Source organism: Nodosilinea nodulosa PCC 7104 (assembly GCF_000309385.1).
In the GTDB taxonomy this organism is placed as follows: Bacteria; Cyanobacteriota; Cyanobacteriia; order Phormidesmidales; family Phormidesmidaceae; genus Nodosilinea; species Nodosilinea nodulosa.
In genome coordinates, this window is the sequence record NZ_JH976538.1 from 308,215 (window position 1) to 365,885 (window position 57,671).

A 57,671-nucleotide genomic window follows, 5' to 3' on the forward strand; every position below is an offset into this window, starting at 1 on the left:
CGATCGGCCCCACCCTGGGCGGCTACCTCACCGATACCCTGGGCTGGCGCTGGATTTTCTTTATCAACGTGCCGGTGGGCGTGGTTGCGGTGCTGATGGCGCTGATTTTCTTGCCCGCCGACGAGCTGCACCCCGATCGCCCCATTCCCAAGGTCGACTGGTGGGGAATTGGGCTGCTGGCAATTACCCTGGGCAGCCTGCAAACCTTTCTGGAAGAGGGCGAGCGCGACGGCTGGTTTGAGTCGAGTTTGATCACCACCCTCGCCATCACCGCTAGCGTGGGGCTGCTGCTGTTCATCTGGCGAGAGCTGAAGGTGGCCGAGCCAGCGGTGGATCTGCGGGTGCTGCGCCATCGCTCCCTGGCGGCGGGCAGCGTTTACTCGATAGTGCTGGGCATGGGACTGTACGGCACGCTGTTCGTGATTCCCATCTACGCTCAGTCGGTGCTGCACTTTACCGCTATGCAGACCGGCCTGCTAATTATGCCGGGGGCGCTGGCCTCGGCGGTGACCATGGTGGTGATGGGCAAGGTATCCGGCAAGATCGACGCGCGGGTGCTGATTGCCGGAGGCAGTGTCTTCATTGCGATCGTGATGTTTAGCCTGGCCGACATCAACCCCAACACCGGGGAAGAGGCCCTATTCTGGCCCATGCTGGGGCGTGGCATCAGCGTGGTGATGATGTTTTTGCCCCTCAGTCTGGCCACCCTGGGGCCGCTGCCCAAGGGCGATATCGCCGCCGGGTCGGGCTTCTATAACCTGACCCGGCAGCTGGGGGGCAGCATCGGCATTGGGGTGCTGGCCACGATATTGGACCGCCGCCAGACCTTTCACCGGGCGGTGCTGTCGGAACATATTACGGCCTACGACCCGCAGACCCAGGAGCGGCTCAATACTCTGATGGGGGCGATGCAAAACCGCGGCGGCGTCGATGCCACCACCGCCCACCAGCAGGCCCTGGCCCTGCTGAGTCAAACCCTCGACACCCAGGCTATGCTGCTGGCCTTTGAGGATTTGTTCTGGGTGGTGGGCATTGTCTTTTTGGTGACCATACCGCTGCTGCTGCTGCTCGGCAAGGGCAATCGCAAGGTGCCCACGGCGGGGCACTAGGTCAACCTGGGGAGGTGTTAGCACAGGGGCTGCGGCTCCTCTTGACTCGAAGCGGGACGGACGGCATGGCTTAACCGGGCAGCATACCTACGGGTTCACCGCTTGAATCTGCCAGGGAGCGTCGGCCTGGCGGGTGTAGAGGGTGCGGTTTTGGGGGCTGCCGCGCAGCTCCAGGTGATCAACCTGGTGGGGGGTGAGCAGCACCAGGCAAAATGCAGCCGGGGGTATGTCGCCAATGGCCTGGGGTGAAAAGTCGGCCTCAGGGGCACGGGGCCGGGCGGGGTGGGGCCAGTAAAACTGCTGGCGGGAGCTGTCGGAGAGAGATTCCCAGGCCTGCTGGCGGGCTTCGCCCAGCGCCGCATCGGCGCCCACCACCTGAATGGGACCACCCAGGCGAAACTGCTCGCGGGTGTGGGTGAAGTACCAGCAGGCTTCGGCCCAGGGGTGAGTGGCGATATCGGTGACCTTGGCGCTGCGCTGGTCGGTGACAACCGTGAGCGTGTTGGTGTCGGGCAGCCAGCCACGAAACACCACGGTGCGGTTGGTGGGTCGCCCCTCGGCGGTGACGGTGGCGAGCTGAAAATAGCGGCTGTAGGGGCGGCTGCGGTTGCGGTGCAGGGCCCGGGCCAGAGGGCTGCGCCAGGGTGCCAGAGTCGAGGTTGTTAACAGGGATGGATCAGAATCAGACATACTAAAGAGATTGACCTTGTGCTGGGTAAGTCCTGTCTTAACCCAGTTCATCAGAGTGTTTACCGAGAGAGCTTGCAAGTATGCCCGTTGCCATCCTATCGCTAGTTGCCGGTGGAGCACTGTTGCTGGTGGGCGCTGAAGCATTGGTGCGGGGCGCATCAAGGCTAGCCGCACTGCTGGGCATTTCGCCCCTCATTATTGGCCTCACCATTGTGGCCTACGGCACCAGCGCCCCGGAGATGGCGGTGAGTGTGCAGTCTAGCTTGGCAGGCCAGGGGGATATTGCCCTGGGCAACGTAATCGGCAGCAATATTTTCAATGTGCTGGTGATTTTAGGTCTGTCGTCTTTGGTGGCGCCGTTGCCTGTGGCGCAGCAGCTTGTGCGCCTGGACGTACCAATCATGGTGGGCATTTCGGGGCTGCTGCTGCTGTTTTCCCTCGATCGCCTGTTGCAGCCCAGCGACGGCATTATTTTGCTGATTGGTGGGGTGGTTTACACGCTGTTTTTGATCTACCAGAGCCGCCGCGAAACCAATGTCAATGTGCAGTCGGAGTATGACCGTGAGTACGGCTCTGTCCCCATCGGCCGCTGGACCTGGATCATCAACCTGGCCTATATCGCCCTCGGCCTGGTGACGCTGGTAGGGGGGTCACGGCTGTTTGTGCTGGGGGCCGTGAGCATTGCTGAGGCGTTGGGGGTCAGCCAGCTGGTGATCGGCTTGACCATTGTGGCTGCGGGCACCTCTCTACCCGAGCTGGCGACCTCGGCAGTAGCCACGCTGCGCGGAGAAGGGGACATTGCCGTGGGGAATGTGATCGGCAGCAACATTTTTAATATTTTGACGGTGCTAGGCGTAACGGCTTTGACCTCTGGGCCTGGGATTGTCATTCCTGAATCGGTACTGCACTTTGACCTGCCGGTAATGCTGGCGGTGGCCCTGGCCTGCCTGCCTATTTTTCTAACCGGCAACGTGATTTCTCGCTGGGAGGGGCTGCTGTTTGGCGGCTACTACATGGCCTATATCACCTACCTGATTTTGCGAGCGGCAGACCACGATCGGCTGGGTCTGTTTAGTCAGGTCATGCTCATGTTTGTGATTCCGCTGACGGTGATTACGCTGGTGGTTGTCATGTTTCGGCCAGGGACAAAAAACCAGCAGGCAACAGCCGAGCACGAAAAACCGCTGCCGAGTGACACGCACTCCCGGTAGGATGGGTAGCACCATTGTTGATTTGTACCCATGGCCATAGCGGTTGATTTTGGCACCAGCAATACCGTCATTGCCCGCTGGAATCCTGTATCTGATAGCCCTGAAACAATTGCTTTGCCTGGGCTGAGCCTGGCCCTGGGCACGCTGCCCCCCCTGGTGCCCAGCCTGGTATACGTAGAGCGTCCCCAGGCCGATGGGGTAGTGGTGGGCCAGGCGGTGCGCGATCGCGGCCTCGACCTGCCCACCGATCCGCGCTTTTTCGCCAACATCAAGCGGGGCATCGGCACGCCGCTGCAGGGGTTTTTGCCGGATCTCGACGGCCAGGGGCTCTCCTTTGAGCAGCTGGGGGAATGGTTTCTGCGATCGCTCCTGACCCAGGCGCGCACCGCCGCCGGTGAAGACGACAGCCTGGTGCTGACGGTGCCGGTGGACAGCTTTGAAACCTACCGCCTGTGGCTGGGGGATGTGGCCGCCTCGCTGGATTTCAAAGAGGTGCGGCTGCTCGATGAGCCCACCGCCGCCGCCCTGGGCTACGGGCTGACCGGGGAGCAAACCCTGCTGGTGCTAGATTTTGGCGGCGGCACGCTGGACTGGTCTTTGGTGCGGCTGGTGGCCCCGGCGCAAAAGCAGCCGGTGGGCTTTTTGCTCAAGTGGCGCGGCCAGGGGGACACCCAGACCAGCGCCCAAAAGCCCGAGGTGGCGAGGGTGCTGGCCAAGGCCGGCGAAAACCTGGGCGGAGCCGACATCGACCAGTGGCTGGTGGAGCACTTTGCGGCCCAGGGCATCTCCGGCGGGGCGGTGGTGCAGCGGCTGGCGGAGCGGCTGAAGATTGCCCTCTCGGATCAAACCGAGGCGGCGGAAGCCTATTTTGACGACGAAACCTTTGACACCTACGACCTGGCCCTGAGCCGCGAGCAGTTTGAGCAGATTTTGGCCCAGAACCAGTTCTTTGAGCGCCTGGAGAAGGGGCTGGCCCAGGTGCTCCAGCAGGGGCAGCGCCAGGGGCTAGACCAGGGGGCGATCGACGCGGTGCTGCTGGTGGGGGGTACGGCGCAGATTCCGGCGGTGCAGCGGTGGGTGACCGAGCGGTTTGGGGCTGACAAGGTGAGGTGCGATCGCCCCTTTGAGGCCGTTGCCCAGGGCGCGCTGCAGATAGCCCAGGGCCTGGCGGTCGAAGACTTTCTCTACCACAGCTACGGCATTCGCTACTGGGACCGCCGCCACAACCGCCACGGCTGGCACCCGATTTTGCCCCAGGGGCAGCCCTACCCCATGGCTGCGCCAGTGGAGCTAACCCTCGGTGCCTCGGTGGAAAAGCAGCCCAGCATCGAGCTGGTGATCGGCGAGCTGGGGGCGGCCAGCACCCAAACCGAGGTCTACTTCGAAAATGGCCGCCTGGTCACCCGCCAGCTGGGCGGTGACACCGCCTCGGTGCAGCCATTGAACGATCGCGAGGGGGCGCGCACCATTGCCCAGCTGAATCCGCCGGGGTTTCCGGGCAGCGATCGCGTGCGGGTGCTGTTTCGGGTCGATCGCGATCGGCTGCTGCGCATTACGGTGGAAGACATTCTCACCGGAGAGACGCTGCTGGATAATGCAGCCGTGGTGCGGCTGAGCTGAGGCGGCCTTCTGCCAACGATTTTCCCTGGGCCAGCGGGGCGGCTGGCGCTAGCGGCTCGCTGGGGGGCAGACTAGGGGAACCGCTCTGCGATCGCACCCCAGCCCAAAGCCTGACTGCCTCCCCGCCTCTGGCCCGGCAGGCCCTTTGCCCGGGCGGATGCCCGGTTTGCATGCCGGTTTTTTGGAATTTGGCTTTGATATTACTATTCAGTGGTGACTGGGTGCGGTAAAGTGGTCTATTATTGAGAATAGGTCTCAACACAGCATGTCCCAATTGAGTCACCCTATGCTTACCCATCCTTGTCTTGTCGATCTCAAACCTGGCCAGTCTGCCACCATTGCGGCGCTGCCCTTCGACCTTGGTTTGCAGCACCGCTTTGGGGCGCTGGGGCTGCGCTGTGGGCAGGAGGTTCACGTGCTGCGCCACGGGCTGCTGAAAGGCCCGCTCCACGTGCGGGTGGGCATGACTGAGGTGATGATGCGCCACTGCGATGCCCGCCAGATCGCCATCAGCACCACCGGTCAGGCGGCGTGAGACGAATTGCCGTACTGGGAATGCCCAACACGGGCAAATCGACGTTTTATAACCGCCTAACCGGCTCTAAGGCCCACATTGGCAACTGGCCAGGAATTACCGTCGATCTGATGATGGCGACGGTTAAGCTGGCGGACGAAGAGGTTGAGGTCGTCGATCTGCCGGGCATTTATGACCTGCGCGGATTCTCCGAGGACGAGGCGGTGGTGCGCCGCTTTCTGGAGTAGGCTCCGCTGGACTTAGTTTTAATCATTCTCAATACCACCCAGATCGATCGACAGCTGATTTTGCCCCTCCAGGTCAAGCATTTGGGGCTGCCTGCGGTGCTGCTGCTCAACATGGCCGATGAGGCCCAGCGGTTTGGGGTCAAGGTGGAGCCCGATTTGCTCTCCCAGCGCCTGGGTCTGCCGGTGCAGCCGATCAGCGCCAAGTACGGCAGTGGGTATGCAGGGGCGATCGCCACCATCACCGCCGCGCTCCAGCAGAATCGCCCGCTGGTACCGGTGACGGGGCTAGACGACCACCTGCTCAGCGATACCGAGCTGGCCACCGAGCTGGCGAGCGCCCTTGACGGCACCGTCCAGATGCCCCTGAGGCTGTCAGATCGCTGGACCACGCGGCTCGATCGCATTCTGCTGCATCCGGTGCTGGGCATGCCGATTTTCTTTGCCGCCATGTACCTGGTGTTTCAGGCCATCTATGCCCTGGGCACCCCGCTCCAGGGGTGGTTGGGCGATGCCCTGGCCTGGTTTAGAAGCATTGCCCTAGAACCCATTACCGCGCCCCTGCCCCCGTTTCTTCAGGGCTTTTTGCTCGACGGTCTGTACCAGGGCATCGGCACCGTGGCGGCGTTTTTGCCCGTCATTTTCCTGTTCTTTCTGTTTATGGCGATCGTGGAGGACAGCGGCTACCTGTCGCGATCGGCCTTTTTGATGGACGGCCTGATGGAGCTCCTGGGGCTGGACGGACGCTCCTTTGTGATGGCGCTGATGGGGTTTGGCTGCAACGTCCCGGCGATTTTGGGCACGCGGGTGATGCGATCGCCCGGCCTGCGCATGCTGTCGATGCTGATCATCCCCTTTTCGCTGTGCTCGGCCCGGCTCAACGTGTTTATGTTTATGTCCACGGCGCTGTTTACCGCGAGCCAGGCGCCCAGGGTAATCTTTAGCCTGTACCTGCTCAGCTTTGGGGCGGCGCTGCTGACGGCTGCCCTGTTTAAGGGCAAGTTTCCCAGTCACGAGCCGCTGGTGCTAGAGCTGCCCCCCTACCGATTTCCGACCCTGGGCCAAATGTTCAACCGCGCCTGGTGCGAGGTCAAGCATTTTTGGTTTTGGTCGCGGCGCTTCATTATTTTTGGCGTGATTGCCATCTGGCTGCTGAACAACCTGCCCACCAACGTGCCTCCGGCCAGCGCCCAAACCCTTTCGGGGATGCTGGGGCAGGCGATGCAGCCCCTGTTTGCCCCCCTGGGCATCAACCCACAGCTGACCGTAGCGCTGTTTTTTGGCTTTATCGCCAAGGAAGTGGTGCTGGGGGGGCTGGCCGTTATCTACGGCACCGCCCAGGAAGGCGATTTGGCTACCGCCCTCGCCCAGCAGCTCGACTGGGTGCAGGCCTACAGCTTTATGCTGTTTACGCTGCTGTACGTGCCCTGCCTGTCGACGGTGGCGGTGCTCAAGAGCGAGTCTAAAAACCTGAAGTTTGTGCTGCTGGCGGTGGGCTGGTCCCTCGGCCTGGCCTGGCTGGCCAGCTTGGTTTTCTACCAGGGGGCGCGGCTGCTGGGCTTTTAACGCCTGCGGCTGTGGTTGACGGCACCCCGCGCCGACCAATCCAGATCAATTCAAATCAATCCAGATTAATACTGCACCGCTGACGGCAGCGGATTTTGCGGCGGGTCAACGGCCTGCTCCAGCGATCGCCGCTCCCAGTTGCCCTCGCCATCGAACAGCAGCAGCCAGTCGTGGAACTGGCTCAGGCTGGTGCGGTGACCGACGCTGATCAGGGTCGTGCCCTGGTCGCGCAGGCGCTGGTAGAGGCGGGCTTCGTTGTCGGCATCCAGAGCGCTGGTGGCTTCATCTAAAATGGCGTAGCGCGGCTGGGTGAGCAGCAGGCGGGCAAAGGCGAGGCGCTGCTGTTCGCCCAGCGACAGCACATCGACCCAGTCCAGATCGGCCTCCCAGCCGCCCACCCGCTCGGGCAGGTCGGCCAGGTTGACCTGCTCCAGGGCCTCCAGCAGATCGCGGTCGGCCACCTCGCCGCAGCGGTAGGGGTAGAAGACCTGGTGACGCAGGTTGCCCAAGGGCATGTAGGGCCGCTGGGGCAGAAACATGATCTGATCGGTAGTGGGGGCGACAATGGTGCCCTCGCCCTCGTGCCACAGCCCGGCGATCGCCCGCAGCAGCGAGCTTTTGCCGCAGCCGCTCGGCCCCATCACCAGCAGCCCCTGCCCCTGGGCCACCTCCACCGAAAGGTCTCGAATCAGCGTTTTGGGCCTGCCAGGAACCGTCAGGGTCAGGTCTTTGAGGGCGATCGCCGTGCCCAGCTGGCGTTCGATGGGGCCATGGCCTTCCTGGCGCTCAGGGGGAGTTGCCATCGCGGTCTTGAAGCTATCTAGGCGATCGACCCCGGCCGCAAAGGCGCTCAGCGATTCAAACTGATCGACAACAATCGACAGCGCCGTCAGCACCTGGGAAAAGGCAAAGCTGGCCTGGGAAATGCCGCCAAAATCCAGCTCGCCCGCAAAATAGCGGGGGGCCACCACCAGGGCGGGCACAATCACCACAAAGTAGCCGTAGCCGGTGGTAAAAAAGCCCAGATTTCGCTGCCAGCCAATCAGCAGGTTGAAGTTGCCCAGCGCGTGCCCCAGCCGGGTTTGCACGGTGGTCGATTCCTCCGCTTCGCCTTGGTAAAAGGCGATCGACTCGGCGTTGTCGCGCACGTGCACCAGGCCGTAGCGAAAGTTGGCCTCCTGACGCAGCTGGTTAAAGTTGAGGCGAATTAATCGGCGGCCCAGCAGCACCGTGCCCACCGTGCCCAGGGTGGCGTAGGCCAGCAGCACCCCCACCAGCAGGTGGGAAATCGACCAGAGAATGCCGGTAAACGCGATCAGCGAAATCACCGAATCCAGCACCATCAGCAGAAACGATAGCGAGGTGCGGGTAAAGGAGCGCACGTCTTCGCTGATCCGCTGGTCGGGGTTGTCGATCGCAGGGTTGCGATCGATCGCGTAGTAGGCCCGGTTGCTGAAGTAGCGATCGAGGAACTGGTGGGTAAGCCAGCGCCGCCAGTGCAGGCCCAGCTTGTCCTGGGCGTAGCTGTAGAACACCACAATTGGCGTACCTACCACAAACACCCCGGCGTAGATAAACAAAAACCGCCAAAAGGTAGGCGCGTCTTTGTCCGCCAGGGCGGTCTGAAAGAAGCGGCCCACGTAGCTGATAATCACGTTCAGGCCGTTGACCGAGAGCGACAGCAGCAGCAGCACCGTCAGCAAAGCCCAGGGAATGAGCCGCCCCCGCAGGCGGTTGCTCAGGGCCACAAACACCCCCGCTGGGATCACCAGCCCCAGTCCCAGAACCCCGGCAAAGGGCAATCCCATGCGCTGTATGATTGTCCATAGCCCCGGAGCCATGGCATCCAGCCGAGTCGGCAGCCAGTGGTGAGCCGCCATGCTGGCCAGCACCACCCCCAGCCCCAGCAGCGCCGTGAGAAAAATCATCAGCAGGAGCAGTAGCCCCAAAAAGATGCCGGTGCTGCCGCGACTGTGGGGAAACCAGTAGGGCTGGGCCAGACTGACAAATTTTTGCCAGAGGCGACGATCCAGGCGCTGGGCTACAGGCTGGGCCAAGGGAAATGCATCCATAGCTTTTAATAAAGGGTCAACTGATGGATATAGCGCACCGATCCGGCAGATCCATGGCAGTGGGATGACTTTTTTGTGATCACTTTTTTATGATGGCGTCTGGGGGCGATTTGCGGACACCATGTTTCTATTCAAGCGTTTGAACGCTTATGGAGACATGTCTGAACCCTGGTCGACTGACAAGACCCTTGAAATCCTTATGCTGCCGTAGGTTGGGTGAAGCGCCAGCGTAGCCCAACAAAACCGTTACTGTTTGTTGTTGGGGTTTCCCCGCTGGAGACGCTACGCGAACGCTTCGCTCAACACCAACCTATATCCGAACTACATCAGAACTTTTGTCAGTCAATCAGAAAAGTACCAATCGGACGAAGTGAGCCAGCACTTCTACATCTCAGCACAAACTTAGCCCAGCAAAGCCTCCTGCCATGCAGTCGAGCCAGAGCAGGCCAATGCTCGATGACTGAAACATACCTGCCATTCTGCTTCCCAAGATCTCTAGTGCTCGAAGGCTGAGAGGGCGTTTAAAGAGTGATCTGCTATAGCTTTAGCCCCCTGCTGATCCCCCCTACCCCCCCTTAAAAAGGAGGGTAAAAGTCCCTCTCTTTAAAGGGGATCGAGGGGGATCTCCACTCTTGCCACAAAAAATAGAACTTTACCTCACTTCAGGCAAAATTCCACAGGTTTGACATTAAATTGACATAGCTGTTTCCTATGCTTCTAGCCACAACGAGTTCACTCTAGGAGAAGCTGCATGAACCCTAAGTTTCTGGCTGCGATCGCAACCGGTTCAATGCTTTTAATGATCGGATGTAGTGCTCCTGCCAACCTTCAAGGAAAAGCTGCGTCAGCCCACAACAAAATGGCGAGTCAACCCGGCTCAGCGACCCATGACACCGCAAAATCCATGGCCAAACCTCTCGCCGCTGAAAAGCCTGAAACCGTCAATACCATTGACGTTCAACTTTCAAATAGCAAACTCATGCTAGACCACGACAGGGTCGATGCTGGCCTGATCAGCCTGGATATTCGCAACAGCAGTGGCGGGCCGCTAGACGTGGTTCTACTAAAAACCGATCTGCCGACCAACCAAATTCCGATCAAAGAGGGAAAGGTAGATACAGCTAATGCAGCGGTCAAACAGGTGGGCCAGCTAATAAACAGTCCTATGCCAGCAAACGGCAACGAAGCGATCATTCACACGTTAGAGCCAGGCAATTACGTTTTAATGGCCTATCAACCTGGAAAAGCCGATAGGGCTATGACTCACACAATTATCGTTCAGGCCGCTGGCATTTAATTCCCTCCAGCCTGGTCGACTGACACAACTTTGAAAAGTTTGAAAAGCAGTTATATCCCGCAGGTTGAGTGGCGCAGCAGCAGAATCCAGACGCCCCCAAGATAGTCGGCGTTTGTTGACAACGCCGAGAGCACCAGCTTCGAGATATTGTCAATATCCTGCGATCGCTCTCCCACGGGCAGGTGAGATGGGCTATCTAGTTACAATCGTCAGGCAGTGAAAGGCTTCCAACGAAGTCACTACTGCCTCCAAATGGCATCATTTGCCATCAGAACCGGAGCGCTCTGATCAACAACTCATCTATCTGGGTACAGATCGCAACTCAGTGCTGTCGCCAAGACTACAATCTTAGCGGCAGCATTTTCTGTGTTTGGCTGTTTGGGGTAGAGTGAGTGCAGACTGAGGCGTTAATCATTCAGCAGCCTGTTAGTCTGTGGGCTAATTAGCCATGCTCTTTGGTAACAGTTTGAGATTTTAGGAATACCCATGAACACCATACTGCTCTACATAGCACTCGGTCTTTTGGCAGGATTTATCAGTGGTTTAATTGGCATTGGTGGTGGAGTCATTATTGTGCCCACGCTGGTCTTTTTGTTTGGATTGTCTCAGCATGAAGCCCAGGGAACTACGCTGGCCCTCCTGGTTCCCCCCATTGGGCTATTGGGCACTTGGGCCTATTATAAAGAAGGCTATGTAGACGTAAAGATTGCGGCCTTTATTTGCCTGGGGTTTTTATTTGGTAGTCTGGGCGGTGCAAAACTTGCGGCCCATATGTCAAGCATAGTTTTGGAAAGAATATTTGGTGGGGCCATGCTGATGATTGCGCTAAAGATGATGTGGGGGCGGTAGGGGGTAAAATTCAGCGCTGTTGACTGGGGGTATTTGGCCAAGCTTGATTTCATGGCTTCACTCCTTCAGACCCTCAATTTTTTTGACTCTAGGCCATCAGCAACTCTATTGCGGTGGCCGCAAGAACAAGTTTGGATGTGGCTGCCTTAAATAAAATTTGTCGATGTCAGCCAGGCTCTAGAAAACTTGCAGCGCAATCTGCGGTTCTCATCGGCGTTCACGGAGATCCTATTCGCAATCTGCCGCATCTCTCGGATGCCGCCAAGTCATGTTCTTAAATATTTTGGGCTTCAGTCACGCGAATGGGTTCCCCTTTGACCTGTCCTTGAATTCTCCACTGAGTCTGGCTGAATGAGTTCCCTGGTGTCAGATATAGGTCATGGTGTTGTCGCCTTCAGGTCTTTATCGTTGCCATGAAACCTTCTAGTTCTCCACTCCAGGCCCGGGTGGCCCTGGCAGGCTCCGGGGTGGCTCTGCTCGCCCTGGGCACAATGGCTAATCTGTCGGCTCAGGCCCAGTCCATCGTCGCCCAATCCCTAAGTCAGGTGCAGCAAACCGCCGCTGCAAAAGTCGTTGCCTTTGGCCTGACCCCCAATCCCCGGCCCATTGTCCCCGAGGGGCTAAGCCAGTCGCGCAATCCTGCTGAGGGCAGTCGGGGCACCATTGGCCTCAGCGACGATCGGGTAGCCATGACGAGTACCAGCTATCCCTGGTCTGCCATTGGCCGCTTGCAAAGCCCCGAGGGCGACAGCACCATCTCCATCTGCACCGGTAGCCTGGTGGCGCCAGACGTGGTGTTGACCAATGCCCACTGTGTAATCGATGCCGAAACTCATCGGGTCAAAGCCGATATAACTTTCGAACCCAACCTGATCAACGGTCGCGTCAGCGATGATGCCGACGTAGCTGCGGTGGTCGACGTGCTCTACGGCACCGATTTCAGCAATAGCGATGCCGCTCTTCAGCCCAACGACTGGGCCTTCGTCAGGCTCGATCGCCCCTTGGGCAACAAGTACGGCACCCTGGCCTGGACTCAATTGCCGGTGGCAGAGCTGCTGGACAATTATCAGGGGCAGATCATTTTGGCGGGCTACTCCGGCGACTTTCCTGAAAATGCTCCGGCCGAAACGGCGGGGGTCCACGACGGTTGCAGTATTCTCGGCGAAGCCCAGGGCAACTTGATTCACGACTGCGACACCTATGGCGGCTCCTCGGGTGGGCCAATGCTGGCGGTTATTAACGGGGAGTTTCGCATTGTCGCCCTCAATGTAGCCGAGCGGTTTGAAGAGGGCACTGTGGTCAGCACCGGGGCTACCGTGCGCGCTGGTATCGTCAACTATGGGGTCAAAATTGACCCGATTGTTAGCTTTATTCGACAGTCCTCAAACTGAGATTTGATGGAGTAGGAGCCGCTCACTGTACCCACTATGAAACGTCGCCATTTCTTGCAGCTTTCTGCCTCGGCCCTGTCTGCCATAGGTCTCAGTCAGACTAACTTTTTGCGGCAGGCAAACCGCTACGGCAAGGCCCTGGCCCAGGGTACGCCTCGCAAGCTAGCGCTGCTGGTCGGCATCAACCAGTATCCTGACGACTATGTCGCTGACCTGTCTGGGTGCCTCAACGACATCGAGATGCAGTACCAGCTACTGGTCAATCGCTTTGGGTTTGACCCCAAAGATGTGCTCAGGGTGACGGATGACTCAGACCTGATACCGACTCGCGCCAACATTTTGCAGGCCTTTGAGGAGCACTTGATTCGGCAGGCCAAACCCGGCGATGTCGTGGTGTTTCACTATTCGGGGCACGGGTCTTTGGTCACAGACCCCAACCCCATTCGGGTGGCGCAGTGCGGTCAAGACTATGAGGCTGGGCTCAACGGTACCCTTGTGCCCCGAGATATTGAACTTGGTACTGACAAGGCTTCTAATATTATCGTCCCAGACATTATGGGGCGCAGCCTGTATTTGCTGACGGAGCGCATCAACACCGACAATATTACGCTTGTGCTCGACAGCTGTTTCTCGGGGGCGGGCACTCGCGGGAATGCCCGAGTGCGCTCGGCCACCAGCTCGCGGCAGTCAGGTAGAGGCGGCATTAGCCTGGTGCCCAGCGCTGAGGAACTGGAAAATCAGCGGCGCTGGATGCAGGAGCTGAAGCTAGATGAGGCAGAGTTTCAGCGGCGGCGATCGCAGGGTATTGCCAAAGGGGTGGCCCTGGGCTCTGCCAGCTGCGATCAAAAGGCCTACGAGCTGCCCTATGACGACAATCAAGTGGCCGGAACCTTTACCTACCTCTTGACTAGCTATCTGTGGCAGCTTCCGGCAGCAGCAGCAGCCAGCAGCGTCAAGATCGATCTAATTCGCAGTACGCGGGCGGCGGTGGCGCGAAACCGCCGCGAAGAACAGGTGCCCATTTTTGAAGAGGCTGCCAACACCCATAACCTGGCCCAGCCGTTTTACTTCCTAGACGCAATGACGCCCTTTGCCGACGCCGTAGTGAACCGCGTAACGGGCGACCAGGTAGAGCTTTGGCTGGGGGGAGTTGCTTACCAAAACCTAGAAACCGTCCGACCGGGCACGGTTTATACCCTGGTGGCCCCCCATACGGGGCCAGGCGAAATTGTGGTCGAACGGCGCAGCGGGCTGTTGGCCTATGGCAAAGTTTCTAGCCCGTCAGCCACGGCGATCGCACCGGGAATGCTGCTGAGGGAAAAACTGCTCGCCATTCCCACCCCGACTCTGCGCATTGGGGTAGACCCGACCCTGGCGGCGGAGCAGGCCACGGCGGAAACCGCCCTGGAAACCGTGCTGCAACCTGCGGGGGGCGGCCAGACGCAGCGCCTGATCACCATACTGCCGGTGGATCAGCAGTCAAACCTGGAGTTTGTGCTGGCCCGCACCACCGAGGAGATTCTTAGCCAGCTGCGATCGCCTGCGCCGATGGTGGCGCTGCCGCCCCTCGGGGCGATCGCCCTCTTTTCAGACGATCTGACCAGTTTTTTGCCCAACACGGCTGGGCCAGTCAATGAGTCGGGGGCAGCGGCGGTCAACCGTTTGGAGCAGCAGCTGAGACGCCTGCTCGTGATTCGCACCCTGCAAAGCCTGACCGGGATAGCGTCTGACCTGCGGGTCAGCGGCGAAATTTTTACCACTAGCGGGCGGGGGCCAGTGGCGGCTCTAGTCAGCCGGGGCAGCCAAATGGAGCGATCGCAGCCCCAGGCGGCCACTAGCTACGCCTACCAGGCAGATGAGGTGTTTCAGATCACCATTCAAAATGCCGAGCCCAATGGAGTCTACCTCAGTGCGCTGGCCATTGACAGCGCCGGAAAAATCATTGTGCTGCACCCGGCCCGGTTTGACTCCCCCGATGAGGCGGCGCTAGTAGCAGGCAAAGGCAGCCTCACCGTGCCCCGCCCAGAGGACCACATTCGGCTGCGGTTTGCCGATGTCGGTCTGCTTGAGATCATTACCATCGTGAGCCAGAGCCCCCTGCGGAGGTTGCTGCAAGCCCTAAAGGCGATCGCCGAAGACCCTAGCCGAGGTGTGCGGGGGCCAGTGGGGTTTGATGAGGGCAATCCGCTGGAGCTGATTAGTCACCTGCTGGGCGATATCGATAGCCTGTCGCGGAGCCGTGGTGCGACAGGCGAGGCGGTTGGGGTTAGCCAGAGCGATGCAGCGGTGGATGCGGGCGCGATCGCGGCCTTCTCAACCATTGTTGAAATTGTCCCCAACCCCAGCGCTGGTGCGGGCTAGCGCCCTAGAGGCTGTCCATCAATTAATCGCCAATGGCCTAAGAATCAGCAGTTACAGCTCCTAGCCTGTTTTTTGGGGTTGGGCGTGGCAATACCTATGGGATAAGGATTTTAGTCAAAATTGATGACACGCCCAAGGCTAGGGTTTCATTGCAGCATCACGGGCGATCGCAGTTCAAATTCCCTAGAAGGCACAAGCCGCCTTGAGGTTATCGTAGCTGTCTCGACCAGTCGCCTTTCCAACAGGCATTGTCTCAGCTCCAGCCTGCTGCATCTGGTAACTGACTACATCGGCATTTATATCTGGAGGCAACAGGCTTTTCACTCGGCGTTCAGGTGGCCGATGAGGCGCGATCGCTACTCAGCCGCACCTATCAGCGTAAACGCAGCCCAGTTCCGAGGGTCGGGATACTGCCGCATCGTGGTTAACATCCCCTGTCGCAGAGCTTGGGCGTTGTCCTGCCCCTGGTCGAGTTGACGGTAAAATTCGGTCATCAAGGCCTGGGTCGAGGCGTCGTTGACAGACCATAAGGACACCACCACACTCGGCACCCCCGCTGTAATCAGCGATCGCGATAGCCCCACCACGCCATCGCTCGTGATCCGCCCTCGCCCGGTATCACAGGCACTCAGTACCGCCAGTTTGGCCTGCAATGGTAGCGACAGAATTTCAGCCGAAGTCAGCAGCCCATCTTCTCCCCCGCTAGGAGCTAGAGCGATCGCTCCTGGCAGGTCGAGGCTGCCGTAGGCTTGGGGATCACCGTAGTCGAGCAGACCGTGGGTGGCTAGGTGGATCAGTTGGGCCGAGGTGATTTGCTGCTTGACGCGGGCTTCGCTAGCCTGATCGCCCACCAGTACGGGGGCATGCAGAAACTGGCCGATGGCTTCGGCTTCAGCCTTGGCACCAGGCAAGTCTGGAAGTTGCGTTTGAGTAAAGCTGCCATGACTGTCGGGTATCTCCACCGTAGGCATGGTCGGATCCCCCACAATCAGATCTTGCCCAGCACTCAGGGTTAGCGGCGATCGCGAGGCTGCCGCCTGACTCGCCAAGCCAAAGACCTGAATTGAGGGGGCCGTCAAAATCGTATGGTTCTGGATCAGGTAGGTGCCGTCTGGGGCTTGCAGGGCGGCAAAGGGTACCAGAAACAGGTTGCCCTGGGGAATAAAGGCTACTCTGGCAGCAGGGTCGGTCGGGAGTAAATCTGCGATCGGGGCAATCAGCGTTTGATATAAAGCTTTGAGCTGGTCGGGGCGATTAGTCGATTCGATAGCGATCGTCGCTCTGAGGTCAGAGACCAGAGTTGTCAGCTCTGAGTTGTCCGGGCGACCCCGGTAGAGCGGGCCATCGCTGAGTGCGACGATTGGGTTGATGGAAACATCGGGGTTATCAGCGTCCTTGAAGTTGACAACGCGAAACTGGATGTCGCCAGAGGGGGATACCACCCAGATATATAGCGCCTGGTCAGAGAACAGTGAGTAGGTGACCAGGGTGGTGTGAGTATCGCAGGCAATCTGCTGGATTTCACTAACACCAGGAGGATGGGCCAGCGTTTTCGCCAATTGCGTAGCCTGGGGGTCTCCAGCAGTAATACGCTTAGCGAGTTGCCAGACAAAAGCGCGGGCACGGCCTCGTTCGGAAGTAGCGAGGGACTCATTGGTTTTGCCTTGGGCCATTAAGGCGCTTTGCAGTTCGGCATAGGCAGTTGCTTGAGTGTCAGCGATGGAAATGAGCTGATTATCAGGCAAATCGGTGCGGAGAGACTCATAGACATTAATAGACTGGCGCAGCAACGATTCTGCTTGAGAAAACTGCCCTATTTTGCCGAGGGCAACACCTTGATTTTCGAGATCGGTGGCCTGCCCCTGGAGATCACCGATCTCGCGGTCAATCGCTAAGGCTTGCTGATAGAAGTCAATGGCCTGCCCATACCGACCCTGAGAATCGTAGGCAAGGCCCAGGTTGCCCAAGTCAGCTGCTTCGCCTTGGCGGTAGCTGATCTCGCGGTCAATTGCCAATGCCTGCTGATGGAAGTCAATGGCCTGCTTATACTGACCCAGAGAACTATAGGCAAGGCCCAGATCTCCCAGGGAGTTGGCTTCGCCTTGCCGGTCGCCGAGTTCCTGGTCAATCGTTAAAGCTTGCTGAAGGAAGTCAATGGCCTGCTCATACCGACCCAGGGAATAATATGCAACGCCCAGGTTGCCCAGAGAATCGGCTTCGCCCTGACGGTCGCCAATTTCGCGATGGATGGTTAACGCTTGCTGGTGGGAGTTAATAGCCGGATTATACTGACCCAGGGAAACGTAGGTATTGCCGAGGGTACTTAAATCAGATGCTTCGCCCCGGCGGTCGCCGATCTTATGCTCAATCGCTAAGGCTTGTTGCAGGAGATTAATGCCCCGCTCATACTGTCCCAGAGAACGATAGGCAAGGCCCAGGTTCCCCAGGGAATTGGCTTCGCCCCGCTGATCGCCGATCTTGTGCTCAATCGCTAAGGCTTGCTGAAGAAAGTCAATGCCCTGCTCATACTGCCCCAGAGAACCATAGGCAAGACCCAGATTACCTAAGGAATTGGCCTCTCCCTGGCGGTCGCCGATCTTGCGGGCAATCGCTAAAGCTTGCTGAAGAAAGTCAATACCCCGCTCATATTGATCCAGGGAATTATAGAGAAGGCCCAGGTTGCCCAAATCAGCTTCTTCCCCCTGGCTATCGCCGAGATCACGGGCAATCGCTAAAGCTTGTTGAAGGAAGTCAATACTACGCTCATACTGCCCCAGGGAATTATAGAGAAGGCCCAGATTGCCCAAATCAGCTTCTTCCCCCTGGTGATCGCCAAGCTGCCGATAGGTTTCCAAAGCCTGCTCCCAAGACTGTAATGCCTCCTGAAACTGGCTGTACTGGTATTGCTCAAGGCCTTGCTGCAACAACTGATCTGCTTCGACTTTACGGTCGGTTGCGCTATCATTCTGGGCCAGCATCACCGGGGTTGATGATTGGGGGAGAAATCGAGGTACTTGCGAGACTCCTGAAGCCTGATTCTCCGGCTGGGGGAGGAACTGAATGTCTTTTGAAAAACCCGGTTTTTGAGCAAATGGCACCATCAGAGCCGCAAGCACAGCGAGGCTGAATAGCTTTGTAGAGTAGCCCATGGAAGGTTCGCCCAAATTTCGAGGTGACATCAGCATATAGGTCTGGGGGAGAAAGACTTATTCGCCCATGGGCAAACCTCTGCGGATTTTTCCCATTGGGAGATGCCGCTCAGCCCACGAAGGCATTGGGATGCCCATTGAACAACCTTACAATCCATTGCCAATCAGGATGAACGGTGCCCAGTAGTAAGGATGACTCAGGCGGCCTTGCAGCGCCATGGGCGTTTCGGTATTTTCGACCACAACGGTGCCGCGATCGCCGCCGCCAATACCCATGTCGTCGGCAATCAGGGCCTGCTGGGCAGCTTGCAGCGCCGCAGTTTTGGTCATGCCCTGCTGGAGAGCGGTGTAGAAGGCGGTCATCAATACCTGGGTGCTGTTGTCATTGACCTCCCAGAGGGAGGCAATAACGGCTTTTGCGCCTCGGGCCTGGAACTGGTAGCCCAATCCCAAGATCTGTTCACCGTTGTTGTCGAAGCCGCCCAACCCCGTATCACAAGCGCTGAGCACAACTAAATCCACATTGGACAGATACCAGATTTCGATATCCTTCAGGGTGGGAGCGTCGCCATTGCCGAAGAGAATAAATGACTGGCTAGGATCGCCGGGGAGAAAGGCCGCATGGGTGGCAAAATGCAGAATGTTGAATCGCCCGACGTCGGCCACCACCTCCCGGAGGCTGAACGCCCGATCGATGAGAGTCGTGGTGCTGGGCAGGGCAGTTCTAACCTGGAGCACTTCCTCCCCCGCAAAGGGTAACCCCGAAAAAGTCATGCCGTCTATTGAATAGGAAATAGCGCGATCGGCAAAGGCTCCGGCTAAAACGTGGGGTTGTGGCTGAGGTTGGGCGGTGAGTTCTTGCAGAGAGCGGGCCGTAATATTGTTGATCCGAAACCGCTGCGCTAGCCACTGGTCGCCATCGTAAAGTGCCCCCAGGGGAATGTAGCGCAGCGCCCCATCGGGGGAGTAAATCAGGGTGTCTACGCCGGCAGCGGCCAGGTCAGCTTCGAGGGGTTGGATCAACCACTGGTAGAGCTGCTGAGCCGGGGTTTTCGCATCAGAGCGAGGGTTTTCTAAGGCCTGGCGAAACTCGGTAATGGTGGCGTTGAGCTGGCTGCGCCCCACCCCTTCGACAGTGCGTCGCAGGGGCTCGGTGTTGGCCGTGGTAATTACCAGCTCAATGCGGTCGTCTAGAATGAGCGGGTAGATTAAGGCGGCATGGAGATCGGCCAGGTTGTTGCGCAATCCGGAGAGATCTTCTAGGTCAACGGTTTGCCGCAGCGTTTGGCGGTCAAGCTGATTGAGCAGATGCTCAACATCGTCGCTGGTGGCAAAGGCGTTGAACTGACCGGCCAGGTCACTCTGTAGGGCGGCTAATTGCAGGCGACGCTGCTCTTCGTCAGGAGTAATTTGGCCCGCGTTCTTTTTGGCGTTGAGTTCGGCCAGTTCAGCGCCCAGGGCAATGGCGCTGTCTTGTAGCGACTGATAGCGATCGAGAATGTCCTGCTCCGGTCGCCAGTATTCAACCCCACTGGCGGTTTGGGCATTGCCGCGCACGTCTTGCAGGTAGTCGTCGAGTTCCTGAACTTTGAGCAGGTCGAGCACGCGCTGGGCTTCGAGCACGCGATCGCGTTGCAGCAGCAGGTCGGCCAGGTTGCGGTAGGTCTTCGCAATGGAGTTGGTGTAGGAGGTCTGGAGGTCGGTATCGAGACCGCGAATGCTGCCGCGAATGGCTTCGAAGGCGTTGACAGATTGTTTATAGAAGACAATGGCCAGCTCGGGTTGGTTTTGAGACGCAAGGACGCCGCCAATATTGCTGAGGGAGGTGGCCGCCGTGGCGCGATCGCCGATAGCTTGCAGAATCACCAAAGCCTGTTGGTAATAGCTCAGTGCTTCCGAATATTGGCCTAGATTGTTGTAGGCCCAGCCAATATTGTTTAGCGAAATCCCTTCACCGTTGCGATCGCCAATATCTCGACGAATGGCCAGCGCCTGTTGGTAATAGTTCAGCGCCTCTGCGTGCTGCTCTAACCTGCCGTAAATAAAACCAATATTATTTAGCGTAGTAGATTCGCCGCTGCGATCGCCTATTTTTTGCTGAATCGCTAGCGCCTGTTGGTAATAGTCCAGCGCCTTTGGGTAGTCGCCTAAACTGTCATAGATGCCGCCAATATTGTTCAGCGAGATCGCTTCACCACTTTGGTCACTTATTTCTTGGCTAATCGCCAGGGACTGCTGATAATAGTCCAGCGCCTTTGGGTAGTCGCCTAAGCGATCATAGATATAGCCAACATTATTTAGCGAGTTGCTTTCACCTCTGCGATCGCCAATCTCTTGACGAATCGCCAGCGACCGTTGGTAATAGTCCAAGGCTTCTGAATATTGACCTGACCTATCGTAAATAATGCCAATATTACTTAGCGAGTCACCTTCGCCATTGCGATCGCCTATGTCTTGACGAATGGCCAGTGCCTGTTGGTAATAGTCCAGCGCCTTTGGATAGTCGCCTAACCGATCATAGACATTGCCAATGTTATTTAGCGAAACGGCTTCACCACTGCGGTTATTAACCTCTTGGAGAATTGCCAGCGACTGTTGGTAATACCTCAGGGCTTCGTCATACTGGCCTAAACTAATATAAACGAAGCCAATATTGTTGAATGAGCTAGCTTCAAGGCTACGATCATGAATAGATTGACTAATCGCCAGCGATCGCTGGTGATAGTCTAGGGCTTCGGGGTACTGACCTAAATCACCATAGGCGCTGCCAATGTTATTCAGCAAAGTGGCTTCGCCACGGCGATCGTCTAGCTCCTGGCGAATGGCCAACGACTGCTGATAATACTCCAGTGCATTCGAGTACTGACCTAAATCGCTATAGTTATTGCCAATATTGTTGAGCGATATGGCCTCACCACCGCGATCGGCGATCGCCCGGTAAATGGCTAAAGACTGCTCGTAATACTCCGATGCCTTTGCATGCTGCCCCAGGTCATTGTAAGCAGTGCCAATATTGTTGAGCGATGTGGCTTCGCCCCAGCGACTTTCCTCCGGAAACGCTTCGCGAACAGCCTCTTGCTGGTAGATGGCTAAAGACTGCTGAAAGCGATCCACTGCTTCTGGGTAATGGGCTGTATTCAGCAGCCGCAAGCCCTGGCTGTTTAAATCGTCTGCCCTGTACTTTTTTACCGCTGGGTCATCGGGCGAAGTTAAAACTACCCTCAGCCGGTAAGCACCCTGTTGGGTGTCATCATAGGCACCTGCCAATACTCGATACGTGCCAGCTTCAGGCAGCACAACTGCAACAGCAGAATTGCTGTTGCCATTGCCGATGTCGTCATTTTGGGCAAGGGCCTCTCCCTGGCTATTTATTAGCAGCAGGTAGGTATCAAACTCAGCGCTTTCCAGGGTAATAATGACCGCCTGCCCGGCGTTAACCTCAAAGGTGTAGGTGTCGTAGAAGCTGTTGTCCGCCGAAAAAGTTGAGTCCCCCGCTTCTAATACGCCCTCCACCTGTAGCAGCGGTTCAGCTTCACCATTGACTTGTTTAGTCTGCCGAGGTTGGATATCTATCGGCTTTACCCCAGGCCCAGCAGGAATCGCTTCAGGCGACAGCCACTTTTCTGGTTTCCCATCCACAGCCATATCGCGAGCCGCATTCTGATTGGCTGACCAGCGATCGGGCTGGCGGATTGCCCCAGGGGTTGCCGCAAGCCCAGGCAGCTGAATGGCGGGCACCATCAGCGCCGTGGCAACTGCCAAACCAAGCTGCTTCGCAGAGTAACGCATAGAAGGCTCACTCAATTTTGGGGTGACATCGGTATATAGGTCCGGGGGAGAAAGACTGATTCGCCCATGGGCGGAGGGTTTAGGCTGGCTGACTGACAAAACCCTTGCAACCCCTATGCTGCCGTAGGTTGGGTGAAGCGCCAGCGTAACCCAACAAAACCGTCACTGGTGTTGGGTTTTGCTTCGCTCAACACCAACCTACATCAGAACTTTTGTCAGTCAATCAGGGGTTTAGGTGGCTCTACCCAATGCCTAGGGTGATAACTCCTGGCTGCAAATGTCTTCTACGGCCGCCTCACGGGCGGCGATCAGGTTTTCAGAGGGCGACTCCACGGAGAACATCGCCTGAAAACTATCTGCAAGCAGGCCGTGGTCAAAGAAATAGTTTGCCCTTGCGGCAGCCCTATCGTCCTGGCTGGCTCCGTCGGCGGCTAGCTCGGCATCTAGCTGCTCTAGCTCGGTGGTGATGCGATCGCGCCCATCCCCGGCGGCCATCACCCGAAACGGAATATCGTGCTCAACCAATTCTCGCAGGCGGTTGCGCTGGTAAAAAATCCACTCGTAGGACTGCCCTGGCTCTAGGGGCGCGCCGCTGTAGATCACCTGCACGCCAGATTCATTCGGCCTGACCGGGGTGGGCTGGGGAGTATGTTCTGCGCCCAGGGGCTTCAGCACAAAGCTTTCTACCGGGCCTTTGACTACCGCCAGCGGCTGCACAGTCCACACCGTTTCGTCGGTGCCGGGGTTCACCAGGCAGAGCGACCCGCCATCCCGCGAGCCGCTGTCTCGCCCCCGGCCCTGGTGCCCGGCATCGCGGCCCAAGAACTCGCGAATGCGCTCATAGGCGCTGGCCCGCTGAGCCTGAGCCGCACTCATCCAGGGCCACGGCGGCCCGGCGGTAGCGGCGATCGCCACCGCCAGCGAGCCTGCCACCATCCAGCTAAATCGGTTCATAGGTCTTCTCCTTAAGTAAAGGTAATGCGTATAGCCAAACTGTCAGCGCAGGCCACAGCCAGGGCAGCATGACCGCAGCGCTGATGTAGAGCTGCAAACTGGTGAGGCCGTAGGCGATCGTAACGGCAGCCAGCAAAGCCCCAAACTTGAGCGGGTTTAGCCGGGGCCGCTGGGCCAAGTACAGGGCTAAGCCTTTGCCTGCCAGTGCCGCCACCAAAACCATCGCCAGGTCGGGGATGGGGATGACCAGACGGTGGGTCAGCCAGTGGTGCGTCGCGTAGGCGTGGGCTTCTCCGCCCGTAAAACTGGTGGCCTCCGGTTGCCAGTACCCCATGGCCGGGGGCTGGGGCAGGTTGTCATCGCCGTTTTGGGCAATCCCAGCGGCATCGTAGCCGCCGGGGGCAATGATGACCACGCGGTTCTTTAGCGGCTGGCGGCCCAGGGCGGCCTGGGGGGCCTCAAGCAGCTGCCAGGCGGGCACGGTCTGGTAGACCTGCTGGGGGGGAATTGAGAAATCCAGCAGGGGTTGCAGCCAGGTTTGCCCCAGGTAGCCAGACAGTTGGGCCAGGGGATGGGGGGTAACCCAGGACGGCAGGCCCAGGTCGTGGTCGCTGAGATAGAGCTGCACCTGGTTTTGAAGCGGTTCAGGGCGTTCCCCAGGGCGGGGAATGCCGGGGCTTTGGTCACCCGCTGGCTGGCTCAGCCGCTGGGCCGTGGCCAGTTGGTAGCTAAAGGGAGTGCCGTAGTTGATGGGGGGCTGCCGGGTGGGCAACCGCCAAAAAGGCAGCCAGGCATCCCCCTGCAATACCCAGTCAGGATTGGCGGCCTGCCCATAGATGTGGCTCCAGCTACCGTGGGGGTTTTTGCTGGTAATAAACACTGGCCAGGTCTGGTTTTGCGCCACGGCGCGGCGAACAGCCTGGTTTAGCGCCGGGTCGTTGGCGGGCTGAGGCAGGTCGAGCAGGTAGTCCACCCCGATGACGGTGGCCTGCTGCTCGACCAGGCGGTTGATCAGATCGGCGAGGAGGGCGCGGTTGATGGGTTTAAAGTCTGTGGCGCCCCAGCGGGAAAACGTGTCTGGATCGATCTGCACCAGCACCACCGGAGGCTGGGAGGGTTTCGCTATCTGCCCTGTACTGTCCCGATAGATGGCCTGGGCCAGCACCCGATGATCGATCAGCCAGTAGTGGACAGGGGGAATCAGGCTGAGCAGGGCGATCGCGCCTACGACCAGCGCCTCTCGCCGTCGGGGCCGCCACTGGCGTACGATCGCCCGCCATCCCACAGGCTGTACCTGGTAGGGCACCGAATCGGGATGGCGAAACAGCGAGGGGACTAAGTAGGCCGACGGATAGGTCAGGTTTTGCTCCAGTTTGAGAAACCGACAGGCTCCGATTAGGGCCTCCTGCACGTTTTGGTAGCGGGCCAGCCGCTGCAAGAGCTGGACCAAAAACATCTGGGCCACGTCGTTGTGAACGGGCTCGCGCATTACCGCCACCTGGCTCAGACCGAGGTTAATTAACCCACTGGCAATATCCAGACCGCTGCACGAGTTAAACAGCGCAAATTGCAGTCCGTGCTGCTGGGCCTGCTGTAGGTAGGGGCTGAGTTCTTTAATTGAGATGGCGTTGTTGGGGGCGATCGCGATCTGCCCCCCCACCAGGGCCGCTTCGTTGCTGTGCCCGGCAAAAAACAGCACGTCCCACCCCAGCGGATCGGCAATTTCCTGGCAAATGCGCCGCTTCAGGGCGACGGCTTCTTCCCCCGGCTGCCAGCCGACGTAGTGAATATCCAGCATGGCTTTTTGGCTATTTAGCGCGGTTCGCTCGCCGGTAAAGTTGAGCCCGGTCTCATCGCCCAAAATGGCCAGCACCCTGGCTTTGCCCCGCCGAAACGAGCGGCGGTCGGCGGTGGCCGCCCGGATGTGGGCGGGCGATCGCACAATCTGCATGTGTTGACCCACCTCCCAGGTCTCCCAGGGCAGCCGGGCGATGTCGAGGGATGAGCAGGTCAAAAACAGCTCGGTCTTGGTCTGCTCAGCGGAGAGCTGGGCCGGCTTTGAGGGTAGGGCCAACTCCTGGCGCAGGTCAAACAACGCGCCATGCTTCAGCCAGGTGTAAAACTCTGACAGCAGCCGGGCCTCGGCCAGCCCCAGCTCTCGGTGCCAGTCTACCTCTGGGGCGATCGCCTGCCCCACGGCGCCCACCCGCCCCCGCAGCGCCTGCTTGTAATAGCCCAGGTAAGCCCGCCGCCACGACTCGTACAGCATCGGCAGCGCCTGGGGAAATTTCAGGCTGGCGGTCAGCCGCTGCCCTTTGCCCCAGGTGAGATCAAACAGGCAACTCTGGTCAATTTTATGAATGCTGAGCCGGTAAGTCATGGCAGAAAGATAGAGCAAAGGTCTCAATGTCGGATGTTGGGACTGGCGCTTTTGGCTGGGCCATCCTTACGTCGCGGCCCAGGCGGCTCAGGCGTCTGGATTGAAGACAAAGGGGGGCCAGTTGAGGGTGGAGCCATTGGGCAGCTTGACGGTGACCGTAAACTGCTCGTCCCAGGTGCCAATCACTTGGGCGTAGAGGTAGGAGGCTGTCCCGTCGTCGGTCAGGGTTTGCTCAGCCAGGGTGGTGGCGGCATCGCACACCCTCAGGCCGGTGCCGGGGAGCAGATGTTGTCCGGCAGCAGGGCCTAAAAACAAAAACAGTGACCATTCGGGATGCTGGGTTTCAAACATCGTCCAGGTCAGGGCGTAGAGGCGCAGGGGTAGCCCCAGCGGCTGTAAGTCGGTGAAGGCCCCCCGCGCCGTCGGCGGAATCGTAACGCCCGCAGGCGCGAGGTCGAGCAGCACGGCTTCTAGCTGCTCGGCTGGGGTGGTGGGCAGCGGCATCAGGGCATTGCCGGGGGCCAGGGGCGGCAATAGCGTCCAGGCCAGGGTTTCAGCCACCGTATCGAGCTGGTCGCGCAGCCAGCGACCGGCGTTGATCAGCCCGCCCGTTGTCTGCCCGAGGGCTGGTGGCAGGCCGGTGGCCGCGATCGGGGCCGGGGCCGCCAGCTGCTCTGGGTTCAGGCAGCTCAAATAGAGCAGCATGTCCTCTGGGCTGGTGTCAAAGTAGCGCACCGGCAGGGTATAGGTGCCGCTGGCGCTGGCGACCAGGCTGGTCTGCTGGCAGTGGGCGAGCAGGCGATCGCGGCGCAGCCCCGCCAAAATCGTCACCTGGTCGGCCTCCTCATGCACCTCGGCCAAAATGTAGAGGTGCGCGAAGTTGGTACGGTCGTCCAGCGTGCCCTGGGGAATAGTCACCACCTCGTCGCTGAGGCTACCCTGGGCCACCAGGCAAAGCCGAAAGTCATTGACCCGATAGAGCCTATCTGGAGTCGGAACCTGGTCGGGCGCGTAGCGGAGGGATAGTCCACCGCTCCCGGCGGCTAGCCACTGTTGCAGGCCCGCCAGGGCCATGGCCCGCAGAAACGTCGGCCACTGCTGGGCCAGATCCGCCTCCCGCCGACAGATCTCGGCGGCCCAGCGGATCGACTCGGCAGTCAGGGTGACCGTCGTCGATCGCAGCGGCTCAAATTCAAAATCCTGGGGTTCGGTGGTGTAGCTCATAGGAGAACGATGGGCGAATGGAGATGAAGAAAACAGTAAAGTAACCATCACTCGGTACCTGGCATAAATTGATCAATTGCGGTGCAGAGATGGCGGGCAAACAAGCTCCTAGCGGTACGGTTTTTAGGAATTTTGGCTTCGGCCTCGGCTTCGGCCATCATCTGGTCAACCTCTTCGCTCAGGAGAGCCTCTAAAGTGTGGTCAATAGCGCGTAGCCGGTCGGCAGACACATAGCTCAGCGCCTGCTGACGCACGGTTTCGTATAGCTGGGGCAGCAGCCGATGGCGCACGTCGGCCTGTAGCTGTTTCCGGTTGAGGAAGCGAGAGACCTGCACCTGCGTGCTGAGGCCAATTTCGGCGGCTAGCTGGCCCATCGCCTGCCCCTGGCAGTAAAACAGGTGAAGCCCCCGCACGTAGGCTCTGTCCTGGGGTGGCTGGCGGCTTTGCAGTCGATCTATATTGGCTTGAATGGCCTGGGCGATCGCCTCGTCCAGGCCGGCTTCCAGGGCCTCGCGGTACGCCTGCAAAAATTCCTCTTGGTCGTCCACCTCCAGGGGGGAATGACCGCCAGCAATCCGATCCCACTCATGGTCCTCGGGCTGGTAGATTGGCCCGCTACCGCCCCGCATGACAATCCGGTGCTGGCGCAGCCGATCGGCCAGCTGGTTGAGCTGTATCAAGACCTCCCTGGCCGAAATGTCGGGATTGATATCGCGCAGCTGCTCGGGGGTGGGTACCTGGCAGCGCCCGGTTTTGCCCGTTTGGCGTTGGGCCATGCGATCGCGCCGATACACCCGGTGATACCGCTCCAGTAGAACCACCGCCTGGGTGACTTCGTATTCGCTACAGAGGTGATACTGCCGCAAAATGCGCTGCACCTGCTCCAGGCTGGTGTCGTTCAAAATCGCCCAGTCGCTGGCCCGGTACAGCCCCTTTTCAAGCAAGAGCTGGTTGAGTTCGGTGTGGTTTTGGGTCAGTCGGCTGCTCCAGGTGCTCAGGGCACCCTTGTTTACGTCATAGGTCTGAAGAATCTCCAGGGTGAAAAACCTATGGGCGGGAGCGATCTGCCCGTCGTCGTCAAGCACCTGGGCCAATAGCTCGGCCGCTTTAAATCCATAGGTTTCACCAAACCTGGCCGCCAACCCAACGCAGGCCTGGTGAATGTGATGGGTGACATAGCACCGCAGGCTGAGCTGAGCCAGATCGCGATCGGGCGAACGAGCCGGTGCTGCTAGGTCTGCTGGCGATCGCCAGAGGGTCAGCAGCGATCGCTGAAGCTCATGCTCAGGGGTGTCGGGGGCCGCAAGTAAACTGGCAAAGGTAGCCTGCACCCAGGTCTGCACCTGGGCCAGTACCTGGAATTGGCACTGCCCCGAGCCAGTCAGGCGAACCAGTTGCCAATAGCGAAAAGCGTTGTCCATGGAGTTGATCGGTGAAGCTGGTTTTAGTGTTGCATCGCCAGGCCCGTAAGCCAAAGATGCCGAACGTTGGAGGCTGAGAAACAGCGGGGTAGGTTGTGCAGGCCGCCGGGGCGGTATAGCCGTGGTCGCGTTGGTCAGGGCCGTAGGAAACGCAGGGAGGGTTGGGGCGTTGGGGTGTTGGGGCGTTGATCGGCGATTGGTCCGCTGAGTCTACTTAGCACTCTCCTCGTTCCCCAGGGCCAGGGCCTCCAGATCGTGCTTGAGGGCCAGATCTTGGTGACCGCAGACGCGGCAGACCTGAGCGATCAAATGCCGTATCTCGGCTTCAAACCAGCGCCCCTCCAGCGCAGTCTCGTGGAGCCGGCCAATATCCAGTGCCCCCTCGTAGCAGGCCAGGGCAAACCAGTACTGCCGCTGGGCGTGGTAAACCCGGCCCATATCCACCAGCACCAGGGCCTCCCCAACGTCATCGTGCAGCTGGTTGCGAAGGGCGAGGGCCTTTTCGAACCGTTTGAGCGCCAGAAAAAAGTGCCCCTGATGAAAATTGGCCTGGCCCAGCAGGTGTAGGGCGGCGGCATAGTCGCTGCGCACCATGGGTTGGTGGCCTTCGGCACGGAGGGCCTTAGTGAAGGTATAGGCTGCCAGCTCGGCCCAGCGGCGGGCCAGACTGTAGTCCTGCCAGTGCAGCATGATCGCTCCAATCTGGCGGCAAACGTGCCCGATGCCAATCAGATTGTCCTCAGCCTGAAACACCGCCAGGGACTGCTTGTAGCGGGCCATAGCCTGAGGCCATAGCCCCAGCTGGTAATACAGCAGCCCCTCAGTGCTGTGGGCCTGGCCGAGAAACGCCGAGGGTTGAGGGGGGCTAAGGGCATTGGTCGCGCTTTGCAAAATCAAGTTGGCAGTAGCTACAGCGCATTGAAAGGCAAGCTTAGTATTCATGGTGCAACAGAGGGATTGCGGGAGACATTCCCACCTACTGCTGGCGGGGCAGGACTTATGCGCCCACCCAGGCAGTCCCCTTAGTAGACTGCGGCACAAGTATGGGGACTATTGCCAATCGCGAGGGAGCAGGGGAGCGAGGGAGCCAAGCGAGCTGGAGCAGTCGGCATATTTCCGCCTTCGAGTACTAGCTTTTGGACCTGTGAATAAGCTCAACCTCATCAGACACAGATAGAAGCGAGTGGCCACTCACGCTGTTTATCCGGTGTGAACTCATGCTTGAACCCAGTACCCTATCCGCTGGTTCCCCCCAAAGCCCCCTGGGTGGATCTGCCACTGCATCAGTTGGGGACGATCTCGGCGGCAATACCCTGCTCAACCTGCCTACCCCAAATCTCTCGGGGTTAGCCGATGGGCAACAACAGCTGCCCGACCTGGCTCTTAGCAGCCCCAACCCCTTCGATGACCAAGCCACCGAACTCATCACCTCCGCCAGTGTTGTTTTGGCTGAGGCCTTAGCTGAGGCCGCCAATGCCCCGGCGCCCGCATCCATGCCGGGATCGAAACCCGACGACCTGCTGGGGCTTGGCCCTGACCAGGCTCTAGTGGCTACCGCTCCCCTCCTATCGACCCAGGACAGCACCCTGAGCACCGCTCAGAATATAGGCGTCTTGGTCGGCGGGCGAGCCTTTGGCGGCAGCGTTAGCGCCAGCGACCCCGTTGACTTCTTTACATTTCAGCTCGATGCCCGCAGTGACATCAACCTGATGCTCTCTGGTCTCAGCAACGACGCCGACCTGTACCTGATTCAGGATGCCAACAATAACGGCCGCGTTGACTCTGGCGAAACCCTGGCCCAATCCACAGAACCTGGCACTGGCGTAGAAGCGATTACCTTTAACAACCTGCGGGCAGGGCGCTACTTCCTTGCCGTTGACCAATTCAGCGGCAGTACCAACTACAACCTCTACGCGGCGGCTTCGCCCGACGGTGGCGTGCACACCCAGCACGGCAACCTGCGAGCCAACACCTTTGAGCTATCTGGAACCAACACCTACACTGTGATATCGGGGAATGGCAACGTCGACTTTGGCTGTGGATGTGGGGATGTTCTCGATCTCTCGTCGATCTACAGCAGCAGCGTCAGTTCCTGGAATCCTGCTACCGCCAGCGGTGGCGGCGTCATCTACGACCCCGGCAACGGGGGCCGCGTCTTTGATGCCCTGGGCCTCAGCAATGGTCGCCAAATTTTGATGGAAGGGCTAGATGGCATCCGGTTTCGGGACGGGTTTCTCAATCTCAACAGCGGCAGTCTGCCCAATGACCCGCTCTTTGCTGATCAGTGGAACCTGCACATGATGGGGGTTCACCAGGCCTGGCGCTTTACCCAGGGGTCTTCAGCGGTGCTGATGGGCATTGCCGACACGGGCCTGGCCCTGAGCCGCAGCGGCAATCTGCATCCCGATTTAGATGGCGAGCGCACCTACGGTGTCGCCAGTAATATCGATGACGATTTTGTCGGGTCAACCACGTCTCACGGTACGGCGGTTTACGGCATTATGGCGGCTGCCAGCAACAATGGGGTTGGCATGAGCGGCATTAACTGGCGCTCTGACGTAGTCGATATGGATGTCTTTGGTACCGATGCCTACGATCTGGACGCTGCCACCGCCATGATGACTGACTACGCCCAGTCAACGGGGCGACGCCTGGTTGTCAATATGAGTCTGGGTGCCCACGGCCCCGGTCCCGGGGCCATACCCGCCCTGGAGCAGCTGATTGCACAAAACCAGGACAACGCCCTGTTTGTAATTGCTTCGGGCAATGACGACGATGGGTTTACCTCGTACCCGGCCACCCTGAGCCAGGTCTACGACAACGTTATGGCTGTGGGGGCCTCCTGGGGCGATCGCGATGCCGATGGCAACCCGACCGAGCCAGGCGATCGCATCTCGTACCCCGACTGGTGGGGCAGCAACTATGGCTATGGCCTCTCGCTGATGGGGCCATCGGAGGTGATCGCCACCGCCGCCGGGCAAACCAGCGGCGGGGTAGGGTTTGGCTATTACCAAAATGCCCCAGATGGCACGCCTTTTAATGGCACCTCGGCGGCAGCCCCCAACGTTAGCGGTGTAGCCTCCCTGGTGTGGAGCGCCAACCCCTACCTGAGCGCGGGTCAGGTGAATAGCATTATGCAGCAGACCGCTGTAGACCTGGGCTTCCCCGGCTACGACTATGAGTATGGCGCGGGCTTCGTCAATGCCGATGCTGCTGTGCGTCGGGCGATGGCCCTGGCGGGCACGCCGCTGCGGGGTAGCAGTGCCCAAACCTCTCTGGCGCTGCCGTTGGTTGCCGAAGATGCCCTGACGCTGGCGCTGCCGGTGCCGCAGGGGGGCGCGGCCTCTGGTCAGCCTGCCGGTGACAATGGGTTCTTAACTGCTGCGATCGCCCCTGCGCCAAGCGCAGCAGTGCAAGCCGATACCTACTCTCTCCCCTGGAGCGGCTGGGGCGATCGCTTCAGCGATCTGCGGGCCAATCTGAGCCAATCGCTCCCCGCCGACCCAGCTCAGACCTCGACAGATTTGCTGGGTGAGAGCGTCTTGCCTTTGGCCGAGGGGTCGTTTGAGGCAGCCTTGGCTCACCTTACCGAGCCTGCCTTGGCGGTTGAAGATAGGCTTGCCCCGCTCCAGGTTGACACTCCTTGGAACCTGGAGGCCCTGACGCAGAATCTGCTGGCTGCCTAGCGGAGATAACGTTGAGCCAGATTAGGAGGTTTTTACCCCTTGATCTGGCTCTTGACTCATCTACCTCGCTTCGACTCATGGGAGCTTGCTGACCTAGAAGTGCAGGAAAGTTCTGAAAGGGTTACTGCGTAAGGGATTTCAAATAAACCGAGGTGGTTGGGCGGGGCATTTCATCAGAGGCTTGAATTCCCCTGGATGGGCATGGCGATCGGGGCTTTGAGTTTTCTGCATCACTGAGGATCTTCACAGCTGAGTTAGGATGCTCCAGCTGACGCGAATTTGCTTAAGTGAATCGGTAATTTTTGGGGAGCGATTGTCTGTAATTCCAGGTTTTCGGTTATATGAAGTACAGGTTCCCCTCAAGCCTCTACCTTCACTAAATCTTTACAATGCGTGCCTCTACGAAGCTTTTGGTTTCAGCCAAGCTGCTGTTGCTGATGTCGATGGCCGGGATGATTCCAGCGATGGGCTCTCCCAATGACCTGAGGGTGCTGTTGATCGGTGCAGCCCAAAATCAGCTGAAACAAGACGAGTCTGAGGAGTCGCAACCCGCTCCACCCGAACCAGAGGCCGAACAACCAGCCCCCGAGCCAGCGCCCCCCCCAGAGCCAGAGCCTGCTCCCCCACCGCCCGCCCCCGAGCCTGCTCCACCACCACCTCAGCCAGAACCCGCTCCACCACCGCCTCAGCCAGAACCCGAGCCAGAGCCTGCTCCCCCACCAGCAGCCCCCGAGGCCGCCCCGCCTCAGCCAGAGCCGGAGCCTGCTCCCCCACCGCCAGCGCCGGAGACCGAGCCGCCCCAAACCGCCCCGCCAGCGCCAGAGGCCGGGGTGGGACAACCTCAACTTGCACCACCCGCCCCAGAGCCTGCGGCAGAGCAACCCCAACCCAGTCCGCCTGCCCCCAAGCCTGAGGCGCAGCAGCCCCAACCCAGTCCACCAGCCCCAGAACCCGCAGCAGAGCAACCCCAACCCAGCCCGCCCGCCCCAGAGCCTGAGGCGCAGCAACAATCTACTCCGCCGGAATCATCGGCTGAGCCGACATTGCCACAGCCCGATGCACCCCCTCCAGAAGCGAAGCCTGCGCCGCAGCGATCGGTAGCACCTGGCTCGCGGGAAACCGCCGATCGACTGTTCCAACAGGGAAATGAACGATATGCAGATGGCCAGCTTCGCGAGGCGGTGCAGTCGTGGAGTAGCGCGCGCAATGTGTATATACAGATAGGCGATCGCGACGGAGCAGCCCGTAGCTCGGACATGATCAACCGTGCCTATAAGGCAAATGCCGACCAACTGTTTCAACAGGGCAATGAACAATATGCGGCTGGCCAGTTTAACGAGGCGTGGCAGTCGTGGAGTAGCGCGCGGCAGCGGTATCGCGGAATTGGCGATCGCGCTGGAGAAGCCCGCAGTTTGACCAATATTGGCCTTGCCAATGTTGCCTCAGGCCGGTACCAGTTTGCAATCAGCAGCGGTGAAGAAGCAATATCCATCGCCCGCGCTATAGGCGATCGCCCACTGGAATTCAACGCCCTGATGCTTTTAGGCGATGCTAATTATCGGTACTACGTTGACAATCGAGATACCGATCAACTCACTGATAAATCTGTGGTAGCTGTTAGCTACTACCAGCAGGCGTTGGGTGTTGCTCAACAACTGGGCGATCGCGCCAATGAACGCCAGCTCTTGGAGGCTCTGAGTAATATCACCCTTGGCAGAAATCGGTATGAGCAGGCGGTTGATTACTATCGGCAAGCCCTATCCATCGATCAACAAACTGGCGATCCCCAGGTAGAATCGCAAACGCTGAGGGGGCTAGGTAATGCCTACCTTGGGCTAGGCAATTTTCAGGCAGCAATTGAGCAATATCAGCAAGCCTTATCCCTCAATCAACAGCTTGACGATTTCCCAGGAAAAGCGCTGATCTTGCAGGGCTTGGGCAGTGCTTATGTGGGTCAAAGCCAATATCAGCAGGCGATTGATAGTTATCAACAGGCCCTGGCGCTTGCTCAGCAAGTAGGCGATCGCACCGTTGAAGTAGACATTTTGAACAAGTTAGGCAGCACTTACTCATCGATACAGCAATATCAGCAAGCGGTTGAGAGCTATCAACAGGTAGTCGATATTGCTCGTGAGTCTGGAAATGCTGAATGGCAGCGTAGGGCTCTGCTGAACCTGGGAGATAGTCAGATCAAACTGAGTAACTATCAGCCAGCAATTGAGGCTTATCAAAGCGTATTAGGTATGACCTCCCTCCGGCTTCGCGAAGGGGATCAAGCGGCAAGAGTGCTTGGCCGGTTGGGCCTCGCCAATGTCTATGCATCTCAGGGACAGTATCAGCAGGCAACTGAACAGCTCGACCAAGTTAATAACTTTTGGGCTCTTGCTGAGACTAACAGTCCTCTCCAAGCTGAGATCTTGCAGCGATTTGGCGACGTTCACTTCAATTTAGGCCAGTACCAGCAGGCGATCGATGCCTATGGGGGGGCATTGAATGCGGCCAGAAAACATAGCAATCTTGCGGTCGAAGCCGCTAGCCTGGAGGGACTGGGCAACACCTACAACAGCCTGGGGCAAGGCGATCAGGCGAATCGCTACTTCCAGGAAGCTAAGGCGGTTTATGGGCAACTGGGCACTTTTTCGGCTAATCCCGAGACGGCCCTAGATAGAGCCAGGGCGACGGGCAATCGGGCTGAGGAGAGTAGACTCTTAATCGCCCAGGGCGATGACTATGGAGCTAAGGCGCAATATCAAGATGCGATCGCAGCCTACGAAGAAAGCCTGCAAATCGCCCGCGACATTGGCGCTCGCCCCGAGGAAAGCCTGGCTCTGGTCGGCCTCGGCAACGCCTACCGAGATCTGGGCGACTATCCCCAAGCCCTCGACCACTATAGCCAGGGCCTAGCCGTGGCCCACGAAATTGGTCAGCGAGAGGTCGAGGCGCAGGCGCTAAACAGCCTGGGTTGGATACATTTAAATCAAGGATCCCTGGTAGATGCCGAGAAAGCCTTTTCTGAGGCCGTGGCTGTATACGACAGTCTCCGGGATACGGGGCTTGCCGATGCTTACAAAGTCAGCCTGTTCGAGCGGCAGGTCAGCGCCTACAAAGGCCTGGAGCAGACATACACCCTGCAAGAAAAGCCGGAGGCGGCCCTCGAAGCGGCGGAAAGGGGCCGCGCCCGCGCCTTTGTCGACATGCTGGCCCAGAACCTATCGGATCAGCAAACGGAGCAATTTACCGCCGCACCTCCCAATTTCGCCGCCATTCAAGCCATTGCCCGCACCGAACGGAGCGTACTGGTCGAGTATTCAGTCGTCGAGAGCGGCCCGGATAGCCCCAGTCTCTACATCTGGGTCGTGCAGCCCGGCGGTCAGCTCAACTTTCGCAAGGTCAAGCTGACCGAGGACACCGCTGATTTGGCCAGCCTGGTGACCAACAGCCGCGAGGCGATCGGGGTTCGCGGGCGGGGCGGGTTCGAGATTGCCCTCAGCAGCCAATCCACGGAATCCAACCAGCAGCTCCGCCAGCTGCACCAGCTGTTGATCGAGCCGATCGCCGATTTGCTGCCCACCAACCCCAGGGACCGGGTCACGTTTATTCCCCAGGGACCGCTGTTTCTGGTGCCGTTTGCGGCCCTGCAGAATGAAGCAGGTCAGTACTTGATCGAGCAACACACGATCTTGACGGCCCCTTCTATTCAGGTTCTCGCCCTCAGCCGTCAGCAGCACGCCCCCCGCCGCATTGGCAGCACCTATTCGCCCCAAAAACTGCTGCTGGTCGGCAATCCGACCATGCCCTCGGTGTGGAACCCCGATACCAACCAGAGGTCGCCGCTACCGCCGCTGCCGGGGTCTGAGCAAGAAGTCAGAGCCATTGCGGCCACCTACAGAGCGGAGGCTTTAACCGGTGAAAATGCCACTGAAGCGGTCGTCAAGCAGCGCATCGGTGACGCGATGGTGGTGCACCTGGCCACCCACGGCCTGCTGGAATACGGCGATCCGCAAAGCTCCAACGGGCAGGATGTACCGGGGGCGATCGCCCTGGCACCGGGAAATGGCGAAGACGGGCTGCTGACTTCCACCGAAATTTTAGAAGACATCAAACTCAGTGCCGAAATCGTGGTGCTGAGCGCCTGCGATACCGGGCGGGGCGACATCACCGGGGATGGGGTGATTGGTCTGTCGCGATCGCTGATGGCGGCGGGCACCCCTACGGTAATTGTGTCCCTCTGGTCGGTGCCCGATGCCCCCACGGCCCAGCTGATGATGGCGTTTTACCGCCAACTGCTCCAGGAAGAAACCCGCGACCAGGCCCTGCGGCAGGCCATGCTGGAGACCATGCGCGACCACCCCAACCCCGCCGACTGGGCCGCGTTCACCTTCATTGGGCTGGGCGAGTAGCAGCTACAGCGAAGTCACTGTTTTATCCAGTAAAATCGCTAATTCTTCCAGCCGATTGATGCATTTCTCCGCAGTTTAGACTGTCAGCGCAAGCATACCTATGGTCAATTTCAATCGTCGTCATTTTTTGCAGGGGGCGGCTGGGGCGCTGGGGGCCATTGGCCTCAGCCAGTTTGGCCTCGAACGTCGTGCCCTTCGATACGGTCAGGCCCTGGCCCAGAGCACCCCGCGCAAAGTGGCGCTGCTGGTGGGCATCAACGACTACCCGGCGCGGGAGCGGCTGTTTGGCCCCGTCACCGATGTCGAGCTGCAAAAGCAGCTGCTGATCAACCGCTTTGGCTTTAACCCTAGCGACGTGCACACCCTGACCAACCAGCAGGCCACCCGCCAGGGCATGCTCGATGCCTTTGATGAGTATTTGATCAAACAGGTAAAACCAGGCGATGTGGTGGTGTTTCACTACTCGGGCCACGGCGGCCAGGTGCAGGAGTATGAGCGGATGCGATCGCTGCTCGATGCCGCCGATCGCGACTGCATTGACGCCAGCTGTCAAAACACCACCATCGTCCCCATCGACTACAGCAGCCGGGGAGAGGCCGTGGTGGACGACATCATGGGCCACACGCTGCTGCTGCTGCGATCGCTGGTGCCCACCGAAAACCTGACGTTTGTGCTCGACTGCTGCTACGCGGGCGGCGGCAAGCGGGGGAATGTGATCATGCGATCGCGCCATACCGATCTAGACGTTGCCAGCGGCAGCGCCCCCCAGATCACCAGGCTGGAAGACGAGTACCAGCAGCAGTTGCTCGGCCGCCTGGGGTGGAGCGTTGACCAGTTTATCGAGGCGATCAATGCTCCGGTCAGCAACGGCTTTGTGATCACCTCGTCGCGGGCCAGCCAGCAGTCGGCCGACTACGCCTTCGACGGGTTCACGGCGGGGGCATTCACCTATCTGCTGACCCAGTACCTCTGGCAGGACAGCCGGCCGCTGTCGGTCACCATTCCGGCGGTGGCCAGCAGCACCACCAGCCTGTCGCGCTACAGCCAGATTCCAGAATACGACCCCCAGGGCATTGCCCAGGTCGATGCCACCCCGGTGTACCACCTGCCGCCCGTGTCTCCCCCCGCCGAGGCAATTCTGCTCGACGGGGCGGGCACCAAAGCCGACGGCCCGGTGCAGCTGTGGCTGGGCGGCCTCGACCCGATCAGCCTGGAGTCGTTTGACAGCAACGCCGAATTCACCCAGATCGACCAGGCGGGCAGCGCCATCGGCACGATTAAGCTTCTGAGTCGCCAGGGTCTGATTGCCACTGGGGAATGGGTGGAGCGCCCAACCACTCGCGGCGGCGCTGCGTCCAGCCCGCTCTTGCAGGAGCGCCTGCGGGGCATTCCTGAGGTGATTACTCTGCGGGTGGGGCTGGATGACACCCTGAGCGAGGCCGAAAAGGCCACCGCCCGGGAGCTATTGCAGAGCTTCAGCGCGATCGAGTGGACCGGATTAAATTTTGAACCAGAGGCCCGTCCCCCCCACGTGCTGCTGGGGCGCTACACCGTCGACATTGACCAGCGCATGCGCCTAAGCGGCGTCACCCGGCTGCCGGAGGTGGGTGGCGTAGGTCTGTTTTCGGCCACCCAGGAACCGCTGCTGCTGAACTCCTTTGGCACCCCCAACGAAACCGTTGAAGCGGCGTTGAGCAGACGGCTGAAGGCCCCCCTCACCAGCCTGTTAATTGGCCGCATGCTGGCCCTGATGGTGAACCAGAATGCCTCGCAGCTCAAGGTCGACCTGGCGATTGAGCACGGCAGTTCGCGCAGCGGCACCTCCACCCGCGGCGGCAGCGACGCCGCCATCCTCATTCCCAAGCAGACCGAGCAGGGCATTGAGGTGATTCCGGTCGGCGACGAAGTGACGATTAAAGTCGCTAACAACGAGCCCACCGACCTGCACATCGGCCTGCTGGTGGTCGATGCCGCCGGGGAAATCAACGTCCTGTTTCCGCCCGCCAGCGATGACGCCAGTGCAGATATTGTGCGGGCCAACCGATCGGTGTCGCTGCCCCAGCTCAGGGCGGCTCCCCCCTACGGCATTACCCAGCTGCTGGTGATGGCCAGCACTCAGCCCTTGCGGAGTGCCCTCAAAACCCTGCGGCGGATTGCGCCGCAGGTGCGCGGTAGCGCCACCGAAGCCTCTGCCGAGGAGGTGAAGCGCGATATGTTTGGGGCGGTGGATAGCCGTCGCGGCAGCAGCAATGGGCCTCCGCTCTCAGGCCCTCGCCTGATTGACGCCAACGCTGTGGCCGTACTGTCACTACTCTTTGATGTGGTTTCGGCTACCTAGTCAGTAATCGATCGCAGTTTGCCTGTAGAGTTCAATGGATTCGCAGGGTTAGCAGAAAGACATGGGAGCATCTCACCCGCTGCAAAGCGCCTACCCCCAATACCAAAGCCTGGTTCATCAGCTGGTGGCCAGCCCAACCTGGGAACCGGAGCCGGTGCTGGCCCTGCTGAGAACGCGCGATCGCATTCAGCAGCTGATCGATCTGCTGGCCGAAATGCCCGACGAGCAAACCCTGCCGCCCCAGTTTTGGCTCGATCTGGCCAATACCGATGCCGATTTGGGTCGCCAGAGCGATCGCCTGCGGGCTGTGCCCGCCTTGGCCGACTGGCGCAAAAGCGTTCATCCCCCCGAGCACCACTGGTGGTGGTACCCGCCCGACCCGGAGCCGCCAAAGGAAGCCCTGGCCTGGCTGTGGGGCGGCCTCACCATCGCCATGCTGACCATTAGCCTGGCCCTGGCCCAGGATATTGCCAGCCGCTTTACCGCCAGTGCGCCAGGGGTGTGGAGTTCGCTGGGGGCGATCGCCCCGGTTATTCTCACCCTGTTTGCCAGCGGCGGGGCGCTGACCAAAGTAGGCCAGCAGGCCCTGGAAAACATCCTGTCCAGCCGGGGCTCCCACCGCAAGAACTGGGCCAAAATCAAGTTTGCCCTGGCCCTTTTCCTCGCCCTGGGGCTGTTTTGCTTCCACGCCCTGGGGCTGCCCCGCATTGCCCAGGCCTATAACCAGCAGGGGGAAACCCAGTACGAAACCGGCGACTGGGCCAGCGCCGAGAATAACTTTCAGCAGGCCCTCAGCCTGAAACCCGACTACCCCGAGGCCCAGTTCAACCTGGGGGTAATCTACGAAGAATTTCAGCAGTACGACAAAGCCCAAACCGAATACCTGAAAGCGGTTCAGGGCGGCTACCTGCACGCCTACAACAACCTGGCCCGGCTCTACCTGCGCGAGAAAGAGTACGACCGGGCCATTCCGCTGCTGCTGCTCGCCCTGAGCGACTCCGATCTGTCGCAAGATCCCGAGCTGGAGTACGCCCTGCGCAAAAATCTGGGCCAGGTGCGGCTAGAGCAGGGCCGTCTGGCCGAGGCCGAAACCGAGCTGCAAGAGGCCATTCGCATCAGCGAAGCTCTCGACCCACCCCGCCCCGATGCGTACTGCCTGCTGGCTCAGGTGCTTGAACAACAGCCGCCTACACCACCCAATGACTCTACCAGCGCAGTGCCCACCGCCCGCGAGGCCTGGACCCAGTGCCTACAGTACGCCAACCGCCCCGAAGACGATCGCTGGGCAGGCCAGGCCCGAGATGCCCTCACGACCACGGAGACGCCTAACTATGCTGCGCCACAATAGCCCCCAGACATTGCGCCCCGGCCCACCTCGGCGTCAACGCCCTGCTGGGATTAAACTCCGGCGATCGCTGCTCACCCTTTCCACCGCCGGTCTGCTGGCGCTGCTGCCCACCGCCGCCCACGCCGGTCTGGCCCGCATCATGAGCGTCAACGGCAGCGTCCAGCTGCGGCGCGAAGCCTGGAGCGAGTTTCGTCAGGCAAGCCCAGGCACGGCGCTCTACGGCCCCGACCTGCTCGAGCCCGTTCGCGGCAGCCGCATCCTGGTGATCTGCCCCAGCGGCAGCCGGTGGATTGTGCCCGCCGGCACGATTTCTGCGGTCAACAACGGCTGCCCCGGCACCCCCAGAGCCCTCAAACCCCAGTTTGGCATCGGCGATCTGCGCGGCGGCAGCGATCCGGCCATTCCCTACGTAATTGCGCCCCGGCTCGATACGGTGCTTTCGCCCATGCCAACCCTGCGCTGGAACCCGGTGGCGGGGGCAGAAACCTACCGGGTCTCGCTGCAAACCCGACGCGGGGCGCTGTGGGAAATCGAGACTGAGCAAACCGCCATTCCCTACCCGCAGAACCAGCCGCCGCTGAACCCCGGCACCCTATACACCCTGGTGGTGGAGACCGAGTCTGGCGCGAGTTCTACTGATGACCCGCCTGAGCTGCGGTTTAATCTGCTGACGGGCGATCGCGCCGAAGCCGCCCAGGCCGATATTGCCGCCGTGGAAGCCATGGACCTGCCCGATATGGTGGCAACGCTGGTTTTGGTCGAAGATGTCTACCCCCGCTATGAGCTAACCGAAACCGCCATTGAGGCCCTGGAGGGGCTGGTGGCCGCTGGCTGTGACACCGCCAAGGTGCGGCGACTGCTGGGCGATCTCTACCTCAAAAGCGGCCTGCGCCTGCTGGCAGAACAAAACTATGAAACCGCCCTGGCCCTGGCCCTGGCTACCGACAATCTCGAAGAACAGGTCATGGCCCAGTACGGCCTAGGCACGCTCTACGCTCGGGTGGAGGAACCGGGGCAAGCTACCCAATACCTGGAGGCAGCCCAGGCAGGTGCCCTGGCGCTGGGAGATGATACCCTGGCGGCAGCCATTGCCGCTGAGCTGCCGTAGATGAGCATTGCCAGCCAGCCACCCATCGGTTGCCCTGGTTGAACTATTGCCGCTGCCGCTGCTGTGGGAAATGCCTGGACTGCCACCCGCGCAACGTCAGCCTCCATCTCTACGATGATGAAGGTCAGCTCTACATCGAGCCGCTTTACGTTGCCAAGGGGCTGATGGTGCCCAGCTACATTGACTTCCATGTGTCACAGTCGGTTTGGCCTCGAAGGTCCTCTGGCCAAGGCTGCGACAAGAAATCACTTTTTCAAACATGACAAGTGAACTGAAAATAAATCGAATTCACAAGCTGCATAAATCAATCTACTTTAGCAACTTTTTTGTTTTTATAAACTAAATTTTATGATTGACGAGAATAAGATTTTACCAAGGTATTAAAAAGTGATGCATTTCATATCTTTTGAGTTAAATTTAAGCAAATTAAAAAGGGTCGATAGACAATCGTATTAGAGGCTATAAGGATTTTTGGCTAGTCCTAAAAGCCTCAATAATCTACCTTGAAAAATAGGAGACTTAATCATGGCAACCACATTGGCGTCAGATGTTGTTAAGCACAAAGAGCGAGAAACTGTTGGTAATCGTAAAGTCATGGAAACATCTGCGACATTATACAGAAATGGCTTTATGGTGATAGAAACGCTCACTGATTGCAATAATTGGACAGAGGGCTTGAAAGGAAGAGTCTTCGTTGTTTGCATAGATTCTTTGGGAAGAGCCATTTGGGTTACCAAAGAGTATAAGTGTACAACAAGGGGGAGTAAATTCGATGTTACTTGTCCTCGTAAGGGCAAAGACAATTTTCAAGAAACTGTGCCAGAAGTAGTTGCCCAAATGACAAGTAGCTTAGATATTGTCCAAGATGATGGTCCTATTAATAACTGGCGAGAACAGCTTAGGAGGCAAATGAATGATCTTGTAGATGTTGAGCAAGGACTGAAGCAGGCATACAATTCTCTTCAGTAATTATCCTTTTCGCCGAAACTCAATATCTGACAAATAGGAGTTGGCCTCTCGTAAAGGCTAGCTCCTATTTTTTAAGGTGTTGATTAAGGGTATAATCTACTTTTATTGGAAGATTTAGCTGTATAAATATCTAAAAGAAAATTGTACTCTAATGTCATTCCCCATCCCCGGCGATGCCGTTGAGCGAAGCCTCGACCTGAACCAGCACCTGATCCACAACCCCGCTGCTACCTTTTTCATGCGAGTCGAGGGGATATGGCGGCTGACCAGGAGGTGCAACCAGGGGATCTCCTCGTCGTCGATCGCTCTCAGCCCACCCAGGAAGGTTCTTTGGTGGTGGCGGCGATCGCACTTAGACTTCAGCAGCAGCGAGATAAGCTAGTGCCTGCTACAGGCTGGAAGCCAGAAGAAGCCTTAGATATGGAGGTTTGGGACGTAGTCACTACCCTTATCCGCAAGGTCTAATCGACTCAAAAAACACTTTTACCAGTGGGGTAGGAGGTTTTTTACAGGAAGAAAGCTGGTTTATACCGGGCGCTTAGTAGTACAAACAAATCTTGAAAGTTGTGTAAGACGTCTCGAATGAGACAGAGTAAACGGAGCAAAGCATTTCATGAGAGGCTTGAATTTCCTAACCGTAAGCCTCATCCCCAGCTCCTTCTCCCAGTTTGCTGAGAAGGGGGCCGGAAAAGCTCAAATCCTCTCTCCCAGGCTTGGTAGAGGATTTGGGGTGAGAGCAAGGCCATGTCTAAGAGAAGCGCTTGCGAGCTACGGAGATAAAATTAAACCCGTTATTTTTACGCTCAAAGTCATTCCTATTAAGTCGCGATCGCCAAATTGCAGTTAATCGTGTTGCTGAAGCGTTATAACCAAGGTAGAGCAGACCGCTTTGCCTGATAATCTAGCTAATTTCTATCAAATGTTTTAATTGCAGCACGAACTGCATCAACCAAACAATGCTTAACAAAAAAACCAGATGCCTTCCCGTGATCACATTGGGCATCCTGGGTTTACCCCTGCTGCTCATACGGCCCAGCGCTGCCCAACAGCCCGCTACAGGAACTATTCAAAGATTAAATGCAGGCGATCGCGCCTGCTATGTCGACGTGGTAAACGACCAGGGACAAAAGTTTACAGAGTTTGCTAACTTTGAAATCTGTGAGCAAAATCTTGTTGGCCAGCGGGTACAGCTTACCTACGAGTCGGGCAATATTCAAGCCGCTTCATGTCAGGGTAACCCCGACTGTGCCGAAACAGAAACCGTGATGCTCATTACCCAAGCCCAGGTTATTCCAGCGCCCACACCGGCCGCCCAGCCGACCTCAAGCCGAGTGCAAAACCTGCCAGACGGCAACTACCGCTACTGGAGCGGCACCTCCGGCGGCGTTGTCTCCGACGATGCGCTATTAGCTAACGGCGGTGTCACCTTCACCTTCACCAAGCAGGGCAACGCCATCACGGGAGTTTTTGGCTACGTAGATGGGGAAGCCATTTGTGTGCAGGGGCAAGTCAGTGGCAACACGGTTTCAGGCGCGGCGGTGCAAACCCTACGGGGTGCCCAGGTAATCAGCGCTGGAGATACGTTTAAAGCCTTTGGCTCCAGCGGCTATTTGCAAGTGCGGCGAGGCCGCCAGGTCAGTCCTGGGGTAGTGCGCTATGGCAGCGCCCTGCTCAACCTCAACGGCCTCAACCGTATCAATGCCGGCAGTCGAGTACCGCCCAGGGGCTGTTAGGAACGTCAGCTAATCCGTCCGGTCGGTGGTGGCGATCGGACGGGTTGGTAGGGTTAACGAGCAGCATTCTTTCGTCGTTAAAAAGCTCTTTAGAACCAGTTGCTACTAAGGAAAGACTTTGCCTAGCAGACTAGGGGGCGGAGCGACGTTTAGCTCCAGCGAGAGACGCTACAGGTGTGGCTCTCTGCACCCTCAGTTGACTAATACCAGATTCTGCACCGCTGGAGACAATTGGCGTGAAAACCTGCTTATGTCAAGTCTACTGAATCAGCCGTACTTAGCATAGAAACACCTTCCTCTCAAATCCTCAGACTCCAGCAGCGAGATACGCTATTACCCGCTCCAGGTTATCCACCAGGAGAAGCGCTAGACATAAAGGTTTAGGGCGTGGTCAAGCACCTGATCCGCAAGGTCTAGCAGGACAAAAAACCCCACTGTCGCCAGTGGGGTGGAAGGTCGTTGTTTTTCTAGAGGAGGAAAGCTGTGGTCTACCGGGCGTAGTGAACGCCGCGATAGGTTAGGTCAGCAGGCTGCGGTTGCTGGGCAACGTTGAACTGCTTGCGGGCGTAGGGACGGCCCATGAAGGTTGCCGTTTCGCCAGTTGCGATCGCATCAACGGCGGGGGTAAAAGCTTCGTAGGATTTGCCGAGGAAAGAGAGTTGCATAGCTGGGGGCTCCTGAGTGACGGGGGTTTGTCTCAATGAATTTATAATCCCGCGAATCTTCGATTGGGGTGGTGACGGCGGTATGAGTTGGCTGGTGATCATTATGGTTAGCAAAGGTGAGCAAACCTGGCTCTACGGCTGCTTGAGATCACATAAAGGCAAATGGCCTCCCCCTCAGTAGTTACGATTGCCTGTTGGAACATACGCCAAAGAGCGCAACCTGGACACTTTCTACGACTGCCTTCCTAAATCAAGGGCACCCTAAGCTCACAGCGAGTTCTTGAGAACGTCCTTAACATGTAGATGCAACCTGAGATCAACCCCCACTGGCGACGCTGGCTAGTGGGGGTTTTGTTTTTTCGGAAATGCCCTACCGACTCGTTTTTTGCCTCCTGTGAAAAGGTCTTCCGGCCCGACCTGGTGGGCAAGCTCATGGTTGTGCTTTCTAACAACGATGGCTGTGTCGTGGCGCGATCGCCTGATAGCAGCCATGGACAGCCTCAACCGCAGGCTCAGACCCGATGTCGTCAAGTTTGGCGCAATAGGCCTCAAGCCCACCTGGGCGATGCGGTCAGACTACTTCTCCCAGCGCTATACGACCCACTGGGCGGAGATACCAACTGTGAAGGTTTGGCAAACGACTAAAAATCAATCCACAAGACTGTCCCACGAGACAGTCCTATAGAACCCATTTGAGATCCCTACGCAGCGGTGCAGGCCGCTTGAGCATTAGCCGAATGAAGCATAGATTGATTTGCAGTTCTTCGTGTTCTGGGAATAGTAGAGTTTTACGACAATTTCCATACCCCTAGTGCTGCCAGCAATGTGGCGCTAACCCAGTAAGGTAAGGGATTCAGGGCGTTGCTTACCTGGCTCCGGCAAAAAATTCTCTCCCAGGCTTTGGCTAAAAAAGGCCAAACCAGCAGCAAAGCAGCCGCCATAAGCCAGATAGTTGAGAGAGCCCGGGGGCTGGCCACCCGGTCGATGGAAACAATCTCTATGCCATTGATTCGCCCCATAGCCCGCAGCAGCCGCAGCAGCCATGCCTGTAGGGCAAAGGACAGGGGGAATAGCAATAACAATGTGACCTGCCACAATAGGTGAGTTGAGTTTGCCGTCATCCACTGCCGTAGCTTGGCAGGGGGATGGGCCAGTCGGGACAACAGCCATTTTCGGCCTCGGTATTTCTCTGGGAAGCTTTGGAGTGCGCTCAGGGCATCTTCAACGGAACGACTAGCCGGAGCCTGATCCGCATTCAGTTCAGAGCACCAAATCGCTACCATCGGCACGATGAATACGCTGACTGTAAAAACCAATAGGCCAAAGCTAATCCATAGTGCTCCAAACACCATAAAAACCGACTCACCCAGCTTGTGGCCAATCGCCCTGAACAGTAACCCAATCCCCCCAACACCCATCGACATCAGATAGATGATTTCGCCAAAGAAGAGAACCGTTATCGCTAAAAACGACAGAATGAAGGGCAGCAAGAACAGTTGGCTGTAGAGTTTACCCCACTGCTCAATCACCCCTCTGAAGGGGCTACCTGCGCCAATAATGAGAGCATCGCCGTGGCGGTAGTGGGCTAACTCATGGAGCAAGATTGCCTCTGCGGCTAGTCGATCTGCCCGCCACAGTTTTACGAATGAGCCAAAGAACGCGATCGCCGTTTTGCCAAACCCCAGCGGGTAAACAAAGGGGGACTGATCAAAGCGCCGAAGGTTTACTCTGACCTCGATTCCTGGAGCATGGTGATGAATGAATTCAAGAATTTCAATCATCGCTGGAGATGTGGGGCCAGCGGGCTTGAGTTTGTATTCTTTTTCCAGGTAATTGGTTCTAATCGAGGGCCGTAGCAGAGCTAGAATCCCCAAGAACAGTGCCAGAGATGGTACCAGTTCTAAAAGCCCCACCAGGCCAAGGATGCGATAGGCGGCATCGGTTACCGGGTCGATACCGGCAGCAGGGGTTTGAAATAGCTCTTGAATATTGCGAACCCAGACGGACAGGTAGTAGGGCAGCAGCAGCATAAAGAACACAACCAGCCAAAACCATAGCCAGGGAGGTACTACGTTGCTTTTAATGCGCCCTTGGGCGGTCATGGATTTGGCCCCGATTGTTCAATAAACTTGGCGGTGCCCTGGGGATCTTCGAGTAGAGAATTTAAGACCCGGAACGTGATCAGGTCAGCTTCATTGGCCTCAATGCCCGCCGTCCTAAGCTCAGTTCCAACGGTATCAATGACTCGCTTCAGAGCCGTGTAGGGAGCAGTTTCGGGGAGCTTCTCTAGCTTCTCTTTAGGGGTGACTTCTTTGCGAATATCCAGCAAGTCCTTGACGACACCCACGGCATTGCCAGTTTCATCGTCAGAGATCAGCGTCAACACCCACTTTGCTGCTGTCGTAATGCCGCGCAGCACCCAAGGAAGGAGGGCGATCGCGCTACCAGGACCATAACCCCCCGCAATGCTGGTATCGGTTTGTATAAATAGCTCTGCCCTACTCTCGCCCCCTTCCAGGTAAGCCGCCACAATGTCAGGAGCCAGGTCAGTCTCAGACGGGTCTGCGGCGGCGGCCAGGTTGATTGCCCAATTGTTCAGCTGCTCCATGTCTGCCCCCGAATGCTGTCATTCAGGAGAATAATCTAGCCTGACTGAATTGAGGCCTCATCGTCTAAATCCTTTAATGTCTGCGCGATTACAAACCTCATCGGACAATTCGCTCTGGGGTTGAATCGTCTGGAATCGTCAGTCCCCGGCCTCAGCCTCCTTTCACGCTCTATTCCTGCCTCTTTGCCCGGTCCCCAGCCCGGTCGAGCCCTGCTCTATTGGGACAGCCCTGCGCCGTATCATCCACAGTAGCTATGCCATCCAGAACCATCTGACTAAGGAAGAAGGTATTTTGAACAGGGGAACAGGAGCTAATTTATTCGTCCTCGGCAATAGCTCTGCTCGTTTTTATCAGGGCAACGGCCATGCTCTAGGGAAGGATTTTAACCCCCTACGAGGGGATCTTTTTCGCCCAGTGATATCCGAACTCTGTCAAGCATATTTTGTCCAAGACGGACAAAATATGCTTGACATTAAATGTGATTTCTAGCATATTTTGTCCGGCGTGTAAGGCATATTTTGTCCAAAGCGATCGCTGAACGCCTTGAAATCTCATCCGGCCCAAACAGTCCTATTTTGCTGGTTTCTAGCAATTCTTGTCCGATCGTGCAGTTTTCAAGCATATCGTGTCCAATCGTACAGGACCGCTGTTTTGAGCGGGCTGAACCCTTTGCGAAAGCTGGGTTACGGCAGCTTTCAACTGAGTGGTGAGGTGGCCTGGCAACGCCCGATCAAACAGGTCGGTGAGAGATCGATACAGCCAGAGATAGTCCTCAGGAGTCGCGGCAAACCGGCTCCAGATGACATCGCCCTGCAGGGCTAAGTTTTCCAGCAGCGATCGCACATTGTGCAGCTTGTCGGCCAGCACCACCCGCTGGGCCACCTCAGGAGCCTGCGCCACCTGACGCAGATAGGCCAGCTTGTGATCGCGCCAGCTCTGATCAGGCTGACGGGGCGGCTCGGTGCAGACATCGACAATGGCGATCACCTGGGGGCCGAAGCGCTGCAAAAGTTTTGCGCGGGTGGGCACACCGCCCTGGTCTTCGATCGCATCGTGGAGCAGAGCCGCGATCGCTTCGTCTTCGCTGCCGCCGTCTTCGAGTACCAGGGCGGCGACGCTCATCAGGTGGGCAATGTAGGGGATGGGCCGCACTTTGCGGGTTTGGTCGCGGTGCAGATTGAGGACAACGGCAAACGCATCGGCCAGGCGATCGCTGAGGGCTGGGACAGGCGGGTTAGAGATCATAGAGGGTCATTTCTTGGCTAATGTCTTGGATGGTCTGCTGACGCAACTCCCAGGGCAGCAAAATTTCGACGTGGGGTCGCCAGGCGCGCAGACGCTGACGCACGTTGGGGTCATTTTGGCGATACTGGGCCTGGTAGTAGGCATCGTCGGGCGATCGCTTGCGCCAGAGGGCCAGCAGCTTGGCCTGAGTGGGGCCGCGCACCTGTTGCTGAATCAGAGGGTCGACCTGGGCGTAGGGGACTACGCGAAAGGTGCTGTGGCGCAGGGTATCGCGAATGTAGCGACGGTTCCAGTCGGGGTCGAAGCGCAGCAGCAGTAGCTGGCTGGGCTGGTAGTAGTCAAAACCCCAGGCGTCTTCCATGGCGGCGGCAATCGCGTCGGGGGTGGGCAGGGTATGGGCCTGGTACTGCTGACGCAGGGAGGGGGGAATGGTTGGGCCATCCCAGGGGTGGGGGGTAATGGCGTGGATGCGATCGAGGCGGTAGTTGCGCCAGCCGGTGGCATCAGGAGGCTGGCCGGGTATCTGGCCGTAGCCGCAGAGGTAGGGGCCGCGCCGATAGTAGTAGATGCACACGGGGTAAACGGTGATGGTTTCGGGGTGGGTGGCCCTGGCCCCTTGGTAGCTCAGGGCAACGGGAGGCACGGGCTGCTGCTGCCAGAGGTCGGCCAGTAGGGCCTGCCAATCGTCGACCTGGTCAAGGTTTTGCTTTGCGACGACGTAGTCAACGTGGACGAAAAAGCGGCGATGCCCACTGAGAGCGCTGGAGAGGTTTTCGGCGATCGCGGCCAGGTCGGGCTGGGTCAGGGCGCTAACTTCCTGGCTGGTGGCCCAGGTGGTGGGGGTGGCCTGGCGAGGGTAGTCGGGCCAGAGGTCGACGGGGCTAAAGGCGGCACCGCTACAGTCGAGCCAGTGAATGTCGGTAAGGCGGCGCAGGTCACTGGCCAGGGTGCGGCGGGTGACGCCAAACAGGCGGGTGTTGAGCAGGGAGTCGAACTGAGGGGGCAGTTGGCCGTGGTCGGCCAGGGATTGACGGAACTGGGCGATTTGAGCGGCGGCCTGGGGTTGGTAGATTTGCCACTGGGCTTCGGTGATTGCTAGCTCGGGATGAAACAGCCAGGCGGCGGTGGTTTTGGTACAGGGGCAGCGGGGGGCGTGGGGGTCGGGTTTGGCTTCGGTGGTGGGGTGGGTGGCGCTAAAGAAGGTGTCGCGCCATTGGGCATAGGTGAAGGGGGTGGGCAGCGGCAGGCGTTCGTCGTCGCTGCCGTAGAGCAGGCGCAGCCATACCCACAGGCGCACGGCCTGCAGCAGGTTTTGCTTGAGGGCGCCGCGGGCGAGCCACTGTAGGAGAGGAATGGAGGGGGGCTCTTGCCAGGGGTTATCGGCCATGGTGGCAGGGGAAAGGTGAATGCTTTTGAGTGTGCCACAGGGCTGGAAGAGGGGAGGGCGGAAGAGGGAAGAGGGCAGGCGGAAAGCTTGATGGGATAGAGCCTTAATAAAGGTAAAGATCTCCATTATCAAACCTTCGTTTTTTCGCTCTATGTCTTCCGCCCTTAGAAACACCAAATTGACCTATTTGGCAGGGTTTGGGATGAAGAGTACCACTGGTACATGAAAGAGGCGCTTCCAACTATTCCGAATTAACCCATTCGGTAGGGCAGGAAAACCATGGTCAACTATCCCGGTGCGTTCAATTATGTCAAGCAGTTTCCAACTATTCCGAATTAGCCCATTCGGTAGGGTCCCTCCGATACTACCTAGCCGACGAACGCGACACCGCCCGAGTCTGGTTTCCAACTATTCCGAATTAACCCATTCGGTAGGGGACGACTGGAGCGACATCTACTGGAGACTCCAGCGATACTAGTTTCCAACTATTCCGAATTAACCCATTCGGTAGGGCAGCAGTCTCAGCAGCCTGTAAGCTGTTAAGCATCTAAACTACATATTAGGGAGTGTATTTTGGTGAGTTATACATGCCAATCAAGAATTACCTAACGGCCGAAGAGAAACAGGAATTGCAGAAGCAGCTTAAATTTCATGAGCATCCCGACGTTCGTGAGCGTATTCTAATTCTGCTATTGCGAAATGATGGCAGAAAACAGCAAGAGATTGCAGACTTTCTAGGTTGCTCCTTAAGGAAAGTAGCCTATTGGTGTGCCCACGGAAATCCAAGTGACTTAGCCAGTTTAACCGATGAACGAATGCATGGGAATTATCATAAGGCCACCGATCAATATGTCAACTTATTATTGGATGTCATTGAGAAAGAGCCTCAAGAATTGGGGTACGAATTTGGTCGATGGACGGCGGCTCGGCTCGCCACATATTTAGAACAAGAAACCGGGATTCAGCTAAGTGGAAGTCAAGTGAGGAGGATTCTCAAGTCAAAAAAGTACGTTTACCTCTGGGCCAAATATAGCTTAGAGGAGAAGCAAGATCCAGAGAAGCGAAAACTCTTCAAGGCAAAACTGGAGGAGTATTTAAGAATTACTAAAGAATCCCCAGAGAAGCTCCAGGTCTGGTTTTGGGATGAATGTGGCTTTAGTTTGAGAGTGACACGTCGAAAGGATTGGGTCAAGAAAGGGACGCGCAAGAAGGTTTCTGGAATTCGACGGAAAGGACGTATCAATGTGATGGGAGGAATCCGCTATTCGGACAAGAAGCGGTTGGTGGACTTTCTCCCCAAAGGAACCGGTGAAAATTTTTATAAGGTTCTCAAGAACTTTTACGAGGAGGTTATTTATGACTGGGCTGGCGAGGATAGGAGCGTGAGCGAATTTGAGAAAGACGGGCCTAAGGTTGTGATTATTTTAGACAATGCGAGTATTCACAAAAAGGAGGAATTTACAGAGAAGATAAAGTTAGAGATGCCAAATTTAGTTTTGGAGTTTTTACCTGAGTATAGCCCGGACTACAATCTGGTCGAATTGGTTTGGCATTCAGCAAAAGAGTTCATCTCAAATCGTTTATTTAAGTCTATTGAAGATCTCGAGGCTCTTATCAATAAGCTTCTCAATGAAGGAGAACTGGCCATAAATTGGCATCGGAAGGTGAAAAACAAGGGAAGTGCTATTGATGCAATTTAGATGCGCAACAGCTTAACTTGGCAGCAAGCTGATCAGAGTTTCCAACTATTCCGAATTAACCCATTCGGTAGGGCATGACTACTTTCTGTATCGGGAGGCGGCTACGATTGAGGTTTCCAACTATTCCGAATTAACCCATTCGGTGGGGTCTCTCCGCTTCTGCTGCTTTCGGTGCTGATGATGTTCAGTGGGAGTTTCCAACTATTCCGAATTAACCCATTCGGTAGGGTATGCAAATCAACCCAGTCAACTGCCCGACGACCTAATCAGGTTTCCAACTATTCCGAATTAACCCATTCGGTAGGGACTAAATTCAACAGCTTGGCCTAGTCGTATCCAAGTTGAAATACTAGAGTTTCCAACTATTCCGAATTAACCCATTCGGTAGGGAAGCGAGAGAGTCAGGGCAGTGCCCCTACACGAGTTAGCGGGCAGTTTCCAACTATTCCGAATTAACCCATTCGGTAGGGCGTTCGTGGGGATACCGATGCCTCCACTACCCATGTGGTAGTGTTTCCAACTATTCCGAATTAACCCATTCGGTAGGGATCAAATCTGGACTCAGGAACAAGAAGACCTGGTTCGAAAGGTTTCCAACTATTCCGAATTAACCCATTCGGTAGGGCGATTGATCAATTTGACTGGGATCAAGTCATTCAGCAGGGTTTCCAACTATTCCGAATTAACCCATTCGGTAGGGCTGAAGAACATGAACAATATTGGTTGTTTTGTTAATCTGGTGTTTCCAACTATTCCGAATTAACCCATTCGGTAGGGGCTGGCAACATGTGTGCAACGAAGGAGATTTTCCAGGCTGGTTTCCAACTATTCCGAATTAACCCATTCGGTAGGGACGTAGACGTTAATCCGTCTTACGTATCGCACAACAACGGCGTTTCCAACTATTCCGAATTAACCCATTCGGTAGGGACATAGAAGCCGCCTACTCTAAGGCATTAGCAAAGGGTTTCCAACTATTCCGAATTAACCCATTCGGTAGGGGCGTACTAAGGTTGCGAAGGCATCCCTGATTCAAAAAAGTTTCCAACTATTCCGAATTAACCCATTCGGTAGGGTCAGGAAAACAACCTCGATATCAACCCCGTTACTGTGACGTTTCCAACTATTCCGAATTAACCCATTCGGTAGGGTGCGCCATTCTGGAAGCCAGGAGTAGAGCGGGTTTCACCCCCCTCAAAAGGCACATTAGCATTTTAGCAGTGATCTCACTCCCGGTTCGCTCATTTCTAAGGTGGTTCGTCAGATACGGGCCCCAGCAGGGTGTAAATACTTACCGGGAAGTTGAGAGCCTTTAAGATCTGCTGCTGTAAAGGCGTCAGCTCCGTCAGATGGGCATAGGTCTGCCCTCGTGCATTCACCATGACTAGAGTAATGTCGCGAAAACTGGCCAACAGTAATTCGGCTGTCGGACGTGCCGTCGCCCGCTTGGGATTACCGATATATAGCCCTGAGAGGGTTTCTTGGTGACCAGCTAAGGCTTGACGCATCTGAAACTCCACCAGCGTTAACAGCCGCAACCCCATCGAGAGTAAGCGAATTAATCCCTTGATATGGTCTTCACGCTGTAAGTACATCGGGGAGAGGGAGAGGGGATGCCCTTTGAGTCGGCTAAAGCTGTGCTCCACCAGATATTCTTGGCGGTAGACCGTCACGGCTTGAGGCAACGATAATGCCGCTGCGGGATGATTGGTGACATAGACCCGCCAGCCCAAGGTTTGCATCTGCTGGTTGATGGCCTCAGTTTCTAGGGTGCCATTCACCTGGAATCGACGGTGCTCCACCATCCGAGCCGGGCGGTCCCGGTAGCGACGCACAGCGTGTTGCTCCACCTGTTGTGAGTAGGTGAGTTGAACGTAGGCCTTGACCCGGTAGCGGGTGAGAATCGCCTCGGCGGCTTGCGCTAAGGCGACCTCATCGGGAAAGGCTTTCTGGCCGCGCCCCGATTGGTTGAGCGCCGCTAAGGCCGTCTGGGCGTGCTCAAGTCGAGCTTGGAAGGCCTGCTGGGCGGATTGAGCATAAGCCAAGGAGTACACGACCAATTGCCGCTCTGACCACGTCCAGGTGTGTCCGTCCCATTCTCCTGTGCGGGTCTGGGTCTGCTCATAGCCTCGGGCAATCAGCGCGGTGTGACCGTCGGCATAGTCGTAGTGAATCTCCTGCAACTCAACGGCCCCTTGCTCCACTGGGTCTAGGTAGGCCTGCATCGCCTCCGCCTTGAGTTGAGTCCCACCGAGCGGACAGAGATAGTAATCGCCTGTGGCCTGGAGAAAGCAACGGGTCGCTAGACTGGCCATCTTGCTGTCACCCACGTAGAGCAACCCAGACTGACTGAGGGTCTGACGCACCTGCCCGATGGCCGGAATGTAGAGCGGGTCGTCGGCGCGCTGCCCGGAGACAATCTCGGTCGCTATCGGTAGCCCCAGCGGATCTAGCGTCGCCAGCATCAGCTTCAGTTGGGGCAGGTCGGGGCGATGGTCTTTGCTATGGCCATATTGGAACAGCCCTGACTCATTGACCGTCCAATCCCCGCTGACGCTGGTACTATCCAGACGCAGCCGTTTGGGGTGCAGGTCATACACCTGAATCTGACGCTGATTCAACGCCGGTTCAAACAACGCCCATTGGGCATCATCACTGAGATATCGCAACACGCTTTCTAGGCGGTCGTCACTCAGGTCAAGGGCGCGAACCGGTTGCTGCAAGCCCTGTTGCAAGGTTTCCTGATGTCGCTCTACCCAGGCCTGCACGGGGTTTAACCGGTGATCCGCTTGGGACAAAATGTGGCTCAGCCAAACTATCACCACATGGCCTAAGCTGAGCCCCTGCCAGTTCCCATGGGTCGGAAAGTAGTCGTCGAGCAGGGGTTGCACGTCCATCCGCTGCAGTTGGGCCAGCAACAGGGGAATATCGTCAACCCGTTCGGTGATAACGGTTAGGGGGGTATCCATAGCCCTAACCTATCCCAATTGGCTGACCTCATTTAAAAATGAGCGAACCGTGAGATCTCAAGCTCTAGAACGCCAATTTGGCAGGGCCAAAACCCTTGTTATATAAGGGTTTGGCACATGAGAACGAGAGAATGCGGGTTTTAGCCGATCTGGCTAATGTGCCGGAGGCATTGCAAACTAATAGCAATTGCGCTGGCTATTCTGCTTCTAAAAGTGTTTTTTCGTTCCACAACCACTCATCTTCTGCCTTCCCTATGACCGCTATTCAACTCACTCGCCAGGGGCAAACCACCGCTGCCGGGTTGCCCTACCAGCATGTGCACATTCACATCGCCACCGCCGATGGGCTGATCGAGCCTGCCGACCTCAAAGGGTTGGCCCTGCCCCCCGGCATGGTGTGGAGTCAGGGCGTGGTGCTAGAGGGCAAAGCCCCCATCTGGCTCTACAGCTATCTGGTCCACGAGTGCCACGCTGCCGTCTGGGTGGCCTGCTTTGACCCGCGCCTGGGCGACGGCACCGAAAACTCGGGCGGGGCGGTGGTGGTGGCCACCCATTCGCGCCAGGTGGCGGTGGGCCAGGTGCTGGGTGTTACCATACCGGCCATAGAAAGCGGGGCCACGGCATGATTACCCTGCGGCTGATTGAGGCCGAGTACCAAATTTTGGCGGCGGCCCCCTACCCGGCTAGCGAATTTATTCGACCGGGTGAACTGGCAACGCTGACGTTGCCCCCGGCCCTGCGCCTGGATGCGCCGATCATTTTGTTTGGCCAGGTGCCAATTTGGGTCTATGGTCGCCTGATTGACCTGTGCGGGGCGGCTCCCTGGGTGGGGTGTTTTTCGGCTCCGGTGGCGGAGGCGGTGGTGGTGCACAGCCGGGTGAGCGATGTGGCGGTGGGCGATGTGGTGCCGGTGCCCCTGCGGCAAACTCCGGCCCCGGCACTGCTGGTGGGTGGCCCACCCGATAGCGGCAAGAGCGTGTTTTCTAATGCGCTGCTGACCAGTTTGCGGCAGCACTGCGGCGATCGCACCATTTTCTTACACCGGGCTAACTGGGATGGCGAGGGCAACTGGAGCCACGACGTGGCCAACCGCGAGCTGGTCAAGCGGCTGGTGACGGGCCACGAGCGCCGCATCCACCAGCTGGACGACGCCCAGACCCGAATGGCGGCGTTTTTTGCCTACCACACCCAGGCGGTGGCCAACCTGCGCCGGGTAGTAGACCTGGTGATAGTGGATGTAGGGGGCAAACCCCAGCCCGAAAAGGTGCCGCTGGTGGGGCAGTGTACCGACGCGGCTATCATCAGCCGGGCCCCGGAGCTGGTGGCTCCCTGGCTGGAGTTTTGCCAGCCAGCCCTAAAGGTCAGGGTAATTGTGCACAGCGTGCTGGAAGATCGCTGTGAGGTGGTGGGGCACGACCCGCTGGAGATGGTGGTGGGGCCGTGGCAGCGGGGCGATCGCCGACCAATGCCAGAGCCGATCGTGAGGGCGATCGCGGCGCTGATGGATTGTTAGAGCCTGCGGTTAAACGGGACGATTTTGCCGTCCATGATAGACCCGCAAAATCAGCACTTCATCCTTCAGTATGGCGTAGTGAAGCAGGTACCCAACTTTGCCAAAGCGCACTACCAGCTTTCTCAAACCTGGAGCAGCGGCGATCGGGCTGCCCCGTTGAGGGGACTGGGCCAAGCTCTTGCCCGCTTGGATAATAGCCTGCACGGCGCGGGCTGCTGAATCTGGGTTTTGGTCTTTGAGAAATCGATAGTGGCGATCTAAATCGGCTAAGGCCGGACGTGACCAGACTACTGTGGGCATGGTTGCTCGTCGTCAGTGCCCAAGCTATTGCCCCAGGCTTCAACCTGGTCATGGGGGATGGCATCGTGCTGATAGGTGGCTAGCACGGCTAAGCTCTGCTGAGCCATCTCAGCCTCAGTCAGCGGCGAGAACTGGAGGTTGTCATCCAGAGCGCCGTAGCCTACATCAGTGAGTTGCTCGTCTTGATGGTCTAGTAGCTGCACCCCGGCAACAAGCACGTCTAAAACAGTTTGGTACTTGCCGCTGGCGATTTGTCGCTGAACCAGTTCTTCTAATTCTGGGGGCAAAACGATTTGCATAGGGCGGTTTTCATGGTTAGGCAGCTTTGCAGATAGACAGCAGAGGTACTCCCATACCGAGAATCGCTAAATTTGCCGTTTAGCTCTTAGTGTACTCAACTACTGGCGTGTGCTCTTGCCCTAAATCTCTCTTAGAACGGAAGAGGGACTTTGAGCCCTATTCCGCAAACCGATCGCACAGATCCAAAAGACAAGCCTGTCGCTGGCTGGGCGTTTGGCTGGAGGTCTCAACCCAAAACTTTACGGTCCAACTGCCGTTGCTGTAGATGCCTTCGATGGCGTCGCCTTTAAGGCGAAACTGGTTGACCGATGGCAGGTCAGGATTCCAGCGGTGGGTGCGACAGCCGGTGACGTAGGGGCACCGATCGGTAACCTGTTGCATATAGCGCAGAATAGCCGAACGGGCGTTGCCCCAATCGTGGTCAGAGAGCTGAGGCGATCGCTTTTGGCGAGCGGGCACCACCGCAGGCAGGGCGGCTATGTCGGGCTGGCGACCCCTAAAGGCCTCATGGAAGATCTGCCCAGTGGCCGATAGGGCAACGTAGTCCACACCATCGATCACTGTTCGCTCGACCAGGGGTTCCAGGGCTTCTTCCCAGGTGTTGGCCAGGGCTGTAGCGGGGAGCATACCCTGGGGTGAGTCCAGAGTCCTGAGCCAGCTAGCGTGGTTCAGCCAGAGGTCAAAGTCGAGGCTGATGGGCATGGGCGGGAAGGCAATAATTTCGCTGAAGCGCTCATGTTTGTAGTACACCGGCACCTTAAGGGCCTGACCTAGGAGCACGGCGATCGCAATCTGCGCTTTATACCCCCCGGTGGCGTTGAGGGCACAGGTGCTGGGGCCGTAGTCGCGCAGCAGGCGGCTGATGGTTTTGACCAGGTTGCGCAGGCCGCTGGTGCGGAAGCGTTTGGGGTCGTCGTCTTGCAGGCCGATGATGGGGTGGCTTGTGGTGGAGTGGCCTTTGAGATCGTAGTAGTGGGTGAGCAGGGTGGCGATCGCGCGGCCCTGGTCAGTGTCTGAGTGGCAAAATATCAGGCGGGCGTTGGGGGCGCAGTCGCCCTGGGTCAGCAGGTCGGCAATGGAGTTGATCTCGGCTCCGGCTAGGCGCAGGGTGGGGGGTAGCTGCCCCAGGGCGATCGCCAGGTCGGCCCATTGCTGTTGCTGGTAGGCGGCTTTGAGGTCGGCCACGATCGCTGGAGAGAGGTGGGGCTGGTCGATGGCGGGCTGGCGAGCCAGCCAGTCTGCAAAGGCTGTGGATGCGGGCAGGTTTTGCAGGTTGGGGTAAAACAGGCTGACGCCCACGGTGCAGATTAGGGTTTGGCGCATGGGCTGGCGGTGCGGTGTGTGTGCCCGAAACTATAGCCAACGGCTGGAAGTGATCTCTTCCAATGCGGCAGGGGCAGTGAAAAAAGGCCCAGAGTTTTTGGAAAAACTCTGGGCCTTTTTTCAGCGAGTAGTCACCCCTACCGAATGAGTTAATTCGGTAGGGGTGAGATGGTTTTTGAGCCCTTGGTAGTCTGGGATTACGCGTTTCCAACTATTCCGAATTAACCCATTCGGTA

At 58.0% G+C, this 57,671-nt stretch carries 38 protein-coding genes, 2 pseudogenes and 2 CRISPR repeat arrays (2 of these 42 only partly in view); of the genes and pseudogenes, 22 read left to right on the top strand and 18 right to left on the bottom strand.

Features of this window, described 5'->3' with window-relative positions:
• Positions 1 to 1,109 carry the 3' portion of a DHA2 family efflux MFS transporter permease subunit gene (locus LEPTO7104_RS0129665; RefSeq protein ID WP_040697960.1) on the top strand. Its footprint begins 484 nt before the window's first position, so only the last 1,109 of its 1,593 coding nucleotides appear in the window; the start codon falls outside the window, past its left edge; its stop codon occupies positions 1,107 to 1,109.
• Positions 1,110 to 1,196: 87 nt separating this feature from the next.
• Here LEPTO7104_RS0129665 and LEPTO7104_RS0129670 read toward each other — a convergent pair whose 3' ends face one another.
• Positions 1,197 to 1,799: an Npun_F5749 family FMN-dependent PPOX-type flavoprotein gene (locus tag LEPTO7104_RS0129670; protein ID WP_017302208.1), complete on the bottom strand. Its 603-nt coding sequence runs from the start codon at positions 1,797 to 1,799 to the stop codon at positions 1,197 to 1,199.
• 80 nt (positions 1,800 to 1,879) lie between these two features.
• On the opposite strand from LEPTO7104_RS0129670, the gene LEPTO7104_RS36110 reads away from it, so the two are divergent.
• From LEPTO7104_RS36110 to feoB, 4 genes and pseudogenes are all read left to right on the top strand, one after another.
• A complete protein-coding gene (locus LEPTO7104_RS36110; protein WP_017302209.1) occupies positions 1,880 to 3,010 on the top strand; it encodes a calcium/sodium antiporter in 1,131 nt (376 codons plus the stop codon).
• 30 nt (positions 3,011 to 3,040) lie between these two features.
• Positions 3,041 to 4,630 carry an Hsp70 family protein gene (locus LEPTO7104_RS0129680; protein WP_017302210.1) on the top strand — a complete coding sequence of 530 codons (1,590 nt, stop codon included), beginning with the start codon at positions 3,041 to 3,043 and terminating at the stop codon, positions 4,628 to 4,630.
• 286 nt (positions 4,631 to 4,916) lie between these two features.
• On the top strand, positions 4,917 to 5,165 hold the full coding sequence (locus tag LEPTO7104_RS0129685) for a FeoA family protein (protein WP_017302211.1): 249 nt from the start codon (positions 4,917 to 4,919) through the stop codon (positions 5,163 to 5,165).
• Positions 5,162 to 6,955, top strand: a pseudogene (feoB, locus tag LEPTO7104_RS36115) (ferrous iron transport protein B). Before LEPTO7104_RS0129685 ends, feoB begins: the two are co-directional and overlap by 4 nt.
• 65 nt (positions 6,956 to 7,020) lie before the next feature.
• On the opposite strand, the gene LEPTO7104_RS0129695 reads toward feoB, so the two are convergent.
• On the bottom strand, positions 7,021 to 9,027 hold the full coding sequence (locus tag LEPTO7104_RS0129695; protein ID WP_017302214.1) for an ABC transporter ATP-binding protein/permease: 2,007 nt from the start codon (positions 9,025 to 9,027) through the stop codon (positions 7,021 to 7,023).
• Between the two features lie 751 nt (positions 9,028 to 9,778).
• On the opposite strand from LEPTO7104_RS0129695, the gene LEPTO7104_RS0129700 reads away from it, so the two are divergent.
• The 4 genes from LEPTO7104_RS0129700 to LEPTO7104_RS0129715 all read left to right on the top strand — a co-directional run bounded on the left by LEPTO7104_RS0129700 (position 9,779) and on the right by LEPTO7104_RS0129715 (position 14,925).
• Positions 9,779 to 10,324, top strand: a complete 546-nt coding sequence (locus LEPTO7104_RS0129700) for a hypothetical protein (RefSeq protein ID WP_155523996.1) — start codon at positions 9,779 to 9,781, stop codon at positions 10,322 to 10,324.
• A gap of 486 nt (positions 10,325 to 10,810) precedes the next feature.
• Positions 10,811 to 11,173 (top strand): TSUP family transporter, encoded by a 363-nt coding sequence (locus LEPTO7104_RS0129705; RefSeq protein WP_017302216.1) that lies wholly within the window; start codon positions 10,811 to 10,813, stop codon positions 11,171 to 11,173.
• A 413-nt stretch (positions 11,174 to 11,586) separates the two neighbouring features.
• Positions 11,587 to 12,564, top strand: coding sequence for a trypsin-like serine peptidase (locus tag LEPTO7104_RS36120; RefSeq protein ID WP_071527436.1), 978 nt, complete (start codon positions 11,587 to 11,589; stop codon positions 12,562 to 12,564).
• 36 nt (positions 12,565 to 12,600) lie between these two features.
• A complete protein-coding gene (locus LEPTO7104_RS0129715) occupies positions 12,601 to 14,925 on the top strand; it encodes a caspase family protein (protein ID WP_017302218.1) in 2,325 nt (774 codons plus the stop codon).
• 356 nt (positions 14,926 to 15,281) lie between these two features.
• Here the strand turns inward: LEPTO7104_RS0129715 and LEPTO7104_RS36125 are convergent, their stop codons facing one another.
• The 7 genes from LEPTO7104_RS36125 to LEPTO7104_RS0129750 all read right to left on the bottom strand — a co-directional run bounded on the left by LEPTO7104_RS36125 (position 15,282) and on the right by LEPTO7104_RS0129750 (position 28,784).
• The gene (locus LEPTO7104_RS36125; protein WP_196358204.1) at positions 15,282 to 17,849 is read right to left on the bottom strand and encodes a CHAT domain-containing tetratricopeptide repeat protein; all 2,568 of its coding nucleotides are present in this window, start codon (positions 17,847 to 17,849) and stop codon (positions 15,282 to 15,284) included.
• Between the two features lie 372 nt (positions 17,850 to 18,221).
• Positions 18,222 to 21,863: a tetratricopeptide repeat protein gene (locus tag LEPTO7104_RS36130; protein ID WP_083887215.1), complete on the bottom strand. Its 3,642-nt coding sequence runs from the start codon at positions 21,861 to 21,863 to the stop codon at positions 18,222 to 18,224.
• A gap of 252 nt (positions 21,864 to 22,115) precedes the next feature.
• Positions 22,116 to 22,817 carry a hypothetical protein gene (locus LEPTO7104_RS0129730; protein WP_017302221.1) on the bottom strand — a complete coding sequence of 234 codons (702 nt, stop codon included), beginning with the start codon at positions 22,815 to 22,817 and terminating at the stop codon, positions 22,116 to 22,118.
• Positions 22,804 to 25,197 (bottom strand): CHASE2 domain-containing protein, encoded by a 2,394-nt coding sequence (locus tag LEPTO7104_RS0129735; RefSeq protein ID WP_017302222.1) that lies wholly within the window; start codon positions 25,195 to 25,197, stop codon positions 22,804 to 22,806. The genes LEPTO7104_RS0129730 and LEPTO7104_RS0129735 overlap by 14 nt, the downstream gene beginning before the upstream one ends.
• Positions 25,198 to 25,284: 87 nt before the next feature.
• On the bottom strand, positions 25,285 to 26,421 hold the full coding sequence (locus tag LEPTO7104_RS0129740) for a DUF1822 family protein (RefSeq protein ID WP_017302223.1): 1,137 nt from the start codon (positions 26,419 to 26,421) through the stop codon (positions 25,285 to 25,287).
• Positions 26,422 to 26,468: 47 nt separating this feature from the next.
• Complete coding sequence (locus LEPTO7104_RS0129745) at positions 26,469 to 27,842, bottom strand: hypothetical protein (protein ID WP_017302224.1); 1,374 nt, start codon at positions 27,840 to 27,842, stop codon at positions 26,469 to 26,471.
• 210 nt (positions 27,843 to 28,052) lie between these two features.
• Positions 28,053 to 28,784 carry a tetratricopeptide repeat protein gene (locus LEPTO7104_RS0129750; RefSeq protein ID WP_017302225.1) on the bottom strand — a complete coding sequence of 244 codons (732 nt, stop codon included), beginning with the start codon at positions 28,782 to 28,784 and terminating at the stop codon, positions 28,053 to 28,055.
• Positions 28,785 to 29,059: 275 nt separating this feature from the next.
• On the opposite strand from LEPTO7104_RS0129750, the gene LEPTO7104_RS37635 reads away from it, so the two are divergent.
• The 8 genes from LEPTO7104_RS37635 (at position 29,060) to LEPTO7104_RS0129790 (ending at position 43,424) form a co-directional block, all read left to right on the top strand.
• Positions 29,060 to 31,528, top strand: coding sequence for a S8 family serine peptidase (locus LEPTO7104_RS37635; protein WP_017302226.1), 2,469 nt, complete (start codon positions 29,060 to 29,062; stop codon positions 31,526 to 31,528).
• A 389-nt stretch (positions 31,529 to 31,917) separates the two neighbouring features.
• Positions 31,918 to 35,928: a CHAT domain-containing tetratricopeptide repeat protein gene (locus tag LEPTO7104_RS36140; RefSeq protein ID WP_155523997.1), complete on the top strand. Its 4,011-nt coding sequence runs from the start codon at positions 31,918 to 31,920 to the stop codon at positions 35,926 to 35,928.
• 100 nt (positions 35,929 to 36,028) lie between these two features.
• On the top strand, positions 36,029 to 38,266 hold the full coding sequence (locus LEPTO7104_RS0129770; RefSeq protein WP_017302229.1) for a caspase family protein: 2,238 nt from the start codon (positions 36,029 to 36,031) through the stop codon (positions 38,264 to 38,266).
• A 61-nt stretch (positions 38,267 to 38,327) separates the two neighbouring features.
• Positions 38,328 to 39,614 (top strand): tetratricopeptide repeat protein, encoded by a 1,287-nt coding sequence (locus tag LEPTO7104_RS36145; protein WP_017302230.1) that lies wholly within the window; start codon positions 38,328 to 38,330, stop codon positions 39,612 to 39,614.
• Positions 39,598 to 40,722, top strand: coding sequence for a tetratricopeptide repeat protein (locus LEPTO7104_RS37640; RefSeq protein ID WP_017302231.1), 1,125 nt, complete (start codon positions 39,598 to 39,600; stop codon positions 40,720 to 40,722). The genes LEPTO7104_RS36145 and LEPTO7104_RS37640 overlap by 17 nt, the downstream gene beginning before the upstream one ends.
• Before the next feature lie 525 nt (positions 40,723 to 41,247).
• Positions 41,248 to 41,691, top strand: a complete 444-nt coding sequence (locus LEPTO7104_RS40770) for a hypothetical protein (protein ID WP_155523998.1) — start codon at positions 41,248 to 41,250, stop codon at positions 41,689 to 41,691.
• Between the two features lie 255 nt (positions 41,692 to 41,946).
• The gene (locus tag LEPTO7104_RS36155) at positions 41,947 to 42,156 is read left to right on the top strand and encodes a S24/S26 family peptidase (RefSeq protein WP_017302232.1); all 210 of its coding nucleotides are present in this window, start codon (positions 41,947 to 41,949) and stop codon (positions 42,154 to 42,156) included.
• A gap of 521 nt (positions 42,157 to 42,677) precedes the next feature.
• Positions 42,678 to 43,424: a hypothetical protein gene (locus LEPTO7104_RS0129790; RefSeq protein ID WP_155523999.1), complete on the top strand. Its 747-nt coding sequence runs from the start codon at positions 42,678 to 42,680 to the stop codon at positions 43,422 to 43,424.
• A 488-nt stretch (positions 43,425 to 43,912) separates the two neighbouring features.
• Here LEPTO7104_RS0129790 and LEPTO7104_RS39000 read toward each other — a convergent pair whose 3' ends face one another.
• Positions 43,913 to 44,089, bottom strand: a complete 177-nt coding sequence (locus LEPTO7104_RS39000) for a DUF4278 domain-containing protein (RefSeq protein ID WP_017302234.1) — start codon at positions 44,087 to 44,089, stop codon at positions 43,913 to 43,915.
• Between the two features lie 303 nt (positions 44,090 to 44,392).
• Between LEPTO7104_RS39000 and LEPTO7104_RS43940 the strand changes: the two are divergent.
• Together LEPTO7104_RS43940 and LEPTO7104_RS41375 are read left to right on the top strand one after the other, a co-directional pair.
• Positions 44,393 to 44,575: pseudogene (locus LEPTO7104_RS43940) on the top strand (Y-family DNA polymerase); the annotation flags it as partial.
• Between the two features lie 4 nt (positions 44,576 to 44,579).
• Positions 44,580 to 44,774: a DUF4113 domain-containing protein gene (locus LEPTO7104_RS41375; protein WP_071527437.1), complete on the top strand. Its 195-nt coding sequence runs from the start codon at positions 44,580 to 44,582 to the stop codon at positions 44,772 to 44,774.
• 103 nt (positions 44,775 to 44,877) lie between these two features.
• On the opposite strand, the gene LEPTO7104_RS0129805 is transcribed toward LEPTO7104_RS41375, so the two are convergent.
• The 4 genes from LEPTO7104_RS0129805 to LEPTO7104_RS42620 form a co-directional block, all read right to left on the bottom strand.
• Complete coding sequence (locus tag LEPTO7104_RS0129805) at positions 44,878 to 46,191, bottom strand: hypothetical protein (protein ID WP_017302236.1); 1,314 nt, start codon at positions 46,189 to 46,191, stop codon at positions 44,878 to 44,880.
• Positions 46,188 to 46,697, bottom strand: a complete 510-nt coding sequence (locus tag LEPTO7104_RS0129810; protein WP_017302237.1) for a hypothetical protein — start codon at positions 46,695 to 46,697, stop codon at positions 46,188 to 46,190. Before LEPTO7104_RS0129810 ends, LEPTO7104_RS0129805 begins: the two co-directional genes overlap by 4 nt.
• Positions 46,698 to 47,283: 586 nt before the next feature.
• Complete coding sequence (locus tag LEPTO7104_RS36160) at positions 47,284 to 47,943, bottom strand: HD domain-containing protein (RefSeq protein WP_017302238.1); 660 nt, start codon at positions 47,941 to 47,943, stop codon at positions 47,284 to 47,286.
• Positions 47,933 to 49,330: a TIGR03985 family CRISPR-associated protein gene (locus tag LEPTO7104_RS42620; protein ID WP_026073199.1), complete on the bottom strand. Its 1,398-nt coding sequence runs from the start codon at positions 49,328 to 49,330 to the stop codon at positions 47,933 to 47,935. Before LEPTO7104_RS42620 ends, LEPTO7104_RS36160 begins: the two co-directional genes overlap by 11 nt.
• A gap of 587 nt (positions 49,331 to 49,917) precedes the next feature.
• Here LEPTO7104_RS42620 and LEPTO7104_RS0129825 point away from each other — a divergent pair.
• Entirely contained in the window at positions 49,918 to 51,030 is a 1,113-nt protein-coding gene (locus tag LEPTO7104_RS0129825) for an IS630 family transposase (RefSeq protein ID WP_017297916.1), read from the top strand.
• Between the two features lie 37 nt (positions 51,031 to 51,067).
• A CRISPR array of direct repeats spans positions 51,068 to 52,181; the repeat unit is 36 nt; unit sequence GTTTCCAACTATTCCGAATTAACCCATTCGGTAGGG.
• A 96-nt stretch (positions 52,182 to 52,277) separates the two neighbouring features.
• On the opposite strand, the gene LEPTO7104_RS0129830 is transcribed toward LEPTO7104_RS0129825, so the two are convergent.
• On the bottom strand, positions 52,278 to 53,999 hold the full coding sequence (locus tag LEPTO7104_RS0129830) for an IS1634 family transposase (RefSeq protein ID WP_017297181.1): 1,722 nt from the start codon (positions 53,997 to 53,999) through the stop codon (positions 52,278 to 52,280).
• A gap of 254 nt (positions 54,000 to 54,253) precedes the next feature.
• On the opposite strand from LEPTO7104_RS0129830, the gene crn3 reads away from it, so the two are divergent.
• Positions 54,254 to 54,625: a CRISPR-associated ring nuclease Crn3/Csx3 gene (gene crn3 / locus LEPTO7104_RS0129835; RefSeq protein WP_026073200.1), complete on the top strand. Its 372-nt coding sequence runs from the start codon at positions 54,254 to 54,256 to the stop codon at positions 54,623 to 54,625.
• Complete coding sequence (locus LEPTO7104_RS0129840) at positions 54,622 to 55,512, top strand: CRISPR-associated protein Csx3 (protein ID WP_026073201.1); 891 nt, start codon at positions 54,622 to 54,624, stop codon at positions 55,510 to 55,512. Before crn3 ends, LEPTO7104_RS0129840 begins: the two co-directional genes overlap by 4 nt.
• Positions 55,513 to 55,521: 9 nt before the next feature.
• Here the strand turns inward: LEPTO7104_RS0129840 and LEPTO7104_RS0129845 are convergent, their stop codons facing one another.
• From LEPTO7104_RS0129845 to LEPTO7104_RS37645, 3 genes are all read right to left on the bottom strand, one after another.
• The gene (locus LEPTO7104_RS0129845) at positions 55,522 to 55,812 is read right to left on the bottom strand and encodes a type II toxin-antitoxin system RelE/ParE family toxin (protein ID WP_017302240.1); all 291 of its coding nucleotides are present in this window, start codon (positions 55,810 to 55,812) and stop codon (positions 55,522 to 55,524) included.
• A complete protein-coding gene (locus tag LEPTO7104_RS0129850) occupies positions 55,800 to 56,111 on the bottom strand; it encodes a ribbon-helix-helix domain-containing protein (protein ID WP_017302241.1) in 312 nt (103 codons plus the stop codon). The genes LEPTO7104_RS0129845 and LEPTO7104_RS0129850 overlap by 13 nt, the downstream gene beginning before the upstream one ends.
• A 157-nt stretch (positions 56,112 to 56,268) precedes the next feature.
• Entirely contained in the window at positions 56,269 to 57,435 is a 1,167-nt protein-coding gene (locus LEPTO7104_RS37645) for a putative CRISPR-associated protein (RefSeq protein ID WP_017302242.1), read from the bottom strand.
• A 203-nt stretch (positions 57,436 to 57,638) separates the two neighbouring features.
• Positions 57,639 to 57,671: direct repeats of the CRISPR family, unit length 36 nt; it runs 3,438 nt beyond the window's last position.

What these genes read in the sequence shown, in the direction of transcription:
- LEPTO7104_RS0129670 (WP_017302208.1), bottom strand. Translation starts at nt 1,799, where the DNA reads ATGTCTGATTCTGATCCATCCCTGTTAACAACCTCGACTCTGGCACCC.
- LEPTO7104_RS36110 (WP_017302209.1), top strand. Translation starts at nt 1,880, where the DNA reads ATGCCCGTTGCCATCCTATCGCTAGTTGCCGGTGGAGCACTGTTGCTG.
- LEPTO7104_RS0129680 (WP_017302210.1), top strand. Translation starts at nt 3,041, where the DNA reads ATGGCCATAGCGGTTGATTTTGGCACCAGCAATACCGTCATTGCCCGC.
- LEPTO7104_RS0129685 (WP_017302211.1), top strand. Translation starts at nt 4,917, where the DNA reads ATGCTTACCCATCCTTGTCTTGTCGATCTCAAACCTGGCCAGTCTGCC.
- LEPTO7104_RS0129695 (WP_017302214.1), bottom strand. Translation starts at nt 9,027, where the DNA reads ATGGATGCATTTCCCTTGGCCCAGCCTGTAGCCCAGCGCCTGGATCGT.
- LEPTO7104_RS0129700 (WP_155523996.1), top strand. Translation starts at nt 9,779, where the DNA reads ATGAACCCTAAGTTTCTGGCTGCGATCGCAACCGGTTCAATGCTTTTA.
- LEPTO7104_RS0129705 (WP_017302216.1), top strand. Translation starts at nt 10,811, where the DNA reads ATGAACACCATACTGCTCTACATAGCACTCGGTCTTTTGGCAGGATTT.
- LEPTO7104_RS36120 (WP_071527436.1), top strand. Translation starts at nt 11,587, where the DNA reads ATGAAACCTTCTAGTTCTCCACTCCAGGCCCGGGTGGCCCTGGCAGGC.
- LEPTO7104_RS0129715 (WP_017302218.1), top strand. Translation starts at nt 12,601, where the DNA reads ATGAAACGTCGCCATTTCTTGCAGCTTTCTGCCTCGGCCCTGTCTGCC.
- LEPTO7104_RS36130 (WP_083887215.1), bottom strand. Translation starts at nt 21,863, where the DNA reads ATGCGTTACTCTGCGAAGCAGCTTGGTTTGGCAGTTGCCACGGCGCTG.
- LEPTO7104_RS0129730 (WP_017302221.1), bottom strand. Translation starts at nt 22,817, where the DNA reads ATGAACCGATTTAGCTGGATGGTGGCAGGCTCGCTGGCGGTGGCGATC.
- LEPTO7104_RS0129735 (WP_017302222.1), bottom strand. Translation starts at nt 25,197, where the DNA reads ATGACTTACCGGCTCAGCATTCATAAAATTGACCAGAGTTGCCTGTTT.
- LEPTO7104_RS0129740 (WP_017302223.1), bottom strand. Translation starts at nt 26,421, where the DNA reads ATGAGCTACACCACCGAACCCCAGGATTTTGAATTTGAGCCGCTGCGA.
- LEPTO7104_RS0129745 (WP_017302224.1), bottom strand. Translation starts at nt 27,842, where the DNA reads ATGGACAACGCTTTTCGCTATTGGCAACTGGTTCGCCTGACTGGCTCG.
- LEPTO7104_RS0129750 (WP_017302225.1), bottom strand. Translation starts at nt 28,784, where the DNA reads ATGAATACTAAGCTTGCCTTTCAATGCGCTGTAGCTACTGCCAACTTG.
- LEPTO7104_RS37635 (WP_017302226.1), top strand. Translation starts at nt 29,060, where the DNA reads ATGCTTGAACCCAGTACCCTATCCGCTGGTTCCCCCCAAAGCCCCCTG.
- LEPTO7104_RS36140 (WP_155523997.1), top strand. Translation starts at nt 31,918, where the DNA reads ATGCGTGCCTCTACGAAGCTTTTGGTTTCAGCCAAGCTGCTGTTGCTG.
- LEPTO7104_RS0129770 (WP_017302229.1), top strand. Translation starts at nt 36,029, where the DNA reads ATGGTCAATTTCAATCGTCGTCATTTTTTGCAGGGGGCGGCTGGGGCG.
- LEPTO7104_RS36145 (WP_017302230.1), top strand. Translation starts at nt 38,328, where the DNA reads ATGGGAGCATCTCACCCGCTGCAAAGCGCCTACCCCCAATACCAAAGC.
- LEPTO7104_RS37640 (WP_017302231.1), top strand. Translation starts at nt 39,598, where the DNA reads ATGCTGCGCCACAATAGCCCCCAGACATTGCGCCCCGGCCCACCTCGG.
- LEPTO7104_RS40770 (WP_155523998.1), top strand. Translation starts at nt 41,248, where the DNA reads ATGGCAACCACATTGGCGTCAGATGTTGTTAAGCACAAAGAGCGAGAA.
- LEPTO7104_RS36155 (WP_017302232.1), top strand. Translation starts at nt 41,947, where the DNA reads ATGGCGGCTGACCAGGAGGTGCAACCAGGGGATCTCCTCGTCGTCGAT.
- LEPTO7104_RS39000 (WP_017302234.1), bottom strand. Translation starts at nt 44,089, where the DNA reads ATGCAACTCTCTTTCCTCGGCAAATCCTACGAAGCTTTTACCCCCGCC.
- LEPTO7104_RS41375 (WP_071527437.1), top strand. Translation starts at nt 44,580, where the DNA reads ATGGACAGCCTCAACCGCAGGCTCAGACCCGATGTCGTCAAGTTTGGC.
- LEPTO7104_RS0129805 (WP_017302236.1), bottom strand. Translation starts at nt 46,191, where the DNA reads ATGACCGCCCAAGGGCGCATTAAAAGCAACGTAGTACCTCCCTGGCTA.
- LEPTO7104_RS0129810 (WP_017302237.1), bottom strand. Translation starts at nt 46,697, where the DNA reads ATGGAGCAGCTGAACAATTGGGCAATCAACCTGGCCGCCGCCGCAGAC.
- LEPTO7104_RS36160 (WP_017302238.1), bottom strand. Translation starts at nt 47,943, where the DNA reads ATGATCTCTAACCCGCCTGTCCCAGCCCTCAGCGATCGCCTGGCCGAT.
- LEPTO7104_RS42620 (WP_026073199.1), bottom strand. Translation starts at nt 49,330, where the DNA reads ATGGCCGATAACCCCTGGCAAGAGCCCCCCTCCATTCCTCTCCTACAG.
- LEPTO7104_RS0129825 (WP_017297916.1), top strand. Translation starts at nt 49,918, where the DNA reads ATGCCAATCAAGAATTACCTAACGGCCGAAGAGAAACAGGAATTGCAG.
- LEPTO7104_RS0129830 (WP_017297181.1), bottom strand. Translation starts at nt 53,999, where the DNA reads ATGGATACCCCCCTAACCGTTATCACCGAACGGGTTGACGATATTCCC.
- crn3 (WP_026073200.1), top strand. Translation starts at nt 54,254, where the DNA reads ATGACCGCTATTCAACTCACTCGCCAGGGGCAAACCACCGCTGCCGGG.
- LEPTO7104_RS0129840 (WP_026073201.1), top strand. Translation starts at nt 54,622, where the DNA reads ATGATTACCCTGCGGCTGATTGAGGCCGAGTACCAAATTTTGGCGGCG.
- LEPTO7104_RS0129845 (WP_017302240.1), bottom strand. Translation starts at nt 55,812, where the DNA reads ATGCCCACAGTAGTCTGGTCACGTCCGGCCTTAGCCGATTTAGATCGC.
- LEPTO7104_RS0129850 (WP_017302241.1), bottom strand. Translation starts at nt 56,111, where the DNA reads ATGCAAATCGTTTTGCCCCCAGAATTAGAAGAACTGGTTCAGCGACAA.
- LEPTO7104_RS37645 (WP_017302242.1), bottom strand. Translation starts at nt 57,435, where the DNA reads ATGCGCCAAACCCTAATCTGCACCGTGGGCGTCAGCCTGTTTTACCCC.